Here is a 55,906-nt window from a genome sequence, read left to right on the forward strand (position 1 = left end):
CATCGGCGAGGCTTTTCCGCCGGGTACGCGGGTCACGCGCCCGGCCGGCGGTTATTTCCTCTGGATCGAACTGGACCACGGCGTGGATGCGATCCAGCTGCAGCGCGCCGCATCGCAACTGGGCATCAGCATTGCACCGGGGCCGATGTTCTCGGCCAGCCGTGGTTTCCGCCATTGCCTGCGACTGAACTACGGCCACCCGCTGGATGCGCGCATGCAGGCCGGCCTGGCCACGCTGGGACGACTGGCCGCCTAGAGCGTGGCCACGACCTCGTCGCTGTACTGCTTGAGGAATTCCGCTGCCTTCGCGTTCTGCTCGCGCGAGAACGAATGCACCACCACCGCAGTGCGGCCCAGCTCAAGCGCTGCGTAGACACGGGTGATGTAGGGATCGTGGTCGGGCCGCAGGGTAAACAGGCCGCCGAGGAACAGGCCTGCCACGGCGCCGAAGGACACGATCACCGCCCCGGCCATCACCGCGGAATTGACGATGTACGGGATGCCCCGGGCATACAGCACCGCGAACAGCACCGCGCCGGCCACCGCGCCCAGCAGCCCCAGGCGCAGGTGCGCGCGCAGCATGGTGCGGAAGATGCCGCGGCTTTCCGGTTCCAGCTTGCTGCCGGGGCGTGGGTCGCCCGGGGCGATCACCTGCACCTGCGCGTCCGCCAGCTCCAGGGACTGGCGCAGACGGGCGGCGGCCTCACGCGCCGATGCGGGGTCGGCAAAGATCGCCGCCACCTTGCTGTTGGACAGTTCCGCGGAAAACGGGCTCTCGTTGGCCATGGCGACTTGCTCCGTGTGGGTCCAGGCATTCTGTCGCGGCCCGGGTTGCGACCGCGTGCAGGCAGGCCCTGCGGACCTTCGCAGCGCAACGCCTGCGCCGCATGCGGCGGTCAGGGAGTGACCACCAGCTTGCCTTTCATGATCCCCGAGTGGCCCGGGAATGAGCAGAAGAAGCTGTAGTCGCCACCGGCCTTGAGCCTGGCGCCAGCGAACTTGGCCGTGGTCTTGCCGCCGCCGCCCACCAGTGGCGTGGCCGCGATGACGCGGGCATCGCCCTTGGGCAGGTAGCCGCCAGCCACGCCGGCCTTCATGCCGGCCGTGGCGATGGCAGCCAGGTCGGCGGTCTTGCTGATCACCACGTTGTGGCCCATCGCGGCGACCGGCAGCTTGCCGGTGTGGCTCAGCTGGATGTTGATGGTGGCGCAGGAAGCGGACACGGTCGCGGTTTTCAGGTCGTACTGCATCTGGTCGTTTGCCTGCAGCTTCAGCGTGCAGTTGGGGGCCGCGCTGGCGTGGGCGGCGACGCCAAGCAGGGCCAGGCCAAGGGCGAGGGCAGGGAGGTGCTTCATGTGGTTTGCTCCATGGAGTGGCTTAAGGGTTGTGGCTTCAGGGGCCGGCGGTGGCGTGGCGCACGGCGGCGAAGAATTCGGGATCGGGCTGGCTGCCCATTTTTTCGGTGCGCGCGAGGATGCGGCCGTTTGCGTCGAGCAGGACCAGCGCACTGGTGTGGTTGAACTCGCCGTCGGCCAGGGCGCGATAGCGGATTCCCAGCACGCCAGCGACTTCCCGCACGTCGGCAGGGGACGGACTGGCCAGCGTCCAGCGTGCGCGATCCAGCTTGCGTTTGGCGACGATGGAAGTCAGCGCTGCCGGCGTGTCGCGCTTCGGATCCATGCTGACCAGCAGGATGCCAAGGCGCGCGCGTTCGGCCGGGGTCAGCTGCCGTTCCACTGCCTTGCCGCTGTCGACGATCAGCGGGCAGATGTACTGGCAGGAGGTGTAGAACATGGCGACCAGCTGCACCTTGCCGCGACGGCTGGCCCAGGCGAATTGCCTGCCGTCCTGGTCGGTCAGCTGCACCGGCAGCTGGTAGACCGAATCACGCGGCAACGGCACGGGCTTGCTGGCGGCGAGCACGGGCGTGCACGCAACGAGCAGCAGCAGACACAGCAGTCTTTTCATTTCAGGTCCTTGGCGCAGCGGAAACCCATGTTGGCGGTGGTGTCTTCCGCATTGAGCGAGGACAGCATCGCCACCCGCATCAGCACCGCATAGTTGTCGCGGTCATCCATCGACAGCGCGCCGGCGCCGCAGAACTTCGCGTTGTCGGCATCGCCCTGGTTGCGGTTGTCGCCAGCCACCAGCAACGAGGAAAAATCCTCGGTCCATTCCCACACCAGCCCGTGCAGGTCCTGCACGCCGTAGGCGTTGGGCGCCTGCAGCCCCGTGCGTGCCAGGGCCTGGTTGGAGGGGTGCGAATACCAGCGCAGGATACGCTCGCGCCACGCTGGGTCGCGGCGCGCGTCGCGCCGTGTTTCATCGGCCGCCGCCGCGTATTCCCATTCGTCCCAGCTCGGCAGCCTTGCGTCCTGGGCCTCGCAATAGGCCTGGGCTGCGAACCAGCTGACCTGGACCACCGGCTGTTGCGGCAGGGCCTTGGCGCCCAGCGCATCGGCGCTTGTCCAGTGCGAGAGATAGCGTGGTTCGGCGAACACCCGCGCCACCCGATCGCGACGCCATTGCGGCTGCGAGCGCACGAAGGCCAGGAATTCGGCATTGGTGACCGGCTTGCGCATCAGCGCGAACGGGGCGATGCGGGTGGCGCCCTTGCGGTCCTCGTACTTCAGCGCGGTGCGGAAGTTGCCGCCCGGCAGCTGCGCGTAGTCCGCGGCGCCGACCGCCAGGCCGGCGAGGGGAATCAGCAGCAGCACTGCCGCCAGGCGGCGCATTGCCTAGTGACCTTCCGAGGCGTTGGCGGGCTTGGCCTTGCGGGCCGCTGCGGCCTCTTCCTTGGTCACGTGGCCGCCGGGGTTGCCCCAGCTGTTGAGGACGTAGGTGGCCAGTTGCGCGACCTCGTCATCGGTCAGCTGGTTCATCGGCGGCATGATCGAGTTGTAGTCCTTGCCGTTGACGGTCACCGGTCCCTGCAGTCCATGCAGCATCACGCTGGGCAGGCGCTTGGTGTCCGCGGCGATGTAGTCGGACTTGGCCAGCGGCGGGAACACCCCCGGCATGCCTTCGCCATTGGGCTGGTGGCAGGTGGCGCAGGTACCGTTGAACAGGTCCTTGCCGGCGGCGATCTGCTCGGCCACGGTGAGTTCGCCGGCGTGCGCGGACTTGGCTGCCGTCGCCACGGCCGCCATGTTCGGCTGCGCGCGATTGCCCAGGTAGACGTAGTCCACTTCCTTGCCGGAGTAGATTGATTTGTTCTCGGGCCCATCGGCCTTGAGGATCGCCAGCGCACCCTTGTTGAAGGCGCGGAAGATGCTGTGGTCGACCAGCACGTAGCTGCCGGGCACCTCGAGGTGGAATTCCATCATCGCCGCGCCGCCCGAGGGAATCAGCGTGGTCTGCACATTTTCCTGGTAGTGCCGGCCGCCCTCGTACCAGACCTTGTCGAAGATCTCGCCGATGACGTGGAAGCTGGACACCAGGTTGGGGCCGCCGTTGCCCACGTACAGGCGCACGTTGTCGCCGACATGTGCGGTCAAGGCGCTGTCGCCGGTGAGCGAACCTTCCTTGCCGTTGAACAGCACGTAGGTCGGGTGCTCGTCGATGGCTTTTTCCATGTCGAACGGTTGCAGGCCCTTCTCACGGTATTTGCCGGTGGTGTAGAAGTCGCCCTGCATCACGTAGTACTCCTTGTCGACCGGCGGCAGGCCCTCCGGCGGTTCGATCAGGATCAGGCCGTACATGCCGTTGGCGATGTGCATGCCGACCGGCGCGGTGGCGCAGTGGTACACATAAAGGCCGGCATTGAGCGCCTTGAAGGTGAAGCGCGAGGAATGACCCGGCGCGGTGAAGCTGGAGGCCGCGCCGCCACCGGGACCGGTGACGCCATGCAGGTCGATGTTATGCGGCATCTTCGATTCGGGCATGTTGCGCAGGTGGAATTCCACCGTGTCGCCCTGGCGCACGCGGATGAAGCTGCCCGGCACGGTGCCGCCGAAGGTCCAGAAGGTGTAGCTGACGCCTTCTGAAATCTCCATCTCCTTTTCGATCACGTCCAGGGTGACGATGACCTTGGCCGGCGCGGTACGCCCGGTGGCCGGTGGCACGTGCGGCGGCGAGGTCAGGATCGCGTCGACCGGCTTGCCCTGTGGCGGGCCGAAGTCGCCCTTGCGCGAGCCTCCGGAGTCGGTGGACGCCGTGGTGGTCGCAGGCTTGTCGTCGCCGCGGCACGCCGACAGCGTGAGTACGGTTGCGGCCAGGACCAGCGCCAGGTAGCGGCTAGCGTGCTTCATGCGGATTCCCCTTGGAGTTTGCGATGCTTGCTGGCCTTTGCGTGCGCGTGCCCGGCAGCGAGCGCATCGGCCTTGGTGGCGTGAACTGTGCCCGGCGCGGTTTCCGGCGGGGCATAGACGGTGTACAGGCGCATCGGCTTGTCGCCGGTGTTGACCAGGTTGTGGCGGGTGCCGGCGGGAACCGAGATCAGCGACCCTTTCGCGACCGCAGATGCCACGCCTTTCAGTTGCACCTGGCCCTTGCCCTTCACCAGGACCAGCAACTGGTCGTTGCCGGCATGGGCCTCCTCGCCGATGTCCTCACCCGGCTGCAGGCACATCACCACCACCTGCGAATGGGCATTGGTGAGCACTTCGCGGCGGAAGTCGTTGTTGGTTTTCGCCAGCTTCCTGATGTCTTTGTTGAACAGGGGCATGTCGGGCTCCTTGTCGGGCCGTCGAGGTGGCCGGGATGGTCGCTTCACACGGTGCGGGCACAGCCTGCAGTGGCAAGGTACTGCCACCGGGCACGGCCGCCTTTGATCTGGATCAAGCCCCGCCAGTCAATCGCGGCAGGCAGGTCCTGGCTGCGCCCGGCTTGACCCAGGTCAACCGCCGGACGCCTTTCACGAAGGTGCAATGCACCCTGCAGGCTTGACCTGGGTCATGGCCTGCGCAGCTGCCCGGTGGTCTGCTGGTGCCGCACATTGAATGCCAGTGGCGAGCGAGGGCAGGGCGATGACAGACGAGTTGTGTTGGGAAGGCTTCGCATGGATGGCCGGGTCGGGTATCCGCGAAGCTCTTGATGCCGCCGGCGTCGACTGCGTCGCCATGGATGGCAGCCCTGCATTCACGCACTCGGGAATTCCTGCGGAGGACGATGCGCATGAGCCGGCCCGCTCTTGAGCGCGCCATGCTGGGGCGTACCGGACCGGGTGCCGGCGGACGGGAAATGGAGATCGATGCCGGCATCATTGCCACCGGGATGGGGCTGGAACCGGCCCGGGTGCAAGCCTTGATGCAGAGCGGGAAGATTACCGTGCTGTGCGAGCGCGGCACCGGCGAGGACCTGGGCTGTCACCGCATCACCTTCCATCATGGCGGGCGACGTTTCCGCATCCTCATCGATGCCTCGGGACGCATTTTCGCCTCAGCATGAAGCCGCCTTCGTGGTGGCTCACGCCTGCCAGTAATGCAGCCACCCCAGCGGGTGATGGGCCAGTGCGATGCCGATGATCGCCAGGTAGACCAGGGTGGCCGCGGCAAGGCAGCAGGCCCGGGTGCGACGGGTGCGGCCGCGCTTCAAGGCCATGCTGCCCAGCACCACGTACACGACCAGCAATACCAGCTTGGTGCCTAGCCAGCCATTGCCGAACATCGCCCAGGGCAGGACCGTGAGCAGCATCATCGCCGCGGTCAACAGGGTGGTGTCGATGGCATAACTGGTCCAGCGCACCGGCAGCGACTGCGGCCAGCGCGCGCCGGCCATCACGCCGACGCCACGCAATGCAAACAGGGCGCCACTCAGCACGATCATCAGTACGTGCACGTATTTGATCTGCGGATAGAACTCGATCATTGCTTTAAAGAAACTCCTGGATTTGTTCTGTGTGCCCGTTTGTCTGAGCATCGATAGCAGGACCAGGAAGGCGGGAGGCGGAGGCGGAAGTCATAAGCATTCACAGCCTGCCGTCGCCCTCACCCCGGCTTCCCATCCGCGCGTGGGCTCAGGTAGATGCGGCCGATGCGCACCAGCCAAGGCAGGAAGGCGAGGAGCCAGCCGCACGCGGCCAATGCCTGCCAGGCGCCGGTATCGGCTGATATTTCGGCGGCCACGCGCATCACCGCCACCAGCTGGATGGCCGCGAACGCGAACCACGCCGCGGCGGGCATCTGCAGCGGCCTGCCGGAATGGCCCTGGGTGACCCGGGTGACCATGGCGATGAGGATGCTGCCGAAAAATCCTATGAAAAGCGCATGCGCCGGGCCGCGGCCCAGCCAGTACACGCCGGTCATCGCGTAGGCGATGCTCTGGGTCGAATACAGCCAGAACGCCAGCGGCAACCAGGCCAGTCCGATGAACAACACGCCAAGCAGCCCGGGTTTGGGTCCCCGCGGCCACCAGCGCCAGCACATCGTCGCGAACAGCATCAACAAGGGGACGTCCACCAGCCACGACCACGCATAGGCGTGGGTCAGTTCCAGCACCAGGTGCGCCAGGCACAACGGCCAGAACGCCGCCAGCAACCACAGCGGCCGCCAAGGCGTGTAGCCGGCCACCGAGCCGCCAGCGAAGAACGGGAACATGCGATGGGCCACGGTCACGTAGACCGGCAGCAGCAGGCCGAAAGTGCCGAGCTTGATGCTGGCGAACACCCACAGTGGCGAGCCGCCGAACACGAACAACACGAAGCCCACCAGGCCCGCATAGCCAAGCACCAGGGCCGCGAAGCACGAGCGTGCATGCCAGGTGGCTCCGCGTTCGCGCCACAGCAACGGCGCCAGCGTCACCAGACCGGCGCTCCAGCCGGCGATCGTCATCAGCAGTCCGACCACGATGCCTGCTTCCCAGCCCATTGCGCCCAGCAGCGTTGCCAGCTGGCCACCGAACAGGCCGATGCCAACCGGCAGGTAACGCCAGCGTTCGAACTCCGGCAATCCCATCCAGCGCGGGAACGTCGTCAGCAGGAAGCCGAAGATGAAACTGGGCAGCACCTGGTACTGCATCACGAACGCATGCAGCCATCCCGCATACGGCGCGGGCTGCGGCATCGCCAGCACCGGCCAGCGCGCGGCGACCAGCCAGGCGCTCCACCACAGCATCGCCAGAAGCAGGTTGCTGGCGCCGACGAAGAACATCAGCCGGTGTGGTGCCTGCGCCAGCAGGCGTGGCGACAGTGCGGCCGCCGCTGAATCAGCCACCGCAGCCGCCGCAGCATTCCGAAGGCACGCGCACGAGCTGATCCTGTGCACCGCCGACGCCTGCCTGGCGCAGGCAGGCCAGCAACTCGGCTTCGGTGGCCACCGAGGAAATCCTCAGCGCCGAGGCAGCCTGGTCGAAATCCACGACCATGGCCGGGTCAAGTTCGGCGATGGCGCGCTCTATCGCGGCGATATCCGGCGTGCCCTGGGTGCTGAGTGTGTACTGCATGCTCTGGTTCTCCTGTTGCGGAAAGTTTGAAAAAAAAGGCGCTCGACGGCCCGGGCGAACCGGGCCATCGCCCGGTCAGGGATCGCCAGCCTCGACCTCGCCGCCCAACGCCACTTCACGTGTCGGCGCGATCCACAGCCGCAGCACGAACCAGGCCAGGGCCACGGCGCCGATGCTGAAGATGGTGTCGCCCGGGACCCGCATCCACACCAGCATCTCCACGATCGGCCGCTGCATGAACTCGGCCGAACGCGCGTAGGCATAGCCGTGTTCCAGCGTGGCCAGCAGTTGCATGATGCCGAGCGGCAACAGGGTCAGCAGGGCCATCAGGGTCAGGCCGATGTTGAGGCTCCAGAAGGCGACCTTGAGCGGCCTCGAATCCCAGACCATCTGTCCACGCAGCCCGCGCAGGCAGAACAGCATCAGCGCGATGCCGAGCATGCCGTACACGCCGAACATCGCCGTGTGCCCGTGCAGCGGGGTCAGGTTGAGGCCCTGCATGTAGTAAAGCGACAGCGGCGGGTTGATCAGGAATCCGAACAATCCGGCGCCGACCAGGTTCCAGAACGACACCGCGATGAAGAACATCACCGGCCAGCGGTAACGCGCCATCCACGGCGTCGACTTGCCCAGCTTGAAGCTGTGGTAGGCCTCGAAGCCGATATAGGCCAGCGGCACCACTTCCAGCGCACTGAAACTCGCACCCAGCGCCACCACCGCCGTCGGCGTGCCGACGAAGTAGAGGTGATGCAGGGTGCCGAGCACGCCACCAGCCATGAATACGATGGTCGCGAACAGCACGGCGGCCGAGGCGGTGCTTGCCTTGATCAGGCCCAGGCGGCTGAAGATCAGTCCCATCACTGCGGTGGCGAAAACTTCGAAGAAGCCTTCGACCCACAGGTGCACCAGCCACCAGCGCCAGTATTCGACTTCGGAGATATGGGTGTGTTCGCCCCACATCAGCGCCGCGCCGAAGAACAGGCCGATGGCGGCGGTGGATGCGAACAGCAGGGCGATGATCGGCTTGGAATCGGTGGCCGGACCACGCAGCACCGGCCACAGCGCACGGCCCACCATGACCACCCAGAGCAGCAGACCCACGAACAGGAACCACTGCCAGAAACGGCCCATGTCGGCGTATTCCCAGCCCTGGTGGCCGAACCAGAAGTTGTTTTGCAGGCCCAGCTTCTGCATCACCGCGAACCACTGGCCGGTGAACGAGCCCACCACGATCACCAGCAGCGAGACGAACAGGAAGTTGACCCCGAAGCGCTGGAATTTCGGTTCATGCCCCGACAACGCAGGAGCGATGTACAGGCCCGTGGCCAGCCAGGCCACCGCGATCCACAGTACCGCCAGTTGCGTATGCCAGGTGCGCGACAGGGAGTAGGGCAGGTATTCTGAAAGCGCGAAGCCGTAGGCCACCTGGCCTTCGACCTGGTAGTGCGCGGTGATCGCGCCCAGCAGGATCTGGCCCAGGAACAGCGCCAGCACCAGCCAGAAATACTTGGCCACCGCGCGCATCGACGGCGTGATGCGCAGGGTCGCCAGCGGGTCGCTGGCCGGAAGCTGGTGCGGTGCTTCCTCGCGGCTGTGGGTCACGGCGTAATGCCAGCCCAGCAGAGCGATGCCGGCAATCAGGAACAGCACGCTGAAGGCCGACCAGGCGAACAGCGGGGCAGGGGGGGTGTTGCCGACCAGCGGCTCGCTGGGCCAGTTGTTGGTGTAGGTCACGCGCTTGCTGGTGGCCGCATCGGCCGGAGAGGCCGCAGCGGCGCTGTCGCCGGCGCGTTCGGTGGTCGCCGCCCAGGCGGTCCACCAGAAGAACGCGGTCAGGGCGCGCCGGTGTTCCAGCGTGTCCACCGTGTCCTGCTTCATGGCATAGGCTTCGCGCAGTTCCAGCGTGGCCGGGTCGTTGCCGAACAGGCTTTCGTAATGCGCGGCGACATTGGACAGCGCGGCGACGCGATCCTGGGTCAGGGTGATGGTCTGCGTTGCCGGGTCATAGGTGTTGACCCGGATCATCGCCTGCAGGCGGCTGCGCAAAGCGCCTTGCTCCTCGGCCGGCAACTGCGAGTAGGTGGCCATGCCGCCGTCGCGGCGCGCCCAGATATCCAGCACGCCCATCGCTTCGCGATGCAGCCAGTCGGCGCTCCAGTCCGGCGCGACGTAGCCGCCATGGCCCCAGATGGAGCCCAGTTGCATGCCGCCCATGGATTGCCAGACCTGGCGGCCCTGCTCGATGTCGGCACGGGTGTAGATGACCGTGCCGTCTTCGGCAACGACGTTCTCCGGTACGGGCGGCGCGGCGCGGAAGATCTCGCCGCCGGCCCACAACAGCACGCTGAAGGATGCGATGAGCAGGACCACCAGGCCCAGCCATAGCTTGCGGGTATTGCCCATTGCAGCTCTCTCCCATGAGGTTTGCGGCATGGTCGGCCGGCGGCCCTCTGCGCGCCCTGACCTGGATCAAGTGCGCCGGTGACGGGGCCGATCGATGCCCCGGATGCCGCACCCTGCCGCTGGGGCTGACATCGCAAGTCAGGCGCAAGGCTCCGGATCCCGGCCGCAAGGCTCCAGAGCCTTGCGTGCGAGTCTTTTTCCTTGCGCGCGAGTCTTTTTGCCTTGCGCACGGTGCTCGGGAACCTTGCGCGCAAGGCTCGGCGCCTTGGAGGGCAGCTGTGGGGTGCAGCCCGCAAAGAGTTCCGCAGACTGCATGGCGGCTGGGGGAGCAGGCTCGGGCGTGGATTCGCCGATACCGCCAGTTGCACTATCGGCTCAGTTGCACCATTGCTGTTCGCAGGGCTCGCCGTCGCCATTACCGTCCATCTGGGTACCGGGACAGTGCTGCAGGAAATAGGTGGCCTCGGCGCAGGAGTTCATTTGCGAACAATGGGTGCGGCCATCGCAGCTGAAGGCCGGGGCGGGTGCAACCATCGTCGCCCGGTCCGGGATACTCGCAGCCCGGCTCCCGGAATCGGCGGGCGCCGGGGTTATCTGCCCGGAAAGGAACGAATAGCCATAGGTCCCCAGGGCGCCGACCGCCAGCAAGCCGAGCAAGGCCCTGCCCAGTCCCCTAGCCGGCGCAGGCGAGTGCAGCCGTTGGGATTGGCGCGGCGTGGCGCGAGCGCCCGGACGCATCACGCGCACCGCGCGTGACTTTCCATCACTGCCGGCCTCGATTTCGAAGGATATGACCTCGTTGAGCCGTGGGCGCTGGCCATCCTTCGGGAATGCCGAAACATGGACGAACAGTTCATCGCTCCCTCCCGCGGGCGTGATGAACCCGAATCCCCGATCGTCGTTCCACTTGCTCAGCGTGCCATGGGTTCGCATGCCTGGATCCTAGAGGAGGCTGCATCCGCAGCTCGGGTTGCCTAACTGCGCAGGATGGGCGCGGCCAGTTCCTGCAGGCGCTCGCGGCCGGACAGTTCTACTTCCCGACGGTCGATCTTCAACAGACCTTCGTCCTGGAACCGCTTGAGCACGCGGCTCACGGTTTCCGGCGCCAGGCGCAGGTAATTGGCGATGTCAGTGCGGGCCATGGTCAGCTGGAAGCGGTCCGGCGAGAAACCGCGCGCGGCCAGGCGTCGCGACAGCCCCAGCACGAAGGCGGCCATGCGCTGGTCCGCGGTCCAGTCGCCGGCCAGCAGCGTGGCCGTGCCAATGTCGCGGCTCATCAGCCGGAACAGGTGCTGCTGCAGCCCAGGCAGGCGGGCGGCAAGCACCGAGATCTTCGGGAACGAAAACCGGCACAGCATCGCCGTATCCAGCGCCACCGCATTGCACGGGTAGCGGTCGCCATCGATGGCGTTGAGCCCGATCACTTCGCCCGGCAGGTGGAATCCCAGCACATGCTCGTGGCCGTCGCGGTCGATGGTGTAGGTCTTGACCGTCCCGGCGCGCACAGCGGCGATGGCTTCGAACGCGTCGCCTTCGCGGAACACGTGTTCGCCGGCGTGCAGAGGACCCACGTGTTCGACCAGCATGTGCAGGTCCATCAACGCGGCCTTGTCCATGCCCTGCGCCAGGCAGGCCTGGGAAAATGCGCAGGTCGAGCAGAATTTCAGCGCGTCGCCGTTGTCGGCGAGGATGCTCGGGTCGAGACGCGGGAATGCCGTGCCGTTCATCGCGCCGCGCCCGCCCGTGTCAGATTGCGCGCGAGAACCGTGCCGGAGCGAGGTCGGTGGGGATGGCTGGCGTTTGCAGGTAGTGGTCGAAGCACATGGCGATGTTACGCAACAACAGCCGGCCCTGCTGCGTTGCCACGATGCGGCCGGGCTCGACGCGCACCAGGCCGTCTTCGCGCAAGGGCTCCAGGCGCTGCAGCGAATCGGCGAAATAGCGATGGAAATCGATGGCATGGCGCCGCTCCAGCGCCTCGATCTGGATTTCGCCCTGGCACATCAACTGCTGGATCAGGTCGGCGCGCAGGATGTCGTCATCGGACAGGCGCATGCCGCGGAATACCGGAAGGCGACCTTCGTCCAGAGCGATCTGCCAGCTCGGCAGGTCGCGCGGGTTCTGGCTGAAGCTGTCGCCGATGTGGCTGATGGCGCTCACGCCCATGCCGACCAGATCGGTCTCGGCATGGGTGGTGTAGCCCATGAAATTGCGATGCAGGCTGCCGCGTTGCTGGGCCAGCGCCAGCTCGTCGTCGGGCAGGGCGAAATGGTCCATGCCGATGTACACGTAGCCGGCCGCGGTCAGTTTCTCGATCGCCAGGCACAGCAGCTGCAGCTTGGCTTCGGCCGCCGGCAGGTCTTCCGCGTCGAGCTGGCGCTGGGCCTTGAACATGGCCGGCAGATGCGCGTAGCCATATACGGCCAGGCGGTTCGGACGCATGTCGATGACCGTATCAAGGGTGCGCGCAAAACCCTGCAGGCTCTGCTTCGGCAAGCCATAGATAAGGTCGACGTTGACCGAGCGCATGCCGTGCGTACGGCAGGCCTCGATGATGGCACGGGTTTCGTCAACTCCCTGGACGCGGTTGACTGCTTCCTGCACAGCGGGATCGAAGTCCTGCACGCCCAGGCTGGCGCGATTGAAGCCGGCCGCGGCAAGTTCGCCCACGTCATCCGGTTTCAGGAAGCGCGGGTCCAGTTCAATGGAAATATCGCGATGGCTGGAATCGCTGAAACGGAACTGGCCGCGCAGCACGTCCACGACCTCGGCCAGCTGGGCCGGCGACAGGAAGTTGGGCGTGCCGCCGCCGAAATGCAGCTGCACCACTTCACGGTCGCGGTCGAACAGGGCGGACACCAGTTCGATCTCGCGATAGAGCCGCGCCAGGTAGATCTCGCCGCGCGCCAGGTCGCGGGTGATGATGCGGTTGCAGCCGCAGTAGAAGCACGGGCTCATGCAGAACGGCACATGCAGGTACAGCGACAGGCGGCGCGGGATCGGGTCGCCATTGCTGAGTTGCACGGCTTCGCGCAACTGCGTTTCGCCGAAGCTCTCGCTGAATTGCGGCGCCGTGGGGTAAGAGGTGTAGCGCGGTCCCGGGCGGTCGTACCGCCGCAGCAATTGCGCCTCGGGCATGGAATCACTGGTCATGCGCTACAGGATATGGAGGCTTCCGGGGCCTGCCTTGATCCTGATCAAGTAGCGGACCCGGCCGAGTGTTCCGCCTGGAGCTTCCCCTCCAAGCTCCGCCCATTGCCTGGTCGCAGTGGCCTGCTCGCGCATGGAGTACGGACCAGCTTGGGCGAAGGTGCTATACCCTGGGCCAGGGGAGACATCATGAAAATCATACTTGTGGCGATCATGCTGCTGGCTGGGTCGACTGCCGGCATGCCGGCCGCAGCGGAGCAGGTCTACAAATGCGTCGACGGCAAGGGCAGGGCTTCGTACCAGTCGGCGCCGTGCGCTCCTACGCACACAGTGACCCGCACCTGGGATGCCGCGCCCGAGGCACCGCCAACCAACGCCGAACTCTGGCGCCAATACCACGCCAAGAAGCGCGGCCAGCAGGAATCGGCCTATCTACGGTCGCTCGCCGGGCGTGGTAGCACGGCGTCCGGAGCCTCCATTGGAACCACCCAGAGCGGTGACTCCTGCGCCGCGGCAAAGCAACACCGGCAGGCCACATTGAACGCGGTCGGTTTGAACCGAACCTATGACTTGCTGCAGCGCCTGGACGCGATGGTCAACGCTGCCTGCAAGTGAGGCTGGTCGACATGGCTGCTGCCATCCGCCTTGCGGAAGCCGGGTGTTGGGTCGTGCGCCCAGATTCGAAAGTCGAGTGAAGTGCAGGAGATCAGTCGAAGCAGGGAGCCAATGTGGCCATTTAGCGTTGGCTGAGGCCCTGCAACGTATTGCCTGCCATTTCGCATAATGCATATTATGTAAAGCGATATCTGACCAGCAGAGGTTATCGAGCTGATTTCTGATCGCCTGGGAATCTCCCCAGCCCTGCAGCTGGCCTCAGCCCTCCTGCTTCTGAAGCTCTCTCATTGCCCGCAGGAGTTCGATCAGGCTGGCGGCATCGCGAGGACCGTCGTAACGCTCGCCGTTGATGAAGAGGCTCGGCGTGCCGTTGACGCCGCTGCGCACGCCGGTCAGGAAATCGTGGCGCACGCGGCCTGCGTACGCTTCGTCCAGCACGGTCTGGAACAGATCGTCGTCCACGCCCAGCGCCCTGGCGTGACCGGCCAGGCCGTTGTCGTCCAGCGTCGACTGGTGCTCATACAGGCGGTCGTGCATCTCCCAGAACTTGCCGACCGTATCGGCGGCCTCGGTCAGTTCGGCCGCATGTTCGGCGTGCGGATGGGCTTCGGCCAGAGGAAAATGACGGAACACGAAGCACAGATCCTTTCCCATCGCTTGCTGGACGGCCTTGATCTGCGGGTACTGCTCGCCGCAGTACGGACACTGGAAGTCGCCGTATTCGACCAGTACCAGGGGCGCGTCCCGGGGGCCCTGCGCATGGTCCGAAGTTCCAACGTCGGGCTTGAGCTGGCTCATGACCGGGCTCCATTGGTCGGCGACAGTGCTTCCAGCGCTTCGAGGATCCCGTCGGCACCCGGATTGATGCCGCTGGGCGACACGTAACTCCAGCGCACGATGCCTTCCGCATCGATCACGAACAGGGCCCGCTCGCTGATGCCTTCCGGCAGCTGGTAGACGCCGTAACGACGCGAAACCTCGCCCTTGGGTTCGAAATCAGCCAGCAAGGGGAAATGCAGCTTGCGGTCCAGCGCAAACGCGGCATGGCACCACGGCCCATCGACGGATATGCCGATGACCGTCGCATGGAATCGCCTGAATTCCGGCATCAGCTCGTTGTACAGCGCCATCTGATCGCCACAGACGGGGCTCCAGTCCGCCGGATAGAACGCCAGCACCACCGGGTGACCGCGCAATTGCGAGAGTGAAAGCGTCTGGTCGGGTGTCGAGTGCAAGGTGAAGTCGGGTGCGGGCTCACCGACTGCGGGCATGGCGGATGCTTCAGGCATGGGGGTGCTCCAGCGTGTCGTTCAGCAGGACTTGCCCTGCGGCGTGGGCCTGCGCACGCAGGCGGGCGAGACTCGCGGAGTCCAGGTGCCCTGCTCCGCAGCCCCGAAGGTAATGCGATCTGCGCTGTCAATCAATCGGCAGGCAAACCCCCGGATAGACGTGACCAGCGCCAGTGTCGGCGTGAAACGAAGCCAGGGCCGGCAACACATTGCACCGGCGCAGCGACCATGGTCTGATCGCCCGTGATGACTACTGATGCACACCGCGCAATCGATGCCGTGTGGCGGGCCGAATCTGCCCGGCTCATCGCTGGCCTGGCGCGCATGGTTCGCGATGTCGGCCTTGCCGAGGAACTGGCGCAGGACGCGCTGGTCATCGCGCTGGAAAAATGGCCTGCAACGGGCGTCCCCGACAACCCCGGCGCCTGGCTGATGGCAACGGCCAAGCATCGTGCCATTGACCGCCTGCGTCGCGGCAAGCTGCAGCAGCGCAAGCACGAGGAGCTGGGGCATGAACTGGAACGCGAATGGGCCGATGCGACCGCGAAGCTGGAAGCGCGGATGGACGACGATATTGGCGACGACCTGCTGCGCCTGGTGTTCACCGCCTGCCATCCGCTGCTTTCCATGGATGCGCGGGTCGCGTTGACGCTGCGCCTGCTGGGCGGACTGACCACCGACGAAATCGCCCGCGCCTATCTGGTTGCGGAATCCACCGTGGCCCAGCGCATCGTCCGGGCCAAGCGCACGCTCTCCGAAGCACAGGTGCCGTTCGAAGTGCCACGTGGCGAAGAGCTGCACGAGCGAATCGGCGCCGTGCTCGGTGTCATCTACCTGATCTTCAACGAGGGCTATTCCGCCACCGCCGGCGATGACCTGATGCGCCCTGCCCTGTGCGAAGAGGCATTGCGGCTTGGGCGGCTTGTCGCGGAGTTGACGCCCGCGGAACCGGAAGCGCACGGGCTGGTCGCGTTGATGGAGATCCAGGCATCCCGTGCCCGCGCGCGCACCGGCAGCGATGGCAAGCCCGTGCTGCTGCCTGATCAGGATCGATCGCTCTGGGACCGGCAGTCGATCGAGCGTGGGTTCGCGGCCCTGGCGCGCGCGTATGCACTCGGCGGTGCAGCCGGGCCCTACGTGATGCAGGGCGCAATCGCCGCCTGCCACGCACGGGCCGCCAAGGCGGAAGATACCGACTGGCATACCATTGCGGCCATGTACGCGGCACTGGCGCAAATGGCGCCCTCCCCCGTCGTGCAGCTCAATCGTGCGGTGGCGGTGTCGATGGCCTCGGGCGCCGCGGCGGGCCTCGAGCTCGTCGATACCCTGGTGGCGGAACCTGCGCTCGCCCAGTACCACCTGCTGCCCAGCGTGCGTGGCGACCTGCTGTTCAAGCTGGGCCGCCATCGTGAAGCGCAGGCAGAGTTCACGCGGGCCGCTTCACTGACACGCAACAGTCGCGAGCAGGATTTCCTGCTGGATCGTGCGCGTCTTTGCGAACAGGGCAACGCGCCCCTGGAATAGGCGCAGCCGCAGCTGCAGGTTATGGAGCCGTCCCGCCCTGCACGGCTTCCATCTGGATGCGCAGGCCCACGTCCATGCTGAAACCGTAGTCCTTGCCCGCGGTCAATCCGAAGGCATCGCGGCGGAAGCTTGCAGAGGCATCGGCGCCGCACAATTCCCGCTTGAGCATGGGGTGCGGAATGCATTTGAATCGATGGATGACCAGGTCCACAGGCTTCGCAATTCCGTGCAGGGTCAGTTCCCCGATTACACGTGTGGGTACGCCGTCGACGAAATCGGCGAGCTTGCCCTTGTACGTGGCATGCGGGTATTTCGCGATGTCGAAGAACGCTGGCGAAACGGCCTGTTCGTGCATGGATTCAAGTCCGAAATCAACGCTGTCAATGTCAATGCTCACTGTTACGCTGCCAGACGATGCCGCCTTGTCCAGCACAAGAGTGCCGGTGGTGCGATTGAATTTTCCGCGCCAGAACGACAGGCCCATGTGATCGGCCTCGAAGCTGGGGAAGGTATGTGCGGGGTCCATTTCGTAGGTCACCGGCGCGGCATTCGCTGCGCAGGACACGGCCGCAAGCGTGGCCATGCAGAGTGTGCGTTTGAATGAATTCATTGCTGATCCTCGGTCTGGTTACGGCGGCTGGCACAGCGGGTCAAGCGGGAAACAGGTGGAAATAAGGTCGTGCCTCCGCCAGCGCCCGCGCGTACGAGGGTCGCCGCATCAACCGTTCCAGGTAGGCTGCCAGGCGCGGATTATGGTCGGCCAGCGGCATGACCTTGTTGGCATAGAACAGCGCTGGTGCCGCTGCGCAATCGGCCAGGCTGAAGCCGTGTCCGTTGGCCCAGGTGGGACCCTCCAGTTCGCTTTCGAGCAGGTCCAGCGCCGTGCGCATGGTGTGGCGAGCCTCTTCCACGCCGTGCGGGTCATGGCCCTCTTCCGGACGCAACCGGTCACCGACGATCTTCTGCATGGGCAGGTGCACGTAGAGGTCGAACAGGCGATCCAGCCTGCGCGTCGCCAGCGCCGCGTCCGCTTGTGTTGGAACCAGTTCCTGGCTGCCCGGGTAGTGATGCTGCAGGTATTCGATGATGATCGTGGACTCGGCAACCGTCACTCCCCTGCCCTCGTCCCGCAACACAGGGAACTTGCCGATCGGCCACATGCGCCTGAACGAGGCGCGCTGCGCCGCATCCCCCAGGTCCACCAGGTGGGGCGTGAATGGCACCTCGTTCTCGTACAGGGCGATCAGCGCCTTGTGGCAGAACGAGGACAAGGGGTGGTAATGCAAGGTCAGCGACATGGGCAAGTTTCCACTTCTGGCGAATTACGATTGCGTCGAACCGGAAAGCGCTGGTTCGACAAACGCACGGTCCCCGGCGGGCACGGTCGACCCGGTGACCAGCAAGACGTGCGGCTGGCTGCAGATCCCTAACCCCTGAGCGCCGCTTCCAGCTGCTGGCGCAGCTCGGGCTTGTGTGCGAACGGATCGGTCGGATTGCGCAGCGCCATGATGTCCTCGGCTCCCTGGCGCACGCCGTCCAGCGCATCAGGATGCGAGACCACATAGAAGCTGCCCGCGCGTATTGCATCGAAGGTGCGCTGGGCGATATCGGCGGCAGAGAGCTTGCCCGAGGTGACCGCCTTGCTGATCATGGCCTGGGCGATCATCTGCGAACGCGTGGCCGGGGATGCATTGGCCAGGTCCGCCGGACGGTTGCGATGCGACTTGTGGATGCCGGTGGGTACGAAGTACGGGCACAGCACCGAGCAACGCACCTGGTCGCTGACCAGCGACAGGTCATGGAACAGGGTTTCGCTGAGCGACACCACCGCGTGCTTGGACACGTTGTAGGCACCCAGGTTGGGCTGGTTGAGCAGGCCGGCCATGGAGGCAGTGTTGACGATGTGGCCGCGGTAGGACGGGTCGGCCTTGGCGGCGGCCAGCATCAACGGCGTGAACACGCGCACGCCATGGATCACGCCCCACAGGTTGACGCCCAGCGCCCATTCCCAGTCGCGCACGCTGTTTTCCCAGATCAGCCCCGCCGTGCCGATACCCGCATTGTTGAACAGCAGGTGCACTTCCCCGAACCGCTCCATGGTCGCTGCGGCAAGCGCCTCGATCTGCGCACCACTGGAAACGTCAACGACGCTTGCCAGTACCTGCGCCCCGGCGGCCGCGACCTCGGCCCGTGTTTCTTCCAGCGCATCGAGCTGGATGTCGGCCAGCACCAGATGCATGCCGAGCGACGCGCCGATACGCGCGAATTCGCGACCGAAGCCCGAACCGGCGCCGGTGATGACCGCAACCTTGCCCTTGAAATCGTCCATCTGCCCTCCCAGGCCGTGCGGTAGTGGGTGCTGCTGAATCAGACCGCGCTGTACCCGCCGTCGACGGCCAGGATCTGGCCGGTGATGTGCTTGCCTGCATTCGAGGCGAACAGCAGCGCTGCGCCCTTCAGGTCTTCGTCGTCGCCCAGGCGCTGCAGCGGCGAGTTGCCGATCAGCGCTTCCTCGCCCAGCGTCTTGATCAGCACGTTCGACATCTTCGACGGGAAGAAGCCCGGCGCCAGCGCGTTGACGGTAATGCCATGCCGCCCCCATTCGCCCGCCAGCGCGCGGGTGAAATTGACCAGCGCGCCCTTGCTGGTGTTGTAGGCGATGGTCTGCATGGCGCCGGGCGGATTGCCGCGCAGCCCGGCGATGGAAGCAATGTTGATGATGCGCCCGTACTTGCGGGGGATCATCGAGCGTTTGCCGATCTGCTGGCTCAGCAGGAACAGGCCTCGGATATTGAGGTTGAAAACCTTGTCCCAGGCTTCGACCGGATAATCCTCGGCCGGCGCGCCCCAGCTGGCGCCGGCGTTGTTGACCAGGATGTCCACGTGGCCCAGCTTTTCAATGGCCGCGTCGGCCAGGCCGGCCACGTCCGCGTCTTTCGAGGCGTCCGCCGCGACCCAGTCCGCGTCGATGCCCATCGCCTGCAGGTGCGCCTGCGCCTGCTGCAGCTCGTCGGCCTTGCGCGCCGACAGCACCAGCCTGGCGCCATAGCTGCCCAATGCTTCGGCCATCTGCAGTCCCAGCCCGCGGGAACCGCCGGTGATCAGTGCGGTCCTGCCGGTGAGGTCGAATAGGTTGCGGTCGGTCATGTTGCCTGCCTTGGTCGTATGTAGTTTTACAAAAGGATGAGTGGGCGTGCATGCGTGTTCAGAAGAACGCGTCCTGCATGTCCAGCGTGGTCCGGTCCAGGCTGGCCAGCAGTTCCAGCTGCGGATCCACCTTGGGCAGTTCCCACAGGAAGAAGTAACGCGCTGCACTGCGCTTGCCGTCATAGAAGTCGCCGCTCTTTTCCTCCGCCGCGAATGCCTGTTCCAGCCAGATCCAGGCAATGGCGATGTGACCGAAGGCTTCCAGATACACGCTGGCATTGGCCAGCGTCAGTTGCGGATCGCCCGCAGCCCACAGGGTGCCGGTCACTTCGGCCAGCCGCAGGAAGCGCTGTTCCAGCAGGTCTGCGTAAGTGGAGAGGCTCGCATGCGCCCTGGCCTTGCCGATGGTCTGTGCAACGCGGCCGGCGAACAGTTTGTAGGCGGCGCCGTGTTCCATCACCACCTTGCGACCCAGCAGGTCCAGCGCCTGGATGCCGTGGGTGCCTTCATGGATGGGGTTGAGCCTGTTGTCGCGGTAGAACTGCTCCACCTTGTATTCGCGGGTATAGCCGTAACCGCCATGCACCTGGATGGCCAGGTCATTGGCAGCCAGGCACCACTGCGAGGGCCAGCTCTTGGCGATGGGAGTCAGGATGTCGAGCAGCAGGGTGAGCTGCGCGCGGTCGTGTTCGTCCGTTGCAATGCGCGCTTCGTCTACCAGGCGCGCGCAATACAGGTTCAAGGCCAGTCCGCCTTCCACGTAAGACTTCTGCGCCAGCAACATGCGCCTCACATCCGCATGCTGGATGATGCGCGCCTGCGGGCTGGACGGATCCTTGCCCTCGGCACCGATGGGCCGGCCCTGCGGGCGGTTGCGCGCATAGTCCAGTGCATGCAGGTAGCCGGTGTAGCCAAGTGCCACCGCACCCAGGCCGACGCCGATGCGCGCCTCGTTCATCATGTGGAACATGCAGGCCAGTCCCTGGTGCGGCTTGCCGACCAGGTAACCGATCGCCCCACCCCGCCCCTGGGGCCGATGCTGCGTGCCTTCGCCGAAGTTGAGCAGGCAGTTCACCGCGCCGCGATACCCCATCTTGTGGTTGATACCGGCCAGCTGCACGTCGTTGCGCTCACCCAGTGAACCATCCGGGTTGACCAGGAATTTGGGGACCAGCAGCAGCGAGATCCCCTTCACCCCCGGAATCAGCCGGCCGTCCGGGCCGGGGATCTTCGCCAGCACCAGGTGCACGATGTTCTCGGACAGTTCGTGGTCGCCTCCCGAAATCCACATCTTGTTGCCGGCCACCCGGTACTGCGGACCGAATGGCGACTCGCCTTCGTAGTCGGCGCGTGTACTGATGTCGGACAGCGACGAACCTGCTTGCGGTTCCGAAAGGCACATGGTGCCGAAATAGCGGCCTTCCAGCTCGGCCTTGGCGAAGGTGTCGATCTGCGCCTGGTTGCCGTGCGCCAGCAACAGGTTGGCGTTGCCGATGGTCAGCAGCGGATAGGCGCTGGTACCGATATTGGCGGCGTAGAAGTAACTCAGTCCAGCTTGCGAAACGACCGTGGGCAGCTGCATGCCGCCCATCGCATAGTCATTGCCGCTGGCGATCAGGCCCGCGTCGGCGAACGCCTGCAAGGCAGGTTTCACGTCATCGATCAGGCTGACGGTGTTGCCGTCGAAATGCGGTTCGTTCTGGTCGGCCTTCTGGTTGTGCGGGGCGAACCGTTCGGTGGCGATGCGTTCGCAGGTATCCAGCACCGCATCGAAGGTTTCGCGATTGTGGTCGGCATAACGCCCGGTCTGGGTCAGCGCGGCCACGTCCAGCCATTCGTACAGCATGAATTCCAGGTCGCGCCGCGACAGCAGCAGCGAACTCATGCGGACCGAGCCTGTCCGGCGAAGCGGCAGCCCAGTTCGGCCAGCGGCTGTACCTGCCGGCCATACTCTGCCGCCTGCGGGCTGCTGGCCGTGCCTTGCTGCACGCGCTTGGCGATGCCCTGCAGGATCGCGGCGATGCGGAACAGGTTGTAGGCCAGGTAGTAATTCCAGTCGCCGGCGGCGCTGCGGCCGATGCGCTGTTCGTAGGCGGCGGTGTAGTCGGATTGCCTTGGAATTCCCAATGCCTCCAGGTCCAGGCCGGCCAATCCGCGCAATGCACCGCCGGGCACGATGTGCCAGCTCATCAGGTGATAGGCGAAGTCGGCCAGCGGGTGGCCCAGGGTGGACAGCTCCCAGTCGATCACCGCCAGGATGCGCGGCTCGGTGGGATGGAAGATGACGTTGTCGATGCGGTAGTCGCCATGCACCAGCGAGACCTGCGGCACTTCCTCCTGCGGAATGTGCCGGGGCAGCCAGTCGATCAGTGTTTCCATTGCCTCCACGCGTCCGGTTTCGCTGGCGCGGTACTGGCGGGTCCAGCGATCGACCTGGCGCGAGAAATAGTTTCCCGCCTTGCTATAATCCGCCAGGCCCAGTGCGCTGAAGTCGACCGCATGCAGGGCTGCGATCACGCGGTTGAGTTCGTCATAGATCGCGGTACGCTCGCCAGGCTCCATGCCGGGCAGTGACTGCTCCCAGAAGATGCGCCCCTCCACGAAATCCATCACATAGAACGCGCGTCCGATCACCGTCTCGTCTTCGCACAGGCAATGCATGCGTGCCACCGGCACCGCGCTGCCGGCCAGTGCACGCTGCAACCGGTACTCGCGCTCCACCGCATGCGCCGACGGCAGCAGCTGGGCCACCGGTGCCGGCTTGCAGCGCATGACGTACTGGTGCGCGGGCGTGGCCAGCAGATACGTCGGATTGGACTGGCCGCCCTTGAAGCGGGTGACCGTGACCGGACCGGCGAAGCCCGGGATCGCCGCGCGCAGATAGGTTTCAAGGTCCGCGACGTCAAAAGGCTCGCGCCCCTGTTCGGCGAGGGGCGCGGTCATGTGGACGTGTCGCTGATCTTGCAGTTCTGCATGGTGGAACTGAATTCCTTTTTCTCGAGCCATGCTACTGAGCGGGTTGCCGGCGTACAAGACGGGCATCCATGAGAAACCACACGACGACGGCGCCGAAGCGTGCCTTTCGCATGGGCCACTTGCATTCACAGGCACGCGGTACGGCGATCCATACCCGGTTGCGAAACCCTTCATTCCTTCATGCAGGCCAGCTCAGCCGTAGCGCTATTGACTGTAGCCCACTCCAGGGTTGGCATAATCCGCGCACCGTTGTCCGGATGCCCTGCATTGAAAGTTTTCCCAGCAACGCACGATCACTCGCGCCGACGTTTCGTGACCGGTCTTGGCCTGGTCGCCGCCGGGGCGCACCTTCCGTTTGCTGCGGCCACGTCTGGCTACCCAACTGCGGGCACTGCACCGGAACTGCGCGGTACCGAGTTCGACCTCGCCATAGGTCCATTGCCGGTGAACCTCACCGGCCGCGCGAGCACCGCCATCGCGATCAATGGCACCCTCCCCGGCCCGCTCCTGCGCTGGCGTGAGGGCGACACGGTCAGCGTGCGCGTGGCCAACCGCCTCGGCGTGGACACGTCCATCCACTGGCACGGCATCCTGCTGCCCTCGAACATGGACGGCGTTCCGGGTTTCAGCTTCCACGGCATCCACCCGGGCGAAACCTTCACCTATCGCTTCCAGCTGAAGCAAGCGGGCACTTACTGGTACCACGCGCATTCCAGCCTGCAGGAAGCCAAGGGCGTGTACGGCGCCATCGTGGTCGAGCCACGCGATGCCGACCCGGTCGCCGCCGATCGCGACTACGTGGTGCTGCTATCAGACTGGAGCGACGAGGATCCCTACGCCATCGTGCGCAAGCTGAAGATCCAGGCCGATTACTACAACCGCCACCAGCAGACCGTGGGTGACCTGTTCCGCGATGCGCGCCGCGACGGCTGGAAAGCGACCGTCGCCGACCGCAAGGCCTGGGGCGCGATGCGCATGAGTCCCACCGATCTGGCCGACGTCAACGCCATCACCTATACCTACCTGGTCAACGGCGTGACCCCCGATGGCAACTGGACCGGGCTGTTCAAGCGCGGCGAGACAGTGCGGCTGCGCTTCATCAACGGGTCTGCGATGACCTTCTTCGACGTGCGCATTCCGGGGCTGAAGATGACGGTGGTCTCTGCCGACGGGCAACCGGTGCATGCGGTATCGGTGGATGAGTTCCGCATCGGCGTGGCCGAAACCTACGACGTTCTGGTGACGCCTCAGGAGGAGCAGCCATACACGATCTTCGCCCAGGCCATGGATCGCGGCGGCTATGCGCGGGGAACCCTGTCGCCGCGTGCGGGCTTGCAGGCGCCGGTGCCCGCGCTTGATGCGCGCGCCGTGTTGACGATGGAGGACATGGGGCATGGCGGCATGGGTCACGGTGGCATGGCCGCCATGAAGGGCATGGAAGGCGGCTGCGGGGCCAGCATGAAAGGCGCTGAGGGCAGCTGCGGTGCGACCATGCAGATGGATCACTCGAAGATGGACCATTCGAATATGGACCACTCGTCAAGCGACGCCGGTGGCGGGGCCGGCATGGTCTCGCATCCGGCCAGCGAAATCGGCAATCCTGCGGTCGACATGCAGACCATGTCGCCGTCCAAGGCGCTGGATGATCCGGGCATCGGCCTGCGCGGCAACGGCCGCCGGGTGCTGACCTATGCCGACCTGAAAAGTACCTTCTCCGATCCAGACCCACGCGAGCCCGGTCGCACGGTGGAATTGCACCTCACCGGCAATATGGAGCGCTACGTCTGGGGCTTCGATGGCATCCCGTTCTCGAAGGCCGAACCCATCCGCCTCAACTACGGCGAGCGCATGCGCATCGTGCTGGTCAACGACACCATGATGGAGCACCCCATCCATTTGCATGGCTTGTGGAGCGACCTGGAAAGCGCGGACGGCCAGTTCCAGGTGCGCAAGCACACCGTCAACGTGCCGCCCGGGCACATCCGCAGCTACCGGGTCAGCGCCGATGCGCTGGGCCGCTGGGCCTACCACTGCCACATGCTGCTGCACATGGAACTGGGCATGTTCCGCGAGGTGCGGGTCGAATGAAGTCTCCTTTCGTCATCCCGCTGCTCGCGCTGTTCGCTGTGCCTGCCCATGCCCAGCACGCAGGCCACGTGCAACCCGCACCGCAGGACCACGCGCAACACCAGGCGCCAGCATCGCAACCGGCTCCCTCTCCCTTCCCTGAGCCCACGGCGGAGGAACGCGCCGCTGCATTCCCCGACCTGGGCGATATGGACATGAGCGCGCACATGCAGGAAGACCCCTGGGTCGCCAGCCTGCGCGTCGACCAGCTGGAATGGCACGAGGACGAGACGTCCGGGGTGAACCTGCGAGCCAGTGCCGGCAGGAGTTTCGACAAACTAGTGCTGCGAAGCGAGGCCGAAAAACCGCGTGGCGAAGATGTCGACGGCGATGCAGAACTGCTGTGGAGCCACGCGACCGGACCCTGGTGGGACCGCGTGGTCGGCCTGCGCAGCGATTTCGGCGACGGCCCGTCACGGCAGTGGCTGGCGCTTGGCGTGGTCGGCCTGGCGCCTTACAAGTTCGAGGTCGCTGCAACCGCCTACCTCGGCGCTTCCGGACGCCTTGCCGCCCGGCTCGAGGGCGAATACGAAATCCTGCTGACCAATCAGTGGATCCTGCAGCCCAAGCTGGAAGCCAACCTGTTCAGCAGGGACGATGTGGAAAACGGCATCGGCAAGGGTCTCAGCGATGCCGAATTCGGTTTGCGCCTGCGTTATGAGTTCAGCCCGCAGTTCGCGCCGTACGTGGGCTATTCCTGGTCGCGGAAGTTCGGAGCGACCGGCGACCTTGCCGAAGCGGCGGGCGAGCGGGCCACGGAACAGGGTTGGGTGGCTGGTTTGCGCTTCTGGTTCTGATCGCATGGCGTGGCGTGCAATCGGCCGCGGCTTTGCCGTGATCGCCGTCGCCGGCAACTGATCCATCACAGGCGCCGAAGCAAACGTCGAGCAGTCGCCCACAACCCTTGACTCTTGACCAGACTCCAGGGTGCAGAATGGCCACTGCCCCATTTCCGGAGTCCGGCATGAACATCGGAGAGCTCGCACGCCTCACCGGCGCGCCCATCGACACCATCCGCTATTACGAACGCCAGCAACTGCTGCCGACGCCCACCCGCAGCGCCAGTGGCTATCGGCGCTACGGCGATGACGACGTCACCCGCCTGCATTTCATTCGCCGGGCCAAGGTCTTGGGATTCAGCCTCGAGGAAATCGGCGAGCTGATGGCGATCAGTGCCGGTCGCCACGGGGATATGGCCGCGATGAAGCAGGCAGCCAGCGACAAACTCGCGCAGATCGAAATTCGCCAGGCCGAACTGGCGCGCATGCACGCCGCGTTGCTGACCCTGGTCGAGGCCTGCCCCGGGCATGGCGCACTGGAGGCCTGCCCCATCATCGCCGCACTCGGCAAGGAACCCGCATGAATACCCCTGGTCACGGCGAGCACGTGGGCCATGCCGCCACCGCAACCACCACTGCGCATGCCTGTTGCGGCAACAAGAGCGACGGACAGGGTGCTACGGATCCGCTGCGCGATCCGGTCTGCGGTATGCGTGTCGATCCGGCAACCACCCCGCACCACGCACGGATCGACGGGCACGACTATCACTTCTGTTCAGCGCGATGCCGCACCAAGTTCGTAGCTGATCCGCAAAAGCACCTGCACCCCGAAACTGCGACGCAATCTGCCCCAGTGCAGCCGCCACTGCCCGGCACGCAGTACACCTGTCCCATGCATCCGGAAATCATCCGCGACGCGCCGGGCTCCTGCCTGATCTGCGGCATGGCCCTTGAGCCGCTGATGCCGTCACTGGATAGAGACGACAACCCGGAGCTGGTGGATTTCCAGCGGCGCTTCTGGTGGACGCTGCCGTTGAGCATCGCCACCCTGGTGCTGGCGATGGGCGGGCAATACCTGCATGCGTTGTCGCCCACGCTGCGCACCTGGTCGGAACTGCTGCTGAGCAGCCCTGTGGTGCTGTGGGCCGGATGGCCGTTCTTCGTACGTTGGGCACAATCCATCCGCAACCGCAGCCCCAACATGTGGACCCTGATCGGTACCGGCGTGGCGGCGGCATATGGTTACAGCGTGGTCGCCACGCTGGTGCCGGGCTGGTTCCCTGCGTCGTTCCACGAACATGGCCGCGTTGGCGTTTATTTCGAGGCAGCCGCGGTGATCGTCTCGCTGACGCTGCTCGGCCAGCTTCTTGAGCTGAAGGCCCGCGGGCAGACCTCCGCGGCGATCAGGGGCCTGCTCGGCCTGGCTCCTAAAACCGCGCGCCGGCTGCGCGACGATGGCGGCGAAGAAGACATCGAGCTGACGCACGTGCACGTCGGCGACCGCTTGCGCGTACGTCCTGGCGAAAAGGTCCCGGTCGATGGCGTGGTCCTGGAAGGGCAGTCGCACGTGGACGAATCGATGCTGACAGGCGAGCCTATTCCGGTAGGAAAGTCGCCGGGAGAAAGAGTCATCGGCGCAACCCTCAACACCTCCGGCAGCCTGGTGATCCGCGCCGAGAAAGTTGGCAGTGCCAGCATGCTGGCGCAGATCGTGCAGCTTGTCGCGCAGGCGCAGCGCTCGCGTGCGCCAATGCAGCAGATGGCCGACAAGGTGGCGTTCTGGTTCGTGCTGGCGGTGCTGGCCGCCGCGCTGCTGACTTTGCTGGGCTGGGGGCTGTTCGGCCCCGAGCCCTCGTGGACCTACGCGGTATTGAATGCGGTGTCGGTGCTGATCATCGCCTGCCCCTGCGCGCTGGGCCTGGCCACGCCGATGTCGATCATGGTGGCCAGCGGTCGCGCCGCGCAGGCCGGCGTGCTGTTCCGCGATGCCGAGGCCATCGAGACCTTGTGCAAGGTCGATACGTTGATCGTCGACAAGACCGGAACGCTTACCGAAGGCCGTCCTGCGTTCCGCGACGTGTCGGCGCTGCCGCCACATTCGCCCGACGAAATACTGCGCCTGGCCGCCAGCCTGGATGCCGGCAGCGAGCATCCACTGGCGCAGGCAATCGTGGCCGAGGCGCGCCAGCGCGGGCTGGCGTTGTCGACGGCAGCGGATTTCGAGTCGGCCAGTGGCATCGGGGTACGCGGCAGCGTCGACGGACACGTGCTGGCGCTCGGTAATACCGCGCTGATGGACGAAACCGGCGCCAGCACCTCGGCATTGCATGACAGCAGCGAACGCCTGCGCGCGGAGGGCGCCAGCGTGATGTTCCTTGCCGTGGATTCGGTGATCGCAGGCCTGGTCGCGGTCGCCGATCCGGTCAAGACCACCACCCCTGCTGCCATCGCAGCCCTGCACCAGGCCGGGCTGCGCATCGTCATGGCCACCGGCGATGGCATGACCACGGCGCGCTCGGTCGCCACGCGCCTGGGCATCGATGAAGTGCATGGCGAAGTGCGGCCCGCCGACAAGCTGGAACTGGTCGCCAGGCTGAAGTCCGAAGGCCGTGTCGTGGCCATGGCCGGCGACGGCATCAACGACGCGCCCGCACTGGCCGCCGCCGATGTCGGCATCGCCATGGGCACCGGCACCGACGTGGCCATGTCCAGTGCGCAGGTGACCCTGGTCAAGGGCGACCTGCGAGGCATCGTCCGCGCCAAGGCCATCTCCGAAGCCACGGTGCGCAACATGCGCCAGAACCTGGCCTTCGCCTTCCTCTACAACGCCCTGGGCGTGCCGATCGCCGCCGGCCTGCTTTATCCATTCAACGGCCTGCTGCTGTCGCCCATGCTGGCCGCGCTGGCGATGAGCCTGAGTTCGGTCTCGGTGGTGGGCAATGCGCTGAGGTTGCGCACGTTGCGGCTGGGCTAGTTCACGGCGTCGAGTGCTGATGATCGCCGGCAGGACCAGAGGCCGTTCGCATCGCGGGCCCACTCGGTCATGATCGAACGATCATCCCTCAATCCGGGTATGTGGGCGTCTGGTTGAATCCAGGCGCCGACCTGCAACGCACTTACGCCATATTCGATGAAAGGCAGCACACCTTCTACGAGCACCCGCTTGGAGCGCGCGGCATTGCTGTCGCATCCCCTGGGATTGCTCCTCTGCAAGCTCGCTCCACCATCAGGGGAGTCGCCATGGACAGAAACGAATTGGACGCGCGTCTGCACAAGCTGCGCGCAGACGTGCCGAGCATGCTGGCCGATGCCGAGGATGCGGAGGACTTCTGGCCGGCGTTTGCTGGCGAGGCCGACGTGATCGGGGGTGGAGCGATGAGCGCGGAGGATGGCCGCTACGTACGCAACCAGCTCAACCGGATCCTGCAGCAGGCGGGAATCGCGGAGAGGCTCTAGCGTGTTGCCGGAACGCGAAGGCTGGGTGGGGTTCGAGCAACCCGGCGCACGGATCAGGAACAAAGTCACCGGGTTGTTGAAGCCAACCCAAGCCTACTGCCCTGAATTGGTCAGCTTCGCTTTGTTTGCTGGCGTGGATTTCAACCAGCATCGGGAAACCGCTTCAGGTGAGCCCGGTCAGCGAGTCTCGACGATGGACCGCACCTTGCCGTCGTAGATCTCGATCTGGATGGTCTTGCCGTCGCGGTAATACTCCCAGCGCTCGCCCACCAGACCGCCGTAGCTGGTCTCCAGCGGCACTACACGATCGGGCTTTCCGGCGACCTGCATGACCTTACCGGGGCCGTCACCATCGGTGATCAGCTTGCCTCCCATGGAAATGGAGTCCGCAAACGCCGGCGCGGTCGCCAGCAGGGCGATAAGAATCAGGCTGCGCATGATCTGCTCCTTCCGTTGGCTTCGGCCCAACTCTACCGCTCGTGGCCAACGGTCTCAACTGGTCGAACGATACGGGCGGTGACCGCACAGTCCCTTCCTGTCCTTCGTAGGCTGGGTTGGTTGCATCAAACCCAGAGCGCAGATAAGGATTAGAAGCGCTGCGCTGATTCGGAGAGCGCACTTGGGAACCTGACTCGACTAAAGCGAATTTTGGAAAACTTGATTGGACAGCTAGAGATCGCAAACAGAGCTTGCCAATTAGCGGCAGAGTCGGGGCCAGTTACCCGGTAGCTTTCGCCGGATGTTGCGCAGTCCCGAGATACCAACCAAATGTCCGACGAGAAATCCCAATTGAATTACCGCAGACCCCGACAGCTTTAACGCCTACCGGTGAGTACTGCACCCATTTACCGCAGACATGAAAAAGGCCCGGTTTCCCGAGCCTAAGTCATTGAATCTATGGCGTCCCCAGGGGGATTCGAACCCCCGTGTCCACCGTGAAAGGGTGGTGTCCTAGGCCTCTAGACGATGGGGACGCAGTGAAACTTTGTTCCCTACCCCGAACAGGCCTATGCCGGGATATTGGTGGAGCCAGGCGGGATCGAACCGCCGACCTCCTGCATGCCATGCAGGCGCTCTCCCAGCTGAGCTATGGCCCCACGGGCTGGAAGGGGCGGAATTCTATCTAGCGGCCGCGCATCGCGCAAGCGTTGTGTTCAAAAAAAATGTCTGCGCGCTTCAGATTCGCAGGCTGGCGCAGCCTCCGGATCGATATTCCGCAGCTGTTTTTCAGGCAGAAGTGGCCACTTCCAGCACCGAAGACTCGCACCTGCGCAACGTGGCCACGCCATGGCCGCGCTCGGCCAGATACTCCAGCCACTTGCCCAGGAACGTGTTCATGCGCATGCGGTGGCTGATCAGCTCCGCCGGTGGCGGATACATGCCTATCGCGTCCTGCCAGCGGCGGCCCACGTAGCAATGGGTGGCTTCCACCTGGCGCGCATCGCGGTACAGGCGCACGAACGCGGACGGATCCGGCTCGCCGGTCTGCGGATCACGCAGCCCGTAGGTCATGCGCAGCTCCACTGTGTACCGATGGGTCTCGATCACGTCCAGGTAAAGGTCCAGGCCGTCGCCGATGCTGGAGACGTAGCGGCCCTCCGCCAGATCGGCTGGAGCGAACAGGCGGGCCAGCCTGGAATGATTCTCGGCGTAGACCGCCATCAACCAGCCGAAACGGTTGAGTTTGGGAATGCTTGCAGCGCGGGTGATGGCCTGGGGCATGGCTCGATCGTACACGCTGATCCGTGATTTCGGCAGCATTGACGTATCGCGTTTTACGGCCTAATTTGGGGTTCCTCCGCTGGCCTTCCGGCTTGCGCGACCCGCCCGCCCCGCCGGGCCGGATTCCACCAGGAATCCCACGGCTGATCGCCGCACAACAATCCCCGCTAGAACAATCCCCGCTAGAACAATCCCCGCTAGAACATTTCCCGCTGCAGGCCCAGCGTGGACATCACCTTGCTCGAGATTTCCTCGATGGAGGTATGCGTGGTACTCAGCGTAGGAATGCGTTCCATCTGGAACATGCGCTCGGCGGCAGCCACCTCGCTGGTGCAGGTTTCCAGCTTGGCGTAGGTCGAATTGGGGCGGCGCTCCTGGCGTATCTGCTGCAGGCGCTCGGGGTCGATGGTCAGGCCGAACAGCTTGCGCCGGTGCGCGCGCAGGCGCTGCGGCAGGCGGTCTGTTTCCAGATCCTGGTCGGTCAGCGGATAATTGGCCGCGCGGATGCCGTAATGCAGGGCCAGGTAGACGCAGGTAGGCGTCTTGCCGGCGCGCGACACCGCGACCAGGATCAGGTCGGCCTCGTCATAGTTGATGGCAATGCCGTCGTCATGGGTCAGCGCATAGTTCATCGCGTTGATGCGCCGATGGTAGGCCTCGAAATTCACCAGTCCATGGGCCTGGCCCACGCGCGACTGCCGCAAGGCACCCAGCTCGTGCTCCATCGGCTGGATGAACGGCGCGAACACATCCAGCATCAGCGCCCCGCTCCCGGCCAGCACTTCACTGATGGCGGGGTCGACGTTGGAGTGGATCACGATGGGACGCGCCTCGTGGCGCAGGCCCGCAGCCCGGATGCGCTCGGCGGCCTGGGTGGCCTTGGCCGGGTCGTCCACGAAGGAAATACGATCGGTAACGAAACTGAACCCGGTGAACTGGGTCAGCAGGCTGTGGCCAATGGTTTCCACCGTGATACCGGTGCCATCGGAGACATAGAACACCGGACGTACGTTCGACATCTGTGCAACCCTTGGTCCCGGCAACGTGTTCACCATGAATCCCCGAGCAAAATCAAGCTTGTCTGGGCTTCTCTTGCACCGCATCATAGCGATTCTTCCCATGGACGCGGCCCTCGCCGTAAGTCTCCGGCGAGGCGCACGGCCGCTTTGGAGCGTTGCGCTTGAACCAGAACACCCCGAATCACAGCATCCTGTGGTTGCACGACCTGCGTCTTTCCGACCTGGCCCAGGTAGGCGGCAAGAATTCGTCGCTTGGCGAAATGATCGGCCAGTTGGCGGGGCTTGGCGTCTCGGTTCCCGGCGGCTTCGCGACCACGGCCGAGGCGTTCAAGGACTTCATCGCCTACAACGACCTGTCCACGCGCATCTTCGACAAACTGGCCACGCTGGATGTCGAGGACGTGGAGGCACTGACCGCAGCCGGCAAGGAAATCCGCGGCTGGGTCATCGATGCGCCTCTGCAGCCGCAGCTGGATGCCGACATCCGCACCGCCTACGCGCAGCTGGCGGCCGAAAATGGCGGCGGTGATATCGCCGTGGCCGTGCGCTCCTCGGCCACCGCCGAAGACCTGCCTGACGCCAGCTTCGCCGGCCAGCAGGAAACCTTCCTCAATGTCACCGGCACCGATGACGTAGTGGTCAAGGTCAAGGAAGTCTTCGCAAGCCTCTACAACGACCGCGCCATCGCCTACCGCGTCCACCACGGCTTCAAGCACGAGGACGTGTTCCTGTCAGCGGGCGTGCAGCTGATGGTGCGCTCGGATGTCGGCGCTTCGGGCGTGCTGTTCACCCTGGACACCGAATCGGGCTTCCGCGACGTGGTGTTCGTGACCTCCAGCCTGGGACTGGGCGAAATGGTCGTGCAGGGCGCGGTCAACCCGGACGAGTTTTACGTCTACAAACCCACCCTGCTGCAGGGCAAGCCGGCGATCCTGCGTCGTTCGCTGGGCAGCAAGCTGTTGCGCATGGTCTATTCCGACCACCCCGGCGAGCGGGTCAGGATCGAGGACACGCCCGCGGAGTTGCGCAACAAGTTCTCCATTTCCGATGAGGACGTGCAGGCACTGTCCACCCAGGCGCTGACCATCGAGAAGCATTACGGCCGCCCGATGGACATCGAGTGGGCCAAGGATGGCGTCAGCGGCAAGCTCTACATCGTGCAGGCGCGCCCGGAGACGGTTAAGTCGCGCGGCAAGGCCACCCAGATCGAGCGCTACCACCTGCTGGAACGCGGCGAAGTCATCGCCGAAGGCCGCGCCATCGGCCAGAAGATCGGCAGCGGCGTCGCCCGCGTGGTGCGCAGCCTGGCCGACATGAGCCGCGTGCAGCCCGGTGACGTGCTGGTCGCCGACATGACCGATCCGGACTGGGAGCCGGTGATGAAGCGCGCTTCGGCCATTGTCACCAACCGCGGCGGCCGCACCTGCCATGCCGCGATCATCGCGCGCGAGCTTGGCGTTCCCGCGGTCGTGGGCACCGGCAACGCACTGGACCATATCGAGGACGGTCGCGAGATCACCATCAGCTGCGCCGAAGGCGACACCGGCTTCATCTACGGCACTGCCCTGCCCTTCGAGCGCATCACCACCGACCTGGCCGACATGCCGCCGGCGCCGCTGAAGATCATGATGAACGTGGCCAACCCGGAGCGCGCCTTCGACTTCGGCCAGTTGCCCAACGCCGGCATCGGCCTGGCGCGGCTGGAGATGATCATCGCCAGCCACATCGGCGTGCACCCCAATGCGCTGCTGGAATACGACCGCCAGGATGCGGAGACCAAGCGCAAGATCGACGCCAAGACCGCCGGCTATGCCGATCCCGTCAGCTTCTATGTGGACCGCCTGGCCGAAGGCATCGCCACCATCACCGCTTCGGTGGCACCTAATCCGGTGATCGTGCGCCTGTCGGACTTCAAGTCCAACGAATACGCCAACCTCATCGGCGGCAGCAACTACGAGCCGCATGAAGAGAATCCGATGATCGGCTTTCGCGGCGCCAGCCGTTACGTCGACCCCTCCTTCGAGCCGGCGTTCGCGCTGGAGTGCAAGGCGGTGCGCAAGGTGCGCAACGACATGGGCCTGGACAACCTGTGGGTCATGATCCCGTTCGTGCGCACCCTGGACGAAGGCCGCAAGGTCATCGACGTGCTGGCCAAGCACGGTCTGGTCCGCGGCGAAAAGGGCCTCAAGATCATCATGATGTGCGAAGTTCCGTCGAACGCGTTGCTGGCCGACGAGTTCCTGGAGATCTTCGATGGCTTCTCCATCGGTTCCAACGACCTGACCCAGCTCACCCTCGGCCTGGACCGCGACTCGAGTGTCGTGGCCCACCTGTTCGACGAACGCGACCCGGCGGTGAAGAAGCTGCTTTCGATGGCGATCAAGGCGGCCAAGGCCAAGGGCAAGTACATCGGCATCTGCGGGCAAGGTCCCTCGGACCATCCGGATCTGGCCGAATGGCTGATGCAGGAAGGCATCGAATCGGTGTCGCTGAATCCGGACACCGTGGTCGATACCTGGTTGCGCCTGGCCAAGCTCAAGGCGCAGTAAGCCGGCCGTGCTGCAGGACATCGCAAAAGCGGCGGTTCCTGCTGCGTCCGGACACTTGATCGACCTCAGCAGGATCGAATGGGAACTGGTCCTCAAGGACTGGGCGGTGGCGCTGATCATCGCCCTGGTCGGCTATTGGCTGGCCAGGTGGATCAGCCGCGTCATCGAGCGCGCGCTGACCCGCGCCCGCGTCGAATCGACGCTGGCCGGCTTCCTGCGCAACGTCAGCTACGCGGTGATGATGGTCATCGTCTTCATCGCCGCGTTGCAGAAGATCGGCGTGCCCACCACCTCGGTACTCGCGGTGGTCGGTGCGGCCGGGCTTGCGGTCGGCCTGGCGCTGAAGGACTCGCTGTCCAACATCGCCTCGGGGGTGATGCTGATCATGCTCAGGCCCTTCCGCGATGGCGACAACGTCCACATCGCCGGCCACGAAGGAACGGTGGAGGAAATACGGATCTTCCAGACCCGCATGCGCACCGCCGACAACCGCCTGGTCATCCTGCCCAACAGCATGATCACCACCGCCCCGATCATCAATTTCACCGCCAAGCCGCAGCGGCGCATCGATGTGCCGCTGACCGTCCGTTTCCAGGACGACCCGGGCAAGGCGCGCGAAATCCTGCTGGGGATCGCCGATGCCAATCCGCTGGTGCTCAAGGCGCCGGCACCGACCGTGGAAATTTCACGACTGGGTGACGTTGGCATCGACATGACCCTGATGGCCTGGTCCAAGACCAAGGACCTGACCGAAGCGCGCTCACAGCTCACCGAGGCTGTGCGCGGCCGCATCCTGGACAGTGGCATGAGCCTGACCGCCGGCAAGCGCGACCTGCACGTCTACCATCACAACGCCGATGGCACGCCGCTGAGCGAGCTCGCGGCGAAATCGATCGCCGATGATTCGGATGTTGCGGTTGCGGCTGCGGGCAAGCAGGCTACGCCTTAGGAGTTGGCAGGGGCCGGGTGATTGCTGGCTTCGGCAACAGTGACGGCTTCGCGACTTGCGTCGCTCCTACAGGTGCCATTGCAACAACTGGTGCGGGCCTAGACTTCCATCTTGCCGAGGTGGCGGCGGTAATGGCGCAGTTCCTCGATGGAATCGCGCACGTCGCTGAGCGCGGTGTGCGCCGACTGTTTGCGCACGCCTTCGAGCACGGCCGGGGCCCAGCGCCGAGCCAGTTCCTTCAGCGTGCTCACGTCCAGGTTGCGGTAATGGAAGTATTTCTCCAGGCGCGGCATCAGCCGATGCAGGAAGCGCCGGTCCTGGCAGATCGAATTGCCGCACATCGGCGACGCATTCGCTGGCAGCCACTCGGCCAGGAAGGCAACCGTCTGCGCCTCGGCCTGGCCCAGGGTCACAGTGCTTTCCACAACGCGCTTCCACAATCCCGACCGCGTGTGCTGCGCGCGGTTCCAGTCGTCCATCGCCTCGAGTGCGGCGAGCGGATGGGCGATCGCGAATTCCGGGCCCTCGGCCAGCACGTTCAACTGCGAATCGGTGACCACCGTGGCGATCTCGATGATGGTGTCGTTGTCGGTATCAAGCCCGGTCATCTCGAGGTCGATCCAGATCAGGCGGTCGCTGTTGGGATTGTTGGCTGGCATGCGCGGGGCTTGGTCCTTGGGGCTGCGCTGCGCCAGTGGCGAGCGTGTTTTGCGGAAAGATCGCATTCTGCCGCATCATAACGCAGCCACCCAAGAGTGCCGCCATGCTCCAGACCAGCGACCAGTTCACGCACTACGCCACGCTGACCGCGATGCTGGCGCCTGCGTTCTTCCTCACTGCCACCGCGTCGCTGCTGTTGTCGGCCAACAACCGCCTGGCCCGCATCATCGATCGCGCACGCACCCTGCTGAAGGAGTTGCCCGGCCTCGAGGACCCGGTCCAGCGCGCGCTGTACGAGCAACGCATTGCCATGCAGCGGCGCCGCAGCCTGATCATCCTGCGTGCCGGGCAACTGCTGTACGTCGCCATCAGCCTGTTCGTCGGCACCAGCCTGGCCGTGGCCGCGGACAACCTGCTGGCCCACCGGCTTGGCGTGCTGCCGACCCTGCTCGCGTCACTGGGCGTGCTGGCGATGTTCGCCGCCAGCATCCTGCTGGCACGCGAGTCGACGCTGGCGGTCAAGGCGGTCAACGAGGAAATGGACCACCGCCACATCGCCAGGCACGCCGACACGTAGGTGCGGGACTTGCCCGCGCTCCCGTTCCAAGCCATGCACGAGCCAGACCGACGGAGGGCCTTTCAGTCGAGCAATGGCCTGCCGCGCTTGGCCCGGAAGTAGTTGGTCAGCCGCCGCGACGCTTCCTCTGCCAACAGGCCGGAGACCACTTCGATGCGATGGTTGTGGCGTGGATCGGCAACCAGGTCGAACACACTTCCGCAGGCCCCGGTCTTGGGGTCGGAAGCCGCATAGACCAGTCGGCTCACCCGCGCGTGCACCAGGGCCATGGCGCACATCGCACAGGGTTCCAGGGTGACGTACAGCGTAGTACCCACCAGCCGGTGGTTGCCTAGCCTGGTTCCTGCGCGGCGCATTGCCACGATTTCGGCGTGGGCGGTGGGGTCGTGTTCGGCCAGGTTGCGGTTCCAGCCCTCGCCCAGCACTTCACCACTCGCATCGACCAGCACCGCGCCGACGGGTATCTCGTCATCTTCGTGCTGGGCACGATCGGCCAGGGCCAGCGCATGGCGCATCCAGCGTTCGTCATCGAGGGTCATGGGCAGGCCAGGCAAGCATCGCGCGGATTGGCGCGCACCATAGCGCAACCCATGCGGACCCGCGTTGCGAGCGTGACCTTACCCGGTTGCAGCACGGGAGCCATCACCAACGCTGGTGCACGTGGGGCTTGATGTCCTCGACGTAGATGCGCGCGAGCGCTTCCATCACATCTGCAGACAACGGCGGCAGCCCTGCAGCGGCCACGTTGTCGAGCGCCTGGCGCGGGTTGCGCGCGCCCGGGATCACCACGGTCACCGCTTCGGCCATCAGGATCCAGCGCAGCGCCAGCTGAGCCATGCTGGCATCGCCGGCCAGCAACGGGCGGATGCGTTCAACCGCCGCCAGGCCTACTTCGTAGGGCACCCCGGAAAAGGTCTCCCCCACATCGAACGCTTCACCGTTGCGGTTGAACTGGCGATGGTCGTTGCTCTCGAAATGGGTATCGCGGCCGAACTTGCCGCTCAGCAAACCGCTGGCCAGCGGCACCCGGGCGATGACCGCCACGTTCCGCTCCCGCGCCTGCTGGAAGAACAGCTCGGCCGGGCGCGTGCGGAACAGGTTGAAGATGATCTGCACGCTGGTCACGCCGGGATACTCGATTGCCTTCAATGCTTCCTCGACACGCTCGACGCTGACCCCGTAATGGCGGATCTTGCCTTGCGCGACCAGCCGCTCCATCCGCTCGAATGCTTCGGGGTGATAGTACAGATCGGTCGGTGGGCAGTGCAGCTGCACCAGGTCCAGGGTATCGGCCTGCAGGTTCTGCAGGCTGCGATCGACGAAGGCGGTCAGGTTGTCCTGGCTGTAGCCCGCGACCGTCTGCTGCGGCAGGCGCCGGCCGGCCTTGGTGGCCACGAACGGGCGTTCGCCGCCCCGGGCTTTCAGCACCTTGCCGATCAGTTGTTCCGAATGGCCGTCGCCATAGACATCGGCGGTATCGATGAAATCCACGCCCGCATCCAGCGCCGCGTGCAGTGCCGCGATGGCTTCGTCATCGTTGACCTGGCCCCAGGCATCACCGATCGCCCACGCGCCGAAGCCGATTTCCCTGACCGAACGGCCGGTACGGCCGAAGACCCTGCTGCGCATCTGTCCACCTCGGGTGCTGGTTGCCTGCAAGACGCTACCGGATGCTTCCGGCAAGCGCGCTCATTCCCGCCCGGTCATTCCCACTCGATCGTCGCCGGCGGCTTGCCGCTGATGTCGTAGACCACGCGCGAGATGCCTCGCAGTTCGTTGATGATGCGGTTGGAGACCGTGCCCAGGAAGTCGTACGGCAGGTGGGCCCAGTGCGCGGTCATGAAGTCGATGGTTTCCACCGCGCGCAGCGCGATCACCCACTCGTAGGCACGCGCATCGCCGACCACGCCCACCGATTTGACCGGCAGGAACACCGCGAAGGCCTGGCTGGTCTTGTCGTAGAGGTCGGCCTTGCGCAGTTCCTCGATGAAGATGGCATCGGCCTGGGCCAGCAGCTCGGCGTACTCGCGCTTCACTTCGCCCAGGATGCGCACGCCCAGGCCGGGGCCCGGGAACGGGTGCCGGTAGACCATCGCGCGTGGCAGGCCCAGCTCCACGCCCAGGCGGCGGACCTCGTCCTTGAACAGTTCGCGCAGCGGTTCCACGAGGCCCATCTTCATGTGCTCGGGCAGGCCGCCGACATTGTGGTGACTCTTGATCACGTGCGCCTTGCCGGTCTTGCTGCCGGCCGACTCGATCACGTCGGGGTAGATGGTGCCCTGGGCCAGCCATTTCGCATTGGCCAGCTTGTTGGATTCCTCGTCGAAGATGTCGACGAACAGGTTGCCGATGATCTTGCGCTTGGCCTCGGGGTCGGAGACTCCTTCGAGCGCCGCGAAATAGCGGTCGGCGGCGTTGACACGGATCACCTTGATGCCCATGCCGCCTTTCTCGGCCTCGCTTGCGAACATGGCCATGACCTGGTCGCCTTCGTTCCAGCGCAGCAACCCGGTGTCGACGAAGACGCAGGTCAGCTTGTCGCCGATGGCCTTGTGCAGCAGCGCGGCCACCACCGAGGAATCGACGCCGCCCGACAGGCCCAGGATGACTTCGTCCGAACCCACCTGCGCACGCACGCGGGCGATCTGGTCATCGATGATGTTGGCAGCCGTCCACAACGTCTGGCAGCCGCAGATATCCACCACGAACCGGCGCAGCAATGCCTCGCCCTGCAGCGTGTGGGTGACTTCCGGATGGAACTGCACGCCGTACCAGCGCCTGGCTTCGTCCGACATCGCCGCCACCGGGATGCGGTCGGTGACGGCCGTAACGGTGAACCCGGGCGGCGCCTTCGACACGTGGTCGCCATGGCTCATCCACACGTCCAGCCGCGGCTTGCCGCCCGCGTGGTCGGTCAGCCCACCGAACAGCCGGTCCGGCGCGACGATCTCGACTTCGGCATGGCCGAACTCGCGCGCATCCGCCGCTTCGGTCGCCCCACCCAGCTGCGCGGCCATGGTCTGCATGCCGTAGCAGATGCCCAGGATCGGCAGGCCCGAATCGAAGACCTGCTGCGGCGCGGCCGGGGCGCCCTGCTCCGTGGTCGACTCCGGCCCACCGGAAAGAATGATGCCCTTGGCGCCGTAAGCGGCGATTTCCGCCGGGTTGTGGTCCCAAGCCCAGATCTCGCAGTACACGCCTAGCTCGCGGATGCGACGCGCGATCAGCTGCGTGTACTGCGCGCCGAAATCGAGGATCAGTATCTTGTCGGTGTGGATGTTGGTCATCAGTGACTGTTCCAGAAATGTGCGTGACATGCAGTGCGATGACCTGCGCGACGGTCGCTCCCCCGGCCCTCGCGCATAGCGCTCGGGCGTTCGCCGATGCGCAGCCTGCCGTAGGCAGCCCGCAAACGCATCGCCTCACCCCATCCGGTAATTCGGCGGTTCCTTGGTGATCTGAACATCATGCACATGGCTCTCGCGCTGTCCGGCACCGGTGATGGTGACGAAGCTGGGCTTCTTCTGCATGTCGTCGATGGTCGCGCAGCCGACATAACCCATGGTCGCGCGCAGGCCGCCGATCAGCTGATGGATGATGTTGCCGACCGGCCCGCGATAGGGAACGCGGCCTTCGATGCCTTCCGGCACCAGCTTGTCAGCGTCGCTGGAATCCTGGAAGTAACGGTCCTTGCTGCCCTTCTCCATCGCGCCCAGGCTGCCCATGCCGCGGTAGCTCTTGTAGCTGCGGCCCTGGAACAATTCGATTTCTCCCGGCGCTTCCTCGGTGCCTGCGAACAGGCCGCCGATCATCACCGTGGAGGCGCCCGCGACGATCGCCTTGCCGATGTCGCCCGAATAGCGGATGCCGCCGTCGGCAATCAGCGGGATGCGATCCTGCAGCGCTTCGGCGACCATGCTCACCGCGGTGATCTGCGGCACGCCCACGCCGGCAACCATGCGCGTGGTGCAGATGGAGCCTGGGCCGACACCCACTTTCACGGCGTCGGCGCCGGCATCCATCAGCGCCAGCGCCGCATCGCCGGTGACGATGTTGCCGCCGATCACCTGCAGCTGCGGGAAGCGCTTCTTGATCCAGGCCACGCGATCCAGCACGCCCTGCGAATGGCCGTGCGCGGTATCCACGATCACCACGTCCACGCCCGCAGCCACCAGTGCCTCGACGCGCTGGTCGGTATCGCCACCCACGCCCAGTGCCGCACCGACCAGCAGGCGCGTGGCGCTGTCCTTGGCCGCATTGGGATTGTCCGTCTTCTTCTGAATGTCCTTGACCGTGATCAGGCCGCGCAGCTCGAACTCGTCGTTGACCACCAGGATCTTCTCGATGCGGTTCCTGTGCAGCAGCTGCAGCACCTCGCCGTCGCTGGCGCCTTCGCGCACGGTGATCAGGCGATCCTTCTTGGTCATGATGTGGCGGACCGGGTCGTCCAGCTTGGTCTCGAAGCGCATGTCGCGGCTGGTGACGATGCCCAGCAGCTGGCCGCCTTCGACCACCGGCACGCCAGAGATGTTGCGTGCCCGGGTCAGGGCCAGCACGTCTCCGATGGTGGTTTCGGGACCGACGGTGAAGGGGTCCTTGATCACGCCGGCCTCGAACTTCTTGACCCGGGCCACTTCGGTGGCCTGCTGCTCGACGGTCATGTTCTTGTGCAGGATGCCGATGCCGCCCAACTGGGCCAGGGCGATGGCCAGGCGCGCTTCGGTGACGGTGTCCATGGCGGCCGAGACGATCGGCAGCTTGAGGCGCAGGTCGCGGGTCAGACGCGTGCCGAGGTCGACATCCTTGGGCAGGACAAGGGAATGCGCGGGGACGAGGGAAACATCGTCGTAGGTAAGAGCTTCAGCCTGGATGCGTAGCATCGGCGGACCCGTTCAGTGGGGAAGCGCGTAATTGTACGCTTTCACGCCTGTCAGCTGCCAGCCGAGGCAGGCGGCACGGAGTGTTTCCCAAGTGCGCTCAGACCGCGGCTTCGGCCGCTTCCAGCGTGTTCTGCATCAGGGTGGCCACGGTCATCGGCCCTACCCCGCCGGGCACCGGCGTGATCCAGCTGGCGCGCTGGGCCGCCGCCTCGTAACCGACATCGCCGACCAGGCTGCCGTCCTCGAGCCGGTTGATGCCGACATCGATGACCACCGAGCCGGGCTTGACCCACTCCCCGGGGATCAGCCCCGGCCGGCCCGCCGCCACCACCAGGATGTCGGCGTCGCGGACCCGGTCTTCCAGCACCTGGGGTGGCGTGAACTTGTGGCAACTGGTCACCGTGCAGCCGGCGATCAGCAGCTCAAGGGCCATGGGCCGGCCGACGTGGTTGCTGACCCCGACGATGGTCGCGTTCTGGCCGCGAACGGGTTTGTCGGTGTAACCCAGCAGGGTGGTGATGCCACGCGGCGTGCAGGGGCGCAGGCCGAACTCGCGCAGGGCCAGGTGGCCGACATTTTCCGGATGGAAGCCGTCCACGTCCTTGCGCGGGTCGATGCGATGGATCAGGCGGCTGGCATCGGGGATGCCGGGCAGCGGCAGCTGGACCAGGATGCCGTGTACACGGGGATCGGCGTTGAGCTTGTCGATCAGCGACAGCAACTCGTTCTCCGACGTACCCGCCGGCAGGTCGTGGTCGAAGGCTTCGATGCCTACTTTCTCCGCCGCCCTGCGCTTGTTGCGCACGTACACGCCGGAGGCCGGGTCGCCCCCGACCAGGACCACCGCAAGCCCGGGACGCGGCAGGCCGGCGGCCACTCGCGCATCGACCTTTACCTTGAGCGTGTCGAGCAGGTCTTCGGCGATGCGGCGGCCGTCCAGGATGCGTGCGGTGTGGGAGGCGGTCATCAGGGCTGCGGTGTAGAGTCGGCAGTCCCCATTGTCCCCGATTACGCCATGGCCGACACCACCGAATTCGAAGCCGCCGCCTTCCGCCGGCTGTTGCAGCACCTCAACGTCGAGCGCAGCGACGTGCAGAACATCGACCTCATGATCCTGGCCGGCTTCTGCCGCAATTGCCTGTCCGACTGGTATCGCGAGGCGGCAGAGGCCGGAGGCCAACCAATGAGCAAGGACGAAGCCAGGGAACGGGTCTACGGCATGCCGTTCGCCGAATGGAAGGCGAAATTCCAGAAGGACGCCACGCCGGAACAATTGGCCGCCTTCGCCGAAGTCCAGCGGCGCCACGACTGAAATGCTCCACAAGCTGCTCGCCACCACCCTGGCCCTGACGCTGCTTGGATACGCGGCCATCTGCGCGCTGCTCTATTTCAGGCAGCGAGACCTGATCTATTACCCCGGCGCCACCACGGTTCCGATCCAGGCCACCGATTTCAGCCTCGTCCGCGGCGGAGTGAAGCTTCGCGGATGGAAGCTCAATCCCGGTAAGGCCGGAGCCTTGATCTATTTCGGCGGCAACGCCGAACGCGTGGAATCCTCGCGACAGGATTTCACCCGTCTTTTCCCGGACCGGACCGTTTATCTGCTGTCCTATCGCGGCTATGGCGCAAGCGAAGGCCAGCCGACCGAAGCGGCCCTCTTCGGCGATGCGCTGGCCTTGTATGACGCGATACGCGGCCAGCATCCGCAAGGGAACATCGCAGTGATCGGCCGCAGCCTGGGCAGTGGCGTAGCCAGCTACGTGGCGTCAGAACGGGCGGTGGAAAAACTGGTCCTGGTCACGCCCTTCGACAGCCTGGCCAACGTCGCCCAGGCACATTACCGCTGGCTGCCTGTGCGCTGGCTGCTCAGTGACACCTATCCCTCGCACCGCTACCTGCAACGCTATCGCGGCCCGTTGCTGATCGTGCGTGCCGGCCGCGACCAGGTCATTCCACCCGGCAACACGGACCGTCTGCTTGCCTCGTTGGCCATTCCCGCTGAGGTGGTCGATTTTCCAGCTGCCGATCACAACGATATTTCGAGCGACCCGCACTACGACGAAACACTGCGCGAGTTCCTCCGCTAACCCGCCCGATTGTCCAGATCCGGACTCCTGATCACCTCGGCGGTCTCTTCGCTCAGAGCCTGGCCTTCGCGCCTGGGCGTGGTGAATGGCGTCGGTTTTGGCGCGACCCTGGGTCCGGTATTGGTGTGCATCATCCCTGCCCCGGCCGCGAGGCCGCCACCGGCCATCTCCAGCTCGAAGCGCTCGGCATCGCGGCGGCGGATCTCGGTGGCGATGCGCGCCGCATCGTCTTCGGAAACTCCCAACTCCACCAGCGCGGCGGCGCCGAAATTCACCGCCGATTCGAAGGTCTCGCGGATCTGGTAGTCCACACCGGCGTTGATCAGCTGCAGGGAATGTTCGCGGTCGTAGGAACGCACCAGCAACCGCGCCTGCGGGAATTCGGCCTTGGCCAGTTCCACGATGCGGTTGGCCGCCACGCGGTCGTCGATGCATACCGCGATCGCGCGGGCCTTGTCCGCGCCGGACGAATGCAGCACGTCCAGGCGGGTGCCGTCGCCGTAGTAGATCTTGAAACCGAATTCCTCGGCGCTGCGGATCATCTCGATATCGGTATCGATGATGGTCACGTCCACGTCGCGCGCGAGCAGCGACTGGCTCATGACCTGGCCGAAGCGGCCGAATCCGATGATCAGCACGCTGCCGCTCAGGCCGTCGGCTTTCTCGATGCCTTCAAACGATTCCTGCCTCTTCGGGCTCAGGCGTTTGAGCAGGATCACGAACAGCGGAGTCAGTACCATCGACAGCACCACGATGGCGGTGAGGTTCGCATTGACGCGCGCATCGATCACGCGCGCGGCGGCCGCGGCGGAGAACAGCACGAAGGCGAACTCGCCGCCCTGGGCCATCAGGATCGCCCGATCCAGCGCGTCCACGTGGGTGCTGCGGGTCATTCGCGCCACCACGTAGATGCACGCGGCCTTGGCCGCCATCATCGCCAGCACACCGGACAGGATCAGTTTCCAGTTGCCAGCCACCACTGACAGGTCCAGCGACATGCCCACGCTGAGGAAGAACAGCCCCAGCAGTATGCCGCGGAAGGGCTCGATATCGGCCTCGATCTGGTGCCGGAACGTGGACTCGGACAACAGCACGCCGGCCAGGAACGCTCCCATCGCCATCGACAGGCCGCCAACCTGCATCAGCAAGGCCGAACCCAGCACTACCAGCAATGCGGCCGCCGTCATCACCTCGCGGGCCTTGGCAGCAGCGAGGATCCGGAACAGTGGATTGAGAAGCCAGATGCCGGCGGCGATCAGGCCGGCAAGACTGGCCACGCCAATGCCGACGCTGAGCCAGCGCGAGCCGTCGGCGTGGTCCGGCACCACCGGCGACATGAAAGCCACCAGCGCCAGCAAGGGCACGATCAGCAGGTCCTCGAACAAGAGGATCGAGACGATCTTCTGGCCGCGCGGCAAGGCGATGTCGCCACGTTCCCCAAGCAGCTGCATGACGATGGCCGTGGAGGTCAGCACGAACCCGGCGGCGCCGATGAACGACACGGCCAGGCTGAATCCGAACGCCAGGCCCACCCCGGTCAGCGCTATGGTGCAGGCGAGGATCTGCAGAGTCCCCAGCCCGAAGATCTGCCGACGCAGGCTCCACAGATGCGAGGGCTGCATCTCCAGGCCGATCACGAACAGGAACATGACCACGCCCAGTTCGGCCACGTGAAGGATCGATTGCGGGTCGGAAAACCAGCCGAAGCCGAACGGGCCGATGATCAGGCCAGCGGCAAGATATCCCAGCACCGAGCCCAGCCCGAGTCGCCGGAAAACCGGCACCACGACCACTGCCGCTCCGAGCAACGCCACGACCTTGATCAGGTCACTTGATACGACTTCGGTAGCCAAAATGCGTTCCCGGCAGGCAGAGGCCTACAGGTTAACCGCCGGGCGCGCTGATGCCGACCCTTGGCATCGCGTCGAAGCAGGTTCGCAGGCAACCGGCCCCCGTTATGCGCCCGAGCCGGCCCCGCAGAACGCCGGATAGTCGATATACCCGGGAAACGGAGTGCCCGGCGCGCATACCACGCAGTCCGGGTCAGGCCGCAGGCGGATTTCCCGAAAGCGCATCGCCAACGCGTCGAAATGCAGCAGGCGGCCGGACAGCGGTTCGCCCATGCCCAGCAGCAGCTTGACCGCCTCGGTGGCCTGCAGCAGGCCGATAACGCCTGGCAACACGCCCAGCACGCCGGCTTCGGCGCAATTCGGGGCAAATTCGGGCGCGGGCGGCTCGGGAAATAGGCAGCGATAACACGGCATGCCGCCGCGATGGCGACCGGCGTCGAATACGCTGACCTGGCCTTCGAAGCGCTGTACCGCCCCGTACACCAGGGGTATGCCGAGCTTCACGCAGGCATCGTTCAACAGATAGCGCACGGGGAAGTTGTCGGCGCCATCGACGACCACGTCCACGCCCTCCAGCAGTCGCTCCACGTTCGCGCGGGTCACGCGCTCGGCAACCGCCTCGACCTGCGTCCGCGGGTTCAGGGCCGACAGGGTTTCCTTCGCGGAGGTCACCTTGCGCTCGCCGATGCTCGCTTCGGTGTGCAGGATCTGGCGGTGCAGATTGCTGCGATCCACCACGTCATTGTCGGCTATGCGCAGATGCCCCACCCCGGCGGCCGCCAGGTAGAAAGCGGACGGGGAACCCAACCCGCCTGCGCCGATCATCAATACCCGCGAAGACTCCAGCCTGCGCTGCCCTTCCACACCCACTTCCGGCAGGCGAAGCTGGCGCGAGTAGCGGTCGAAGAAATCGGCATCGGAAGGGTCCAGCTGCGGGTGTGAGACCGGCAACCCCTCGGCCATCCACCGGGTCGTGCCGCCGGCGACCGAGGCAACATTGGAGTAGCCCGCGGCAACCAACGCCTGCGCCGCCTGCAGCGAGCGTGCCCCACCCTGGCATATCAGCATTACTTCGACATCATGCCTTGGCAGGTGCATGGCGGGATCGGCTTCCAGTAACGCCTTGGCGATGCCAAGTGCACCTTCAGCCTGTCCGCCCATGCGCTCGTGCGTTTCGCGCACGTCCACCAGCACCGCGCCTTGCGACTGCTGCCGGCGGGCCTGGGCGGGGGTTATTTCGATGATTTGCATGACCTGATTATCGCGCCGTTCGCGCCACGGGTCAGTAAGCGATCACTTCGACGACGCTGCCTACCGGATACGCGCGCCGGCCTTCTTCCAGCAGGACCAGTGCATCGCTATCCGTGGCTGCGCGCAAACGGTGCGAGGCATCCGCAGGATTCGGCGCGACGCCGAGCACGCCGTCGTCGCCATGCTGCAGGCGACCGCGCAGGAATTCGAAACGCTCGTTCGATTTATCCCAGTGCGTCGTCAGCCTGGCAAAACGCCTTGCGCGCACTTCGCTCCTGCCCTGCAGGGCATCCAGCAATGGACGGCCCAGGGCAAGAAAGGTCGCCAGTACCGAAACCGGATTGCCGGGCAGTCCCAGGAACAGCGCGCGGTCCAGTCCGCCCAGCAAAACCGGCATGCCCGGTTTCATCCTGACCTTCCAGAAGTGGACCTGGCCGTGGCGCTCAAGCAGGAGCGGCACATGGTCCTTCTCCCCCGCCGAAACGCCACCGCAGGTCAGCACCACGTCGAAGGCGGTAGCGGCATCACGCAAGACCGATTCCATCCGTGCCGGATCATCCGGCAGGGTCGGCCAAGCCACCGGCTCCAGACCCTCGGCGCGCAACAGCCCCATCAGCAGCTCGCGGTTGCTGTTGTAGATCTGGCCGGGCAACAGCGGCAGGCCCGGCTCCACCAGTTCATCGCCGGTGGTGAACACCGCCACCGTCGGGCGCTGCGCGACTTCGAGTTCCGCTATCCCCAGCGCGGCGGCCAGGCTGGCGCGGGCCGGCGAAAGCGGAGAGCCCGCATTCAACACCACCTCACCCGTGCGCACATCCTCGCCCGCATGGCCAAGATGGGCGCCGGCACGAACACCTGGCGGCACCGACACCCGGCCGTCGTGCTCGCTGGCGTCTTCCTTGATGACCACCGTATCGGCGCCGGCAGGCAATGGCGCGCCGGTTGTGATCCTTGCGCACTCACCGGGTTGCAGCACCAGGTCAAGCGCGATCCCGGCGAACTGCTCGGCGACCAGCCGCAGGTGCGTCTCGCCTTCCACCGCCAGGTCGTAATGGCGCAGGGCGAAGCCGTCCATGCGGCTGTTGTCGAAGGGAGGCAGGTCAATCGAAGCAACCACGTCCTGCGCAAGGATGCGTCCGTCGGCACGTCGGACAGCGACGAGCTCGGTCGGCAACCTGTGCTCTACCGCTACGCGCCGGACGATTTCCAGCGCGTCCGCGTAGCCGATGCGGGTGGCGAACACGCTCATCGGGATCGGCTCATCGGGACCGGCTCATCTGAAGCGGCTCATCGAATCCGCGCAGCCCGGCTCACTTGCCGCGCTTGACGTGCCGGATCAGGCGGCGCTTCTTGGCCACCTGCTTGTCGGTCAGCACGTTCTTCTTGCCTTCGTAGGGATTCACCGAATCCTTGAAGATGAAGCGCACCGGGGTGCCGACCATCTTGAAACGCTTGCGGAAGAAATTTTCCAGGTAGCGCTTGTACGATTCGGGCAGGTTCTTGAGGCGCGTGCCATGGACGACGAAGGTCGGCGGGTTCAGCCCGGCCGGATGCGCGAAGCGCAACTTGGGCGCATTGCCGCGCACTGCCGGCGGCGGGTTGGTCTCGTAGGCGACCTCGATGGCCTTGGTGACTTCACTGGTGCCATGTTCGGTGGTCGCAGACGCATGCGCGCGATGGATGGCCTGGAAAAGTTCACGCAGGCCCGAGCCATGCTTCGCCGAAATGCGCACGTTTTCCGCCCATTCCACGAAATTCAGCTTGCGCGACAGCAATGCTTCGGTCTGCTCGCGCTGGTAGGTTTCCAGCCCATCCCACTTGTTGACCGCAACCACGAGCGCGCGGCCCGCGTCGAGGATGGCGCCGAGCACGGTCGCGTCCTGGTCGGTCACGCCTTCGGTGGCGTCCAGCATCAGCACCGCGACCTGGCATTGCTCGATCGACTGCAGGGTCTTGATGATGCTGAATATCTCGACCGCTTCCTCGACCTTGGACTTGCGACGCAGGCCGGCGGTATCGACCAGCCGGTACTGGCGGCCGTCACGCTCCATGTCCACCGAGATCGAATCCCGCGTGGTGCCCGGCACTTCCGAGGCGATCATGCGTTCCTCGCCCAGCAAGCGGTTGAACAAGGTGGACTTGCCCACGTTGGGGCGGCCGACGAAGGCGATTCGCACCCGCGCCGGATCGTTGTCCAGGACCTCGGTGGTGCCCTCTTCCGGCAAACGGGCCTGCACTTCCTCCAGCAGGTCGTCGATGCCCTGGCGGTGGGCAGCGGACACGGTGATGACGTCGCTGAAACCGTAGCGCGAGAACTCCGAGATGGCGGTGGATTCCTCCAGCCCGTCGATCTTGTTGATGACCAGCAGCGTGGGCCGCGAGGATTTGCGTAGCCAGGACAGGATGTCGTCATCCAGGGTCGAGGCGCCTTCGCGGCCATCGACGATGAACAGGACCAGGTCGGCCTCCTCGGCGGCGGCACGCGCCTGGCGGGCGGTGGCACCGGCCAGTCCCTCTTCATCGCCGGCGATGCCGCCGGTGTCGACCAGCATGAACGGGTTGTCCTCGTCCAGGCGGCAGATGCCGTAATTGCGGTCACGGGTCACGCCGGGCTGGTCATGGACCAGCGCATCGCGAGTGCGCGTCAGCGCATTGAAGAGCGTCGATTTGCCCACGTTGGGGCGGCCGACCAGTGCAACGAGGGGAAGCATATGAGGAAGCCGGAAAAGAAGATGGAAAGCGGGCAGCCTGTATCACAGGCCTTCCGGGCCCCGATTATCCCCTATTCGACAGGGCGGCATGGGCACCGGCAAAAACAGACAGCGCACCGGAGTGCGCTGTCTGGCAATCATGGAGCAGGCAATACCGGCCTTATTGCAGGCGGAAAGCGCTCAGTTCGCCGTTGACGTTCTGCACGAGCAGGATGCCGTCGGCCACCACCGGCTTGGCACGCAGCGCCTTGCCGCCGACGCGTGCACGGGCAGCTTCCTGCCCATTGTCCAGACGCAGCCAGTGCAGGTAGCCATCGAAATCACCCACTACCGCGTAGTCACCCTGCACGGTGGGTGCGGTCAGCGAACGACGCGCAAAGGAGGGATTTGACCAGAGTGAATTGCCCGAGGCCTTGTCCAGCGCCCACACCGTGCCAGCAGGATCGGCAACCAGCACGCTCCCGGAAGCCACACCCAGGCCGCCCACGCCGCCATGGTCCTGCGCCCAGAGGGGACGACCACTGGGCCCGTCAACCGCGATGGTCTGCTTCTTGTAACTGGTCGCATAGACCGTGGTGTTATCAAGCACGACAGGCCCATCGACATCCGCCATGCGCTCGAGTTCGGTGCGTCCGTCCGGAACGCCGACCACCTGGTTCCACAACGGCCGGCCGTCGGTGGAGCCCATGGCCGAGACCGTGCCGTCGTCGTTACCAACGAACACAACGCCCGGGCCCAAGGTGACCGGCGCATTGCCGCGAACGGTCAGGCTGGGCAGGTCGTGGGTGGAAAACCACTTGCGCTCTCCGGAGGCGGCATCGAATGCCGACACCCGGCCATCGTTGGATCGCACGAAGACCAGGCCCTGGCCGATGACAGGTGCGGCAATGACCTCATTGGAAACCTTGGCCTGCCACTTCTCCGTGCCATTGGAGGCATCGAGGGCAATGACCTTGCCGTCCAGCGTGCCAACCACCACCAGCCCGTCTCCGGCACCGGGGCCACCGGAAAGGCGCGCATCCGACTTGTATTCCCACACTGTCTTGCCAGTTTGCAGATCGAAGGCGCGCACGCCACCCTTGACTGCAGCGGCGTACACGCGGCCATCGGCTACCGCAGGACCCTGGCCTATGCCGAGGCTGTCCTCGCCCTTGCCCGCATTGGCACTCCAGAGCTTGGAGACGTTGGCGGTCGGCGTGAAATCGACCAGCGCGGCCGGCTCGCTCGGCTTGCCATCGTCCTTGCCCTTGCCGAACCAGCCCTTGACCGTGCTGCAACCAGAAAGGAGCGCTGCCAAGGCAACGATCGCGACAATTCGTTTCAACATGAAGACCGACCTCATCAGATGGGCTTGGCCGGCTTGGGCGGCGTGCCGCCTGCGTCGGTAAGTTTCAGCTCGACCAGCCGACGTTGCGGAGCGGCGACGTCCATGCTGGTCAATGCTTTCAGGTAACTGTCGCGAGCCTGGTCCCGCTTGCCGGAAGCCAGCAACGCGTCGCCGCGCGCTTCAAGTGCCGCACTGCCCGCAGCGTCGCCCAATACCTTCAGGGCCTCATCGGGCTTGCCCGTATCGAGCAGCAACCGGGCCAGGCGCAGGTCGACCAACGGCTTAAGCGATGGATCGGCCTTGATGCCGCGCAAGGTCACAATCGCTGCGCCTGCCTGGTCGGCCTCCACCTGGGCCTTGGCCAGCTGCAAGGCAGCGAGGTCCATGTAGGCGTCCCCGCCCTTCAACTTGGCGACTTCGGCCTGCGCCTTTTTCACGTCGCCTGTGGACAGGCTATCCAGTGCCGCTTGGTAATTCTGGTTGGCCTGGTCGGCCTGCTGGAGCTGGTGCTTCTGCCACCACTGCCAGCCGAAAATAACCGCGAGTCCCAAGGCTACGCCACCGACCAGACCAGCGCCGTTGTTCTTGAGCCAATTGCGGACGCGCTCGCTTTGTTCGTGCTCGTCGAGCAGATCGTCGATCGCCATGCGTGCTCTCGCCCCGTATCCGGAGCATTTCGTATTCGGGTTGGACGGAATGTTTCTGCGGATTCCACGCCGCGGCGGTCAATCAGCGACCGGTGCGATGGAACCCTGAGAGGATACCGCAAAGCGCGCCACGTTGGCTCGCATGTACGGGGTCAGGTCCAACGTACTACCCGCATGCTGAACCTCGACCGCAGCCGCATTGCCCAGAATCACGCGCCCAACTTCTCCATTGCGGAAAGTGCGCTCTTCCCCCGCTTTAAGCAGACCTTTTTCAATGCTGGTTCCATCGGGCGCAATCACCTGCACCCAGCTGTCACCCAGCACGCGCAACTTCAGGGCCTGGCCGATGGCACGCGGCATGGGCGTGAGCGACGCGACATACGGGGCAGTGGGCGCGGGGCGGCTGGCGGCAACCTGCGCATTGCTGTACGCAATTCCATTCGGTGCGCCGGCCGCGACCGGAACCTCGTCCAGTGAGGCGGTGGTGCCGGACCGATTGCCGTCCACATGCGACTGCGTGGCCACCCATACGGGGATGGCAATGGCAGCGGTTATGACCACGTAGACGGCGCGACGCGCCACACTATCCATGATCCGCCTGTATCGCGGGGTGTGGCTGTGGCTTACAAGCTCCGCCGGCCGGACCGGCTGCAGCAAGGCCTGTTCCATGTACGGCTCGATATCGACTTTCAGCAGCTTGGAATAACTGCGCAATTGCCCACGGACGAATACGGTCGCGCCCAGCTTCTGCCAATTCTCTTCTTCAATCGCCTGCAGCACGCGCGCGGGCATCTTCAGCTGGCTACCGGCGTCTTCAAGACTGAGGCCCGCTTTTTCGCGCGCGCTCCGTAGTGCCGCCCCGCAGCCCTGCGCATATTGACCCGCGGCATGCAGGTCAGACCGTATTGGATCATTCATGGCTTCGTCATTTCCCCGGGGTTCGCGGTACCGAGTCAGGGAACTCCGCCCTCAACCGCTGAACATATCGACTGGCGGCAGCCTTGTCGCCCAGTCTTTCTTCTACATCGGATGCCAGTTGTAGCACGGCCGGATTGGCAGGTGCAGCAGCCAATCTGCGTTCTGTGAACGCCCTCGCTTCAAAATATCGACCGGCGTGGTATTCGCTTTGGGCCATCGACGCCAGCGCATAGCCGTTGGACGGGTCGAGGGCCAGGGCACTGCGCAAGTCCCGCTCGGCGCGCTGGTACTGGCCCACCTTCAAGGCACAGCCTCCTGCATTGGCAAGCGCGGAGGCTGGTGTCGCATAGCGTGGATCCTTGATTGCCCGGTCAAACCAGACCAGGGCCTCGGCCGGCGCCCCATTGGTGCACAGCCAGGCGCCGTAATTGTTCAAAGCGCCGCCGTTGGCGGGGGCGAGTTCTGCGGCGCGCTTGTAGTAGCCGCCCGCCTCCGCGGTCTTGCCCTGGGAGTCCATGATCACGGCCAGCAAAGAATAGGCGTCAGCCGAACCGGGCTCGGCCTTCAAAGCCGCCTTGGCTTCACGCTCGGCGGTGACCAGATCGCCGCTGCGCAAGCGCTGGCTGGCCAGTGCAAGCCGGTCCTGCACCTTCAACCGCTGCTTGGTGGCTGCACTGTCGGCAACGCTGTACTCGGACTTCTGCTCGGACACCCGGATCATCTTCGAGGATGGCTTCACGAAGGTCAGCCGCGAGCACCCCGAGGTTGCGCCAGCCAGCAGAAATGCCAGCACGGCGACGTCAAGCAGCCGCATCATCGATCCCCTGTGATTGCAGGTGCAGCTTGAACTCGGCCTGGCGACGGGTCCGATCCACCACCTGCCCCTTCAACTGGCCACAAGCCGCATCTATGTCGTCGCCACGCGTGCGCCGAACCATCGTCAGCACCTGCGAATCCAGCAGGATCTTCTGGAAGGCGCGGATGTCGGCATCGGTACTGCGCTCGTAGCGCGTGCCGGGGAAAGGATTGAACGGAATAAGGTTGACCTTGCCTGCATCCCTGGACTGCACAGTATTGTCGAACTGGCGCATCAGCCGTGCCAATTCGCGTGCGTGCTGCGGCTGGTCGTTGATGCCTCGCATCATGGTGTATTCGAACGTCACCGAATCGCGCTTCTTGCTGGCCTGCACGTAGCGCGCGCAGGCCGCCATGAGCTCGGCGATTGGGTACTTCTTGTTCAAGGGCACCAGTTCGGTACGCAACTCGTCGTTGGCGGCATGCAGCGAGACCGCCAGGGACACATCGGACTCGACCGAAAGCCGGTCGATCATAGGCACCATGCCGGCGGTGGAAAGCGTCACGCGCTTGTTGGCCAGCCCGTAGCCCAGGTCATCGCGCATCACGCTCATGGCGCGCACGACGTTATCGAAATTCATGAGTGGCTCGCCCATGCCCATCATCACCACGTTGGTGAGCTTGCGCTGCAGGTGCGGCACGTTGCCCAGGTGGCACGCAGCCACCCAGACCTGGCCGATGATCTCGGCCGTGGAAAGATTGCGGTTGAAGCCCTGGGTCGCGGTTGAGCAGAACTGGCAATTCAACGCGCAACCGACCTGCGAGGACACGCACAGGGTGCCGCGTCCCTTGTCAGGAATGAACACGGCTTCGATGGCGTTCTTGCCATCCATGCCCAGCAGCCATTTGTGGGTGCCATCGGTGGACGGTTTTTCGAACTGGATCTGCGGAACCACCACCTCGGCATGCTCCTGCAGCTTTGCGCGCAGCGCCTTGCCGAGGTCGGTCATGGCATCGAAATCGGTGACATGACGATGATGGATCCACTTCATCACCTGGTGGGCGCGGTAACGCTGTTCGCCAAGCGTGTCAGCGAAAAAGCGCTCCAGCCCCTCGCGATCGAGGTCGAGCAGATTCTGTTTCTTGACGACCTCGTTCACGGCATCAACTCAGCGCGAGACCACTTCGGTCGCGGCGAAGAAATACGCAATTTCGTTGGCTGCGTTTTCAACTGAGTCCGAACCATGGGCGGCATTGGCGTCGATCGAATCGGCGAAGTCGGCGCGGATCGTGCCTGCTGCCGCATCCTTCGGATTCGTTGCACCCAGCAGGTCACGATGCAGGGCAACGGCATTCTCGCCTTCCAGTGCCTGGATCATCACCGGACCGGAGATCATGAAGTCGACCAGCGCGCTGAAGAACGGGCGTTCGCGATGCACGGCGTAGAAGCCCTCGGCTTCACGGCGCGACAGCTGCTTGTACTTGGCGGCCACGACCTTCAGGCCGGCCTTTTCGAAACGCGAATAGATCTCGCCAATGACATTCTTGGCGACGGCATCGGGCTTGACGATTGACAGGGTGCGCTCCAGCGCCATGGATATTCTCCGTTGGGTGGGCCACTACGGACCCGAGGTTAACATGAAAAACCCGCGTCGAAACGCGGGCTTAGACTAAATTGCGTAGCGCAATTCTAACGTATCGGCCGACACTTTGCAGCCGCTCCATACGGCTCATGGCGCACTGCAGCATGACTTGTGCCGGCAATGGGCAGAGAATCAAACAAGCGTTTGATTACCGAGGTTTGCATGGCCAACACCGCCCACTTCTCCACCAAGGACCGGATTCTCGGCGCCGCGGAGGAACTCTTTGCACAGCACGGCTTCGCCGGTACGTCCTTGCGACAGGTCACCAGCCGCGCCGATGTCAACATCGCCGCGGTCAATTACCACTTCGGGTCCAAGGAGAACCTGGTCAACGAGGTGTTCCGCCGCCGCATGGATGACATGACCGCCCTGCGCCTCAGCCAACTCAAAACCGCACTGGAAGCGCATCCGGGGGAGCTGCAACCCGTCCTGGCTGCCTTCGTCGAACCTGCGCTGGCCATGTCGCAGGACCGCCATGGGGGCGGCGCGTTCGTGCGCGTGGTGGCGCGCGCCTATGCGGAAAAAAATGACGGCTTGCGCAAGTTCCTGTCAGACCATTACGGCCATGTGTTGAGGGAATTCGGCAAGGCCATAGCCACCTGCGTGCCGGGCCTGAGCAAGGAGGAGCTGTACTGGCGCCTCGACTTCCTCGCCGGCGCCTTGACCTATGCCATGGCTGATTTCGGCCTGATCAAGCGGCCTGCCGATGTAACTGAATCGGTACACCGTGAACGCGCAGCGCGTGAGTTGATCCGATTCGCAGAGGCCGGCATTCGCGCCGGCCACTGAACTTTTCAATTTGTAAACAAGGGTTTAGAGAACATGTCTAACAAGTTGCTTGTACGTAAAGTAGCGGTGCTCGGGGCCGGCGTAATGGGTGCCCAGATTGCCGCGCACCTCACCAACGCAGGGGTGGACACGGTGTTGTTCGACCTGCCCGCAAAGGAAGGTCCGGCCGACGGCGTGGTACTCAAAGCCATCGCCAACCTGGGCAAGTTGAGCCCGGCTCCCCTGGCCAGCAAGTCGCTGGCCGAGGCGATTACCCCGGCCAACTACGAGACCGGGCTGGAACAACTGCGTGGCTGCGACCTGATCATCGAGGCCATTGCCGAGCGCATGGACTGGAAGCAGGACCTGTACAAGAAGATCGCCCCCTTCGTCGCCGACCACGCGGTCCTGGCCAGCAATACCTCCGGACTGGGCATCAATGCCCTTTCGGATGTACTGCCCGAGCAGCTTCGCCACCGCTTTTGCGGCGTGCATTTCTTCAACCCGCCGCGCTACATGCACCTGGCCGAGCTGATCCCGACCCGGGTCACCGATGCGTCAGTGCTGGAAGGCCTCGAAACCTTCCTGGTCACGACCCTCGGCAAGGGTGTGGTCTACGCCAAGGACACCCCCAACTTCATTGGCAACCGCATCGGCGTGTTCTCGATCCTGGCCAGCATCCACCACACGGCCGAGTTCGGCCTGGG

General features: G+C 65.0%; 55 protein-coding genes, 2 tRNA genes and 1 pseudogene (2 of these 58 only partly in view). 16 read left to right on the forward strand and 42 right to left on the reverse strand.

Annotated features, from left to right (window positions below):
• A protein-coding gene (locus DT603_RS00980) for an aminotransferase-like domain-containing protein (protein WP_162347984.1) crosses the window boundary here: on the forward strand, positions 1-256 show its 3' end. It extends 1,151 nt beyond the left edge of the window; the window shows 256 of its 1,407 coding nt (coding positions 1,152-1,407); the start codon falls outside the window, past its left edge; its stop codon occupies positions 254-256.
• Here DT603_RS00980 and DT603_RS00985 read toward each other — a convergent pair.
• From DT603_RS00985 to DT603_RS01010, 6 genes are all read right to left on the reverse strand, one after another.
• Entirely contained in the window at positions 253-786 is a 534-nt protein-coding gene (locus tag DT603_RS00985) for a riboflavin biosynthesis protein RibA (RefSeq protein ID WP_162347985.1), read from the reverse strand. The two genes, DT603_RS00980 and DT603_RS00985, sit on opposite strands and share 4 nt — an antisense overlap.
• Positions 787-896: 110 nt before the next feature.
• Complete coding sequence (azu, locus tag DT603_RS00990; RefSeq protein ID WP_162347986.1) at positions 897-1,355, reverse strand: azurin; 459 nt, start codon at positions 1,353-1,355, stop codon at positions 897-899.
• 37 nt (positions 1,356-1,392) lie between these two features.
• On the reverse strand, positions 1,393-1,968 hold the full coding sequence (locus DT603_RS00995) for an SCO family protein (RefSeq protein WP_162347987.1): 576 nt from the start codon (positions 1,966-1,968) through the stop codon (positions 1,393-1,395).
• A complete protein-coding gene (locus DT603_RS01000; RefSeq protein ID WP_162347988.1) occupies positions 1,965-2,735 on the reverse strand; it encodes a formylglycine-generating enzyme family protein in 771 nt (256 codons plus the stop codon). The genes DT603_RS00995 and DT603_RS01000 overlap by 4 nt, the downstream gene beginning before the upstream one ends.
• Positions 2,736-2,738: 3 nt before the next feature.
• Positions 2,739-4,250: a copper-containing nitrite reductase gene (gene nirK, locus DT603_RS01005; protein WP_162347989.1), complete on the reverse strand. Its 1,512-nt coding sequence runs from the start codon at positions 4,248-4,250 to the stop codon at positions 2,739-2,741.
• Positions 4,247-4,666 carry a cupin domain-containing protein gene (locus DT603_RS01010; RefSeq protein WP_162347990.1) on the reverse strand — a complete coding sequence of 140 codons (420 nt, stop codon included), beginning with the start codon at positions 4,664-4,666 and terminating at the stop codon, positions 4,247-4,249. Before DT603_RS01010 ends, nirK begins: the two co-directional genes overlap by 4 nt.
• Positions 4,667-5,115: 449 nt before the next feature.
• Between DT603_RS01010 and DT603_RS01015 the strand changes: the two genes are divergently transcribed.
• Entirely contained in the window at positions 5,116-5,388 is a 273-nt protein-coding gene (locus DT603_RS01015) for a DUF6522 family protein (RefSeq protein ID WP_246191512.1), read from the forward strand.
• 18 nt (positions 5,389-5,406) lie between these two features.
• On the opposite strand, the gene DT603_RS01020 is transcribed toward DT603_RS01015, so the two are convergent.
• The 7 genes from DT603_RS01020 to hemN form a co-directional block, all read right to left on the reverse strand.
• Positions 5,407-5,808 (reverse strand): SirB2 family protein, encoded by a 402-nt coding sequence (locus DT603_RS01020; protein ID WP_162347991.1) that lies wholly within the window; start codon positions 5,806-5,808, stop codon positions 5,407-5,409.
• A gap of 119 nt (positions 5,809-5,927) precedes the next feature.
• Positions 5,928-7,151 carry an NnrS family protein gene (locus DT603_RS01025; protein WP_343037699.1) on the reverse strand — a complete coding sequence of 408 codons (1,224 nt, stop codon included), beginning with the start codon at positions 7,149-7,151 and terminating at the stop codon, positions 5,928-5,930.
• Complete coding sequence (locus DT603_RS01030) at positions 7,144-7,380, reverse strand: hypothetical protein (protein WP_162347992.1); 237 nt, start codon at positions 7,378-7,380, stop codon at positions 7,144-7,146. The genes DT603_RS01025 and DT603_RS01030 overlap by 8 nt, the downstream gene beginning before the upstream one ends.
• A 75-nt stretch (positions 7,381-7,455) precedes the next feature.
• Positions 7,456-9,783, reverse strand: coding sequence for a nitric-oxide reductase large subunit (locus tag DT603_RS01035; protein WP_162347993.1), 2,328 nt, complete (start codon positions 9,781-9,783; stop codon positions 7,456-7,458).
• A gap of 375 nt (positions 9,784-10,158) precedes the next feature.
• On the reverse strand, positions 10,159-10,716 hold the full coding sequence (locus DT603_RS01040; RefSeq protein ID WP_162347994.1) for a cold shock domain-containing protein: 558 nt from the start codon (positions 10,714-10,716) through the stop codon (positions 10,159-10,161).
• A 41-nt stretch (positions 10,717-10,757) separates the two neighbouring features.
• Positions 10,758-11,510 carry a helix-turn-helix domain-containing protein gene (locus tag DT603_RS01045; protein WP_162347995.1) on the reverse strand — a complete coding sequence of 251 codons (753 nt, stop codon included), beginning with the start codon at positions 11,508-11,510 and terminating at the stop codon, positions 10,758-10,760.
• Between the two features lie 19 nt (positions 11,511-11,529).
• Entirely contained in the window at positions 11,530-12,936 is a 1,407-nt protein-coding gene (gene hemN / locus DT603_RS01050; RefSeq protein ID WP_162347996.1) for an oxygen-independent coproporphyrinogen III oxidase, read from the reverse strand.
• 186 nt (positions 12,937-13,122) lie between these two features.
• Here hemN and DT603_RS01055 point away from each other — a divergent pair, with 186 nt between their 5' ends.
• Positions 13,123-13,548, forward strand: coding sequence for a DUF4124 domain-containing protein (locus DT603_RS01055; protein WP_162347997.1), 426 nt, complete (start codon positions 13,123-13,125; stop codon positions 13,546-13,548).
• Positions 13,549-13,806: 258 nt separating this feature from the next.
• Here the strand turns inward: DT603_RS01055 and DT603_RS01060 are convergent, their stop codons facing one another.
• Both DT603_RS01060 and DT603_RS01065 read right to left on the reverse strand, forming a co-directional pair.
• Positions 13,807-14,346: a DsbA family protein gene (locus tag DT603_RS01060; RefSeq protein WP_162347998.1), complete on the reverse strand. Its 540-nt coding sequence runs from the start codon at positions 14,344-14,346 to the stop codon at positions 13,807-13,809.
• Positions 14,343-14,837, reverse strand: coding sequence for a redoxin domain-containing protein (locus tag DT603_RS01065; protein ID WP_246191513.1), 495 nt, complete (start codon positions 14,835-14,837; stop codon positions 14,343-14,345). Before DT603_RS01065 ends, DT603_RS01060 begins: the two co-directional genes overlap by 4 nt.
• 246 nt (positions 14,838-15,083) lie before the next feature.
• On the opposite strand from DT603_RS01065, the gene DT603_RS01070 reads away from it, so the two are divergent.
• On the forward strand, positions 15,084-16,361 hold the full coding sequence (locus tag DT603_RS01070; RefSeq protein WP_211368225.1) for an RNA polymerase sigma factor: 1,278 nt from the start codon (positions 15,084-15,086) through the stop codon (positions 16,359-16,361).
• Between the two features lie 19 nt (positions 16,362-16,380).
• Here the strand turns inward: DT603_RS01070 and DT603_RS01075 are convergent, their stop codons facing one another.
• The 6 genes from DT603_RS01075 to DT603_RS01100 form a co-directional block, all read right to left on the reverse strand.
• Positions 16,381-16,971: a YceI family protein gene (locus DT603_RS01075; protein ID WP_162348000.1), complete on the reverse strand. Its 591-nt coding sequence runs from the start codon at positions 16,969-16,971 to the stop codon at positions 16,381-16,383.
• A gap of 40 nt (positions 16,972-17,011) precedes the next feature.
• Positions 17,012-17,659, reverse strand: a complete 648-nt coding sequence (locus DT603_RS01080; RefSeq protein ID WP_162348001.1) for a glutathione S-transferase family protein — start codon at positions 17,657-17,659, stop codon at positions 17,012-17,014.
• 128 nt (positions 17,660-17,787) lie between these two features.
• A complete protein-coding gene (locus DT603_RS01085; protein ID WP_162348002.1) occupies positions 17,788-18,690 on the reverse strand; it encodes an SDR family oxidoreductase in 903 nt (300 codons plus the stop codon).
• Between the two features lie 38 nt (positions 18,691-18,728).
• On the reverse strand, positions 18,729-19,508 hold the full coding sequence (locus DT603_RS01090) for an SDR family oxidoreductase (RefSeq protein ID WP_162348003.1): 780 nt from the start codon (positions 19,506-19,508) through the stop codon (positions 18,729-18,731).
• A gap of 58 nt (positions 19,509-19,566) precedes the next feature.
• Positions 19,567-21,393: an acyl-CoA dehydrogenase gene (locus DT603_RS01095; protein ID WP_162348004.1), complete on the reverse strand. Its 1,827-nt coding sequence runs from the start codon at positions 21,391-21,393 to the stop codon at positions 19,567-19,569.
• On the reverse strand, positions 21,390-22,451 hold the full coding sequence (locus DT603_RS01100) for a phosphotransferase (protein ID WP_162348005.1): 1,062 nt from the start codon (positions 22,449-22,451) through the stop codon (positions 21,390-21,392). The genes DT603_RS01095 and DT603_RS01100 overlap by 4 nt, the downstream gene beginning before the upstream one ends.
• A gap of 213 nt (positions 22,452-22,664) precedes the next feature.
• Between DT603_RS01100 and DT603_RS01105 the strand changes: the two genes are divergently transcribed.
• From DT603_RS01105 to DT603_RS01125, 5 genes are all read left to right on the forward strand, one after another.
• Positions 22,665-24,572: a copper resistance system multicopper oxidase gene (locus tag DT603_RS01105; protein WP_162348006.1), complete on the forward strand. Its 1,908-nt coding sequence runs from the start codon at positions 22,665-22,667 to the stop codon at positions 24,570-24,572.
• Positions 24,569-25,408 (forward strand): copper resistance protein B, encoded by an 840-nt coding sequence (locus DT603_RS01110; protein WP_162348007.1) that lies wholly within the window; start codon positions 24,569-24,571, stop codon positions 25,406-25,408. The genes DT603_RS01105 and DT603_RS01110 overlap by 4 nt, the downstream gene beginning before the upstream one ends.
• Positions 25,409-25,575: 167 nt before the next feature.
• Complete coding sequence (locus DT603_RS01115; protein ID WP_162348008.1) at positions 25,576-25,974, forward strand: heavy metal-responsive transcriptional regulator; 399 nt, start codon at positions 25,576-25,578, stop codon at positions 25,972-25,974.
• Positions 25,971-28,364 carry a heavy metal translocating P-type ATPase gene (locus tag DT603_RS01120; RefSeq protein ID WP_162348009.1) on the forward strand — a complete coding sequence of 798 codons (2,394 nt, stop codon included), beginning with the start codon at positions 25,971-25,973 and terminating at the stop codon, positions 28,362-28,364. Before DT603_RS01115 ends, DT603_RS01120 begins: the two co-directional genes overlap by 4 nt.
• A gap of 266 nt (positions 28,365-28,630) precedes the next feature.
• Positions 28,631-28,846, forward strand: a complete 216-nt coding sequence (locus DT603_RS01125; RefSeq protein WP_162348010.1) for a hypothetical protein — start codon at positions 28,631-28,633, stop codon at positions 28,844-28,846.
• 177 nt (positions 28,847-29,023) lie between these two features.
• Here the strand turns inward: DT603_RS01125 and DT603_RS01130 are convergent, their stop codons facing one another.
• The 5 genes from DT603_RS01130 to ppsR all read right to left on the reverse strand — a co-directional run bounded on the left by DT603_RS01130 (position 29,024) and on the right by ppsR (position 31,587).
• Positions 29,024-29,284: a DUF2845 domain-containing protein gene (locus DT603_RS01130; protein ID WP_162348011.1), complete on the reverse strand. Its 261-nt coding sequence runs from the start codon at positions 29,282-29,284 to the stop codon at positions 29,024-29,026.
• A gap of 460 nt (positions 29,285-29,744) precedes the next feature.
• A tRNA-Glu gene (locus DT603_RS01135) sits at positions 29,745-29,820 on the reverse strand.
• A 47-nt stretch (positions 29,821-29,867) separates the two neighbouring features.
• A tRNA-Ala gene (locus tag DT603_RS01140) sits at positions 29,868-29,943 on the reverse strand.
• Positions 29,944-30,073: 130 nt separating this feature from the next.
• Complete coding sequence (locus DT603_RS01145; protein WP_162348012.1) at positions 30,074-30,568, reverse strand: DUF1249 domain-containing protein; 495 nt, start codon at positions 30,566-30,568, stop codon at positions 30,074-30,076.
• A gap of 197 nt (positions 30,569-30,765) precedes the next feature.
• Positions 30,766-31,587 carry a posphoenolpyruvate synthetase regulatory kinase/phosphorylase PpsR gene (gene ppsR, locus DT603_RS01150; RefSeq protein WP_162348013.1) on the reverse strand — a complete coding sequence of 274 codons (822 nt, stop codon included), beginning with the start codon at positions 31,585-31,587 and terminating at the stop codon, positions 30,766-30,768.
• 161 nt (positions 31,588-31,748) lie between these two features.
• On the opposite strand from ppsR, the gene ppsA reads away from it, so the two are divergent.
• Positions 31,749-34,136, forward strand: coding sequence for a phosphoenolpyruvate synthase (gene ppsA / locus DT603_RS01155; protein ID WP_162348014.1), 2,388 nt, complete (start codon positions 31,749-31,751; stop codon positions 34,134-34,136).
• Positions 34,099-35,085: a mechanosensitive ion channel family protein gene (locus tag DT603_RS01160; RefSeq protein WP_425500922.1), complete on the forward strand. Its 987-nt coding sequence runs from the start codon at positions 34,099-34,101 to the stop codon at positions 35,083-35,085. The genes ppsA and DT603_RS01160 overlap by 38 nt, the downstream gene beginning before the upstream one ends.
• A gap of 98 nt (positions 35,086-35,183) precedes the next feature.
• Here DT603_RS01160 and orn read toward each other — a convergent pair whose 3' ends face one another.
• Positions 35,184-35,744, reverse strand: coding sequence for an oligoribonuclease (gene orn / locus DT603_RS01165; protein ID WP_162348338.1), 561 nt, complete (start codon positions 35,742-35,744; stop codon positions 35,184-35,186).
• A gap of 104 nt (positions 35,745-35,848) precedes the next feature.
• Here orn and DT603_RS01170 point away from each other — a divergent pair, with 104 nt between their 5' ends.
• Complete coding sequence (locus tag DT603_RS01170; RefSeq protein ID WP_162348016.1) at positions 35,849-36,322, forward strand: DUF2721 domain-containing protein; 474 nt, start codon at positions 35,849-35,851, stop codon at positions 36,320-36,322.
• A gap of 62 nt (positions 36,323-36,384) precedes the next feature.
• On the opposite strand, the gene tadA is transcribed toward DT603_RS01170, so the two are convergent.
• The 5 genes from tadA to folD form a co-directional block, all read right to left on the reverse strand.
• Positions 36,385-36,861, reverse strand: coding sequence for a tRNA adenosine(34) deaminase TadA (tadA, locus tag DT603_RS01175; RefSeq protein WP_162348017.1), 477 nt, complete (start codon positions 36,859-36,861; stop codon positions 36,385-36,387).
• Positions 36,862-36,964: 103 nt separating this feature from the next.
• Entirely contained in the window at positions 36,965-37,951 is a 987-nt protein-coding gene (locus tag DT603_RS01180; RefSeq protein WP_162348018.1) for an aldo/keto reductase, read from the reverse strand.
• A 74-nt stretch (positions 37,952-38,025) separates the two neighbouring features.
• Positions 38,026-39,609: a glutamine-hydrolyzing GMP synthase gene (guaA, locus tag DT603_RS01185; protein ID WP_162348339.1), complete on the reverse strand. Its 1,584-nt coding sequence runs from the start codon at positions 39,607-39,609 to the stop codon at positions 38,026-38,028.
• Positions 39,610-39,744: 135 nt separating this feature from the next.
• Positions 39,745-41,202, reverse strand: a complete 1,458-nt coding sequence (gene guaB / locus DT603_RS01190; RefSeq protein ID WP_162348019.1) for an IMP dehydrogenase — start codon at positions 41,200-41,202, stop codon at positions 39,745-39,747.
• A 97-nt stretch (positions 41,203-41,299) separates the two neighbouring features.
• Positions 41,300-42,169: a bifunctional methylenetetrahydrofolate dehydrogenase/methenyltetrahydrofolate cyclohydrolase FolD gene (folD, locus tag DT603_RS01195; RefSeq protein WP_162348020.1), complete on the reverse strand. Its 870-nt coding sequence runs from the start codon at positions 42,167-42,169 to the stop codon at positions 41,300-41,302.
• 48 nt (positions 42,170-42,217) lie between these two features.
• Between folD and DT603_RS01200 the strand changes: the two genes are divergently transcribed.
• The gene (locus DT603_RS01200; protein WP_162348021.1) at positions 42,218-42,514 is read left to right on the forward strand and encodes a DUF1244 domain-containing protein; all 297 of its coding nucleotides are present in this window, start codon (positions 42,218-42,220) and stop codon (positions 42,512-42,514) included.
• 1 nt (position 42,515) lies between these two features.
• Positions 42,516-43,289 carry an alpha/beta hydrolase gene (locus DT603_RS01205; protein ID WP_162348022.1) on the forward strand — a complete coding sequence of 258 codons (774 nt, stop codon included), beginning with the start codon at positions 42,516-42,518 and terminating at the stop codon, positions 43,287-43,289.
• On the opposite strand, the gene DT603_RS01210 is transcribed toward DT603_RS01205, so the two are convergent.
• The 10 genes and pseudogenes from DT603_RS01210 to ndk all read right to left on the reverse strand — a co-directional run bounded on the left by DT603_RS01210 (position 43,286) and on the right by ndk (position 54,383).
• Positions 43,286-45,142 (reverse strand): monovalent cation:proton antiporter-2 (CPA2) family protein, encoded by a 1,857-nt coding sequence (locus DT603_RS01210; RefSeq protein WP_162348023.1) that lies wholly within the window; start codon positions 45,140-45,142, stop codon positions 43,286-43,288. The genes DT603_RS01205 and DT603_RS01210 overlap by 4 nt on opposite strands.
• Positions 45,143-45,244: 102 nt before the next feature.
• Positions 45,245-46,405, reverse strand: a pseudogene (gene moeB, locus DT603_RS01215) (molybdopterin-synthase adenylyltransferase MoeB); the annotation flags it as partial.
• Positions 46,406-46,421: 16 nt separating this feature from the next.
• A complete protein-coding gene (locus DT603_RS01220; RefSeq protein WP_162348025.1) occupies positions 46,422-47,639 on the reverse strand; it encodes a molybdopterin molybdotransferase MoeA in 1,218 nt (405 codons plus the stop codon).
• Positions 47,640-47,700: 61 nt separating this feature from the next.
• Positions 47,701-49,101, reverse strand: coding sequence for a ribosome biogenesis GTPase Der (der, locus tag DT603_RS01225; protein ID WP_162348026.1), 1,401 nt, complete (start codon positions 49,099-49,101; stop codon positions 47,701-47,703).
• A gap of 160 nt (positions 49,102-49,261) precedes the next feature.
• Entirely contained in the window at positions 49,262-50,443 is a 1,182-nt protein-coding gene (gene bamB, locus DT603_RS01230; RefSeq protein WP_162348027.1) for an outer membrane protein assembly factor BamB, read from the reverse strand.
• Positions 50,443-51,075 carry a YfgM family protein gene (locus DT603_RS01235; protein ID WP_162348028.1) on the reverse strand — a complete coding sequence of 211 codons (633 nt, stop codon included), beginning with the start codon at positions 51,073-51,075 and terminating at the stop codon, positions 50,443-50,445. The genes bamB and DT603_RS01235 overlap by 1 nt, the downstream gene beginning before the upstream one ends.
• A gap of 78 nt (positions 51,076-51,153) precedes the next feature.
• Positions 51,154-51,993 carry a helix-turn-helix domain-containing protein gene (locus DT603_RS01240; protein WP_162348029.1) on the reverse strand — a complete coding sequence of 280 codons (840 nt, stop codon included), beginning with the start codon at positions 51,991-51,993 and terminating at the stop codon, positions 51,154-51,156.
• Between the two features lie 7 nt (positions 51,994-52,000).
• Positions 52,001-52,786 (reverse strand): type IV pilus biogenesis/stability protein PilW, encoded by a 786-nt coding sequence (pilW, locus tag DT603_RS01245; RefSeq protein ID WP_425500923.1) that lies wholly within the window; start codon positions 52,784-52,786, stop codon positions 52,001-52,003.
• A gap of 7 nt (positions 52,787-52,793) precedes the next feature.
• On the reverse strand, positions 52,794-53,948 hold the full coding sequence (gene rlmN / locus DT603_RS01250; RefSeq protein ID WP_162348031.1) for a dual-specificity RNA methyltransferase RlmN: 1,155 nt from the start codon (positions 53,946-53,948) through the stop codon (positions 52,794-52,796).
• Between the two features lie 9 nt (positions 53,949-53,957).
• Positions 53,958-54,383 carry a nucleoside-diphosphate kinase gene (ndk, locus tag DT603_RS01255; protein WP_162348032.1) on the reverse strand — a complete coding sequence of 142 codons (426 nt, stop codon included), beginning with the start codon at positions 54,381-54,383 and terminating at the stop codon, positions 53,958-53,960.
• Positions 54,384-54,593: 210 nt separating this feature from the next.
• On the opposite strand from ndk, the gene DT603_RS01260 reads away from it, so the two are divergent.
• Together DT603_RS01260 and DT603_RS01265 are read left to right on the forward strand one after the other, a co-directional pair.
• Positions 54,594-55,220 (forward strand): TetR/AcrR family transcriptional regulator, encoded by a 627-nt coding sequence (locus DT603_RS01260; RefSeq protein WP_162348033.1) that lies wholly within the window; start codon positions 54,594-54,596, stop codon positions 55,218-55,220.
• A 33-nt stretch (positions 55,221-55,253) separates the two neighbouring features.
• On the forward strand, positions 55,254-55,906 hold the 5' portion of the coding sequence (locus tag DT603_RS01265) for a 3-hydroxyacyl-CoA dehydrogenase/enoyl-CoA hydratase family protein (RefSeq protein WP_162348034.1). Its footprint extends 1,720 nt past the window's final position; 653 of the gene's 2,373 nt are visible here — the first part of the coding sequence; its start codon is at positions 55,254-55,256; its stop codon lies off the right edge, out of view.

It is taken from the genome of Pseudoxanthomonas gei (assembly GCF_010119615.1).
Taxonomy (GTDB): domain Bacteria; phylum Pseudomonadota; class Gammaproteobacteria; order Xanthomonadales; family Xanthomonadaceae; genus Pseudoxanthomonas_A; species Pseudoxanthomonas_A gei.

What these genes read in the sequence shown, in the direction of transcription:
- DT603_RS01095 (WP_162348004.1), bottom strand. Translation starts at nt 21,393, where the DNA reads ATGAGTTCGCTGCTGCTGTCGCGGCGCGACCTGGAATTCATGCTGTAC.
- DT603_RS01170 (WP_162348016.1), top strand. Translation starts at nt 35,849, where the DNA reads ATGCTCCAGACCAGCGACCAGTTCACGCACTACGCCACGCTGACCGCG.
- guaA (WP_162348339.1), bottom strand. Translation starts at nt 39,609, where the DNA reads ATGACCAACATCCACACCGACAAGATACTGATCCTCGATTTCGGCGCG.
- DT603_RS01075 (WP_162348000.1), bottom strand. Translation starts at nt 16,971, where the DNA reads ATGAATTCATTCAAACGCACACTCTGCATGGCCACGCTTGCGGCCGTG.
- DT603_RS01065 (WP_246191513.1), bottom strand. Translation starts at nt 14,837, where the DNA reads ATGCCTGAAGCATCCGCCATGCCCGCAGTCGGTGAGCCCGCACCCGAC.
- DT603_RS01240 (WP_162348029.1), bottom strand. Translation starts at nt 51,993, where the DNA reads ATGAATGATCCAATACGGTCTGACCTGCATGCCGCGGGTCAATATGCG.
- DT603_RS01010 (WP_162347990.1), bottom strand. Translation starts at nt 4,666, where the DNA reads ATGCCCCTGTTCAACAAAGACATCAGGAAGCTGGCGAAAACCAACAAC.
- DT603_RS01125 (WP_162348010.1), top strand. Translation starts at nt 28,631, where the DNA reads ATGGACAGAAACGAATTGGACGCGCGTCTGCACAAGCTGCGCGCAGAC.
- guaB (WP_162348019.1), bottom strand. Translation starts at nt 41,202, where the DNA reads ATGCTACGCATCCAGGCTGAAGCTCTTACCTACGACGATGTTTCCCTC.
- bamB (WP_162348027.1), bottom strand. Translation starts at nt 50,443, where the DNA reads ATGAGGTCGGTCTTCATGTTGAAACGAATTGTCGCGATCGTTGCCTTG.
- DT603_RS01200 (WP_162348021.1), top strand. Translation starts at nt 42,218, where the DNA reads ATGGCCGACACCACCGAATTCGAAGCCGCCGCCTTCCGCCGGCTGTTG.
- hemN (WP_162347996.1), bottom strand. Translation starts at nt 12,936, where the DNA reads ATGACCAGTGATTCCATGCCCGAGGCGCAATTGCTGCGGCGGTACGAC.
- DT603_RS01040 (WP_162347994.1), bottom strand. Translation starts at nt 10,716, where the DNA reads ATGCGAACCCATGGCACGCTGAGCAAGTGGAACGACGATCGGGGATTC.
- DT603_RS01055 (WP_162347997.1), top strand. Translation starts at nt 13,123, where the DNA reads ATGAAAATCATACTTGTGGCGATCATGCTGCTGGCTGGGTCGACTGCC.
- DT603_RS01260 (WP_162348033.1), top strand. Translation starts at nt 54,594, where the DNA reads ATGGCCAACACCGCCCACTTCTCCACCAAGGACCGGATTCTCGGCGCC.
- DT603_RS01090 (WP_162348003.1), bottom strand. Translation starts at nt 19,508, where the DNA reads ATGACCGACCGCAACCTATTCGACCTCACCGGCAGGACCGCACTGATC.
- orn (WP_162348338.1), bottom strand. Translation starts at nt 35,744, where the DNA reads ATGCCAGCCAACAATCCCAACAGCGACCGCCTGATCTGGATCGACCTC.
- DT603_RS01060 (WP_162347998.1), bottom strand. Translation starts at nt 14,346, where the DNA reads ATGAGCCAGCTCAAGCCCGACGTTGGAACTTCGGACCATGCGCAGGGC.
- DT603_RS01235 (WP_162348028.1), bottom strand. Translation starts at nt 51,075, where the DNA reads ATGGCGATCGACGATCTGCTCGACGAGCACGAACAAAGCGAGCGCGTC.
- DT603_RS01105 (WP_162348006.1), top strand. Translation starts at nt 22,665, where the DNA reads ATGCAGGCCAGCTCAGCCGTAGCGCTATTGACTGTAGCCCACTCCAGG.
- DT603_RS01110 (WP_162348007.1), top strand. Translation starts at nt 24,569, where the DNA reads ATGAAGTCTCCTTTCGTCATCCCGCTGCTCGCGCTGTTCGCTGTGCCT.
- DT603_RS01115 (WP_162348008.1), top strand. Translation starts at nt 25,576, where the DNA reads ATGAACATCGGAGAGCTCGCACGCCTCACCGGCGCGCCCATCGACACC.
- DT603_RS01035 (WP_162347993.1), bottom strand. Translation starts at nt 9,783, where the DNA reads ATGGGCAATACCCGCAAGCTATGGCTGGGCCTGGTGGTCCTGCTCATC.
- DT603_RS01015 (WP_246191512.1), top strand. Translation starts at nt 5,116, where the DNA reads ATGAGCCGGCCCGCTCTTGAGCGCGCCATGCTGGGGCGTACCGGACCG.
- folD (WP_162348020.1), bottom strand. Translation starts at nt 42,169, where the DNA reads ATGACCGCCTCCCACACCGCACGCATCCTGGACGGCCGCCGCATCGCC.
- DT603_RS01020 (WP_162347991.1), bottom strand. Translation starts at nt 5,808, where the DNA reads ATGATCGAGTTCTATCCGCAGATCAAATACGTGCACGTACTGATGATC.
- azu (WP_162347986.1), bottom strand. Translation starts at nt 1,355, where the DNA reads ATGAAGCACCTCCCTGCCCTCGCCCTTGGCCTGGCCCTGCTTGGCGTC.
- DT603_RS01045 (WP_162347995.1), bottom strand. Translation starts at nt 11,510, where the DNA reads ATGAACGGCACGGCATTCCCGCGTCTCGACCCGAGCATCCTCGCCGAC.
- ndk (WP_162348032.1), bottom strand. Translation starts at nt 54,383, where the DNA reads ATGGCGCTGGAGCGCACCCTGTCAATCGTCAAGCCCGATGCCGTCGCC.
- DT603_RS01080 (WP_162348001.1), bottom strand. Translation starts at nt 17,659, where the DNA reads ATGTCGCTGACCTTGCATTACCACCCCTTGTCCTCGTTCTGCCACAAG.
- DT603_RS01000 (WP_162347988.1), bottom strand. Translation starts at nt 2,735, where the DNA reads ATGCGCCGCCTGGCGGCAGTGCTGCTGCTGATTCCCCTCGCCGGCCTG.
- DT603_RS01220 (WP_162348025.1), bottom strand. Translation starts at nt 47,639, where the DNA reads ATGAGCGTGTTCGCCACCCGCATCGGCTACGCGGACGCGCTGGAAATC.
- der (WP_162348026.1), bottom strand. Translation starts at nt 49,101, where the DNA reads ATGCTTCCCCTCGTTGCACTGGTCGGCCGCCCCAACGTGGGCAAATCG.
- DT603_RS00995 (WP_162347987.1), bottom strand. Translation starts at nt 1,968, where the DNA reads ATGAAAAGACTGCTGTGTCTGCTGCTGCTCGTTGCGTGCACGCCCGTG.
- ppsR (WP_162348013.1), bottom strand. Translation starts at nt 31,587, where the DNA reads ATGTCGAACGTACGTCCGGTGTTCTATGTCTCCGATGGCACCGGTATC.
- DT603_RS01070 (WP_211368225.1), top strand. Translation starts at nt 15,084, where the DNA reads ATGACTACTGATGCACACCGCGCAATCGATGCCGTGTGGCGGGCCGAA.
- DT603_RS01030 (WP_162347992.1), bottom strand. Translation starts at nt 7,380, where the DNA reads ATGCAGTACACACTCAGCACCCAGGGCACGCCGGATATCGCCGCGATA.
- DT603_RS00985 (WP_162347985.1), bottom strand. Translation starts at nt 786, where the DNA reads ATGGCCAACGAGAGCCCGTTTTCCGCGGAACTGTCCAACAGCAAGGTG.
- nirK (WP_162347989.1), bottom strand. Translation starts at nt 4,250, where the DNA reads ATGAAGCACGCTAGCCGCTACCTGGCGCTGGTCCTGGCCGCAACCGTA.
- DT603_RS01085 (WP_162348002.1), bottom strand. Translation starts at nt 18,690, where the DNA reads ATGGACGATTTCAAGGGCAAGGTTGCGGTCATCACCGGCGCCGGTTCG.
- DT603_RS01120 (WP_162348009.1), top strand. Translation starts at nt 25,971, where the DNA reads ATGAATACCCCTGGTCACGGCGAGCACGTGGGCCATGCCGCCACCGCA.
- DT603_RS01205 (WP_162348022.1), top strand. Translation starts at nt 42,516, where the DNA reads ATGCTCCACAAGCTGCTCGCCACCACCCTGGCCCTGACGCTGCTTGGA.
- DT603_RS01100 (WP_162348005.1), bottom strand. Translation starts at nt 22,451, where the DNA reads ATGACCGCGCCCCTCGCCGAACAGGGGCGCGAGCCTTTTGACGTCGCG.
- DT603_RS01180 (WP_162348018.1), bottom strand. Translation starts at nt 37,951, where the DNA reads ATGCGCAGCAGGGTCTTCGGCCGTACCGGCCGTTCGGTCAGGGAAATC.
- tadA (WP_162348017.1), bottom strand. Translation starts at nt 36,861, where the DNA reads ATGACCCTCGATGACGAACGCTGGATGCGCCATGCGCTGGCCCTGGCC.
- DT603_RS01145 (WP_162348012.1), bottom strand. Translation starts at nt 30,568, where the DNA reads ATGCCCCAGGCCATCACCCGCGCTGCAAGCATTCCCAAACTCAACCGT.
- DT603_RS01130 (WP_162348011.1), bottom strand. Translation starts at nt 29,284, where the DNA reads ATGCGCAGCCTGATTCTTATCGCCCTGCTGGCGACCGCGCCGGCGTTT.